Origin of the sequence: Minwuia thermotolerans, from assembly GCF_002924445.1 — a bacterium.
In the GTDB taxonomy this organism is placed as follows: Bacteria; Pseudomonadota; Alphaproteobacteria; order Minwuiales; family Minwuiaceae; genus Minwuia; species Minwuia thermotolerans.
The window spans coordinates 1-54,864 of the sequence record NZ_PIGG01000076.1 but is presented as its reverse complement, the minus strand read 5'-3'; the positions used below and the strand labels follow the sequence as shown (position 1 = coordinate 54,864).

General features: G+C 67.7%; 63 protein-coding genes (1 of these 63 only partly in view). 22 read left to right on the top strand and 41 right to left on the bottom strand.

Translation table 11 applies throughout. The annotated features are described in order from the left end of the window. Positions 1 to 566: the beginning of a helix-turn-helix domain-containing protein gene (locus tag CWC60_RS21730; RefSeq protein WP_109796020.1), read on the bottom strand. Its footprint begins 1,015 nt before the window's first position; only the first 566 of its 1,581 coding nucleotides appear in the window; it begins with the start codon at positions 564 to 566; its stop codon lies off the left edge, out of view. Positions 567 to 780: 214 nt separating this feature from the next. Between CWC60_RS21730 and CWC60_RS21725 the strand changes: the two genes are divergently transcribed. The 6 genes from CWC60_RS21725 (at position 781) to CWC60_RS21700 (ending at position 6,144) form a co-directional block, all read left to right on the top strand. Then, on the top strand, positions 781 to 2,133 hold the full coding sequence (locus tag CWC60_RS21725; RefSeq protein WP_109796019.1) for a substrate-binding protein: 1,353 nt from the start codon (positions 781 to 783) through the stop codon (positions 2,131 to 2,133). An 87-nt stretch (positions 2,134 to 2,220) separates the two neighbouring features. After that, positions 2,221 to 3,249: a branched-chain amino acid ABC transporter permease gene (locus CWC60_RS21720; RefSeq protein ID WP_109796018.1), complete on the top strand. Its 1,029-nt coding sequence runs from the start codon at positions 2,221 to 2,223 to the stop codon at positions 3,247 to 3,249. Between the two features lie 4 nt (positions 3,250 to 3,253). Continuing rightward, positions 3,254 to 4,405 (top strand): branched-chain amino acid ABC transporter permease, encoded by a 1,152-nt coding sequence (locus CWC60_RS21715; RefSeq protein WP_109796017.1) that lies wholly within the window; start codon positions 3,254 to 3,256, stop codon positions 4,403 to 4,405. Positions 4,406 to 4,417: 12 nt separating this feature from the next. Beyond that, the gene (locus tag CWC60_RS21710; RefSeq protein ID WP_109796016.1) at positions 4,418 to 5,170 is read left to right on the top strand and encodes an ABC transporter ATP-binding protein; all 753 of its coding nucleotides are present in this window, start codon (positions 4,418 to 4,420) and stop codon (positions 5,168 to 5,170) included. Next, positions 5,167 to 5,919 carry an ABC transporter ATP-binding protein gene (locus CWC60_RS21705; protein WP_206420088.1) on the top strand — a complete coding sequence of 251 codons (753 nt, stop codon included), beginning with the start codon at positions 5,167 to 5,169 and terminating at the stop codon, positions 5,917 to 5,919. The genes CWC60_RS21710 and CWC60_RS21705 overlap by 4 nt, the downstream gene beginning before the upstream one ends. 12 nt (positions 5,920 to 5,931) lie before the next feature. Continuing rightward, entirely contained in the window at positions 5,932 to 6,144 is a 213-nt protein-coding gene (locus CWC60_RS21700) for a histidine kinase dimerization/phospho-acceptor domain-containing protein (protein WP_109796015.1), read from the top strand. Here the strand turns inward: CWC60_RS21700 and CWC60_RS21695 are convergent. The 5 genes from CWC60_RS21695 to CWC60_RS21675 form a co-directional block, all read right to left on the bottom strand. Further along, positions 6,141 to 8,414 (bottom strand): PAS domain S-box protein, encoded by a 2,274-nt coding sequence (locus tag CWC60_RS21695; protein ID WP_164516685.1) that lies wholly within the window; start codon positions 8,412 to 8,414, stop codon positions 6,141 to 6,143. The genes CWC60_RS21700 and CWC60_RS21695 overlap by 4 nt on opposite strands. A 184-nt stretch (positions 8,415 to 8,598) precedes the next feature. Next, on the bottom strand, positions 8,599 to 9,447 hold the full coding sequence (locus tag CWC60_RS21690; RefSeq protein WP_109796013.1) for a CmcJ/NvfI family oxidoreductase: 849 nt from the start codon (positions 9,445 to 9,447) through the stop codon (positions 8,599 to 8,601). Positions 9,448 to 9,518: 71 nt separating this feature from the next. Further along, a complete protein-coding gene (locus tag CWC60_RS21685) occupies positions 9,519 to 11,012 on the bottom strand; it encodes a S1 family peptidase (RefSeq protein ID WP_109796012.1) in 1,494 nt (497 codons plus the stop codon). 108 nt (positions 11,013 to 11,120) lie between these two features. Then, positions 11,121 to 12,698, bottom strand: a complete 1,578-nt coding sequence (locus CWC60_RS21680) for an ATP-binding protein (protein WP_164516684.1) — start codon at positions 12,696 to 12,698, stop codon at positions 11,121 to 11,123. Between the two features lie 150 nt (positions 12,699 to 12,848). Further along, positions 12,849 to 14,285, bottom strand: a complete 1,437-nt coding sequence (locus tag CWC60_RS21675; RefSeq protein WP_109796010.1) for a sigma-54-dependent transcriptional regulator — start codon at positions 14,283 to 14,285, stop codon at positions 12,849 to 12,851. A 201-nt stretch (positions 14,286 to 14,486) separates the two neighbouring features. On the opposite strand from CWC60_RS21675, the gene CWC60_RS21670 reads away from it, so the two are divergent. From CWC60_RS21670 to CWC60_RS21635, 8 genes are all read left to right on the top strand, one after another. Further along, positions 14,487 to 14,957 carry a PaaI family thioesterase gene (locus CWC60_RS21670; RefSeq protein WP_164516683.1) on the top strand — a complete coding sequence of 157 codons (471 nt, stop codon included), beginning with the start codon at positions 14,487 to 14,489 and terminating at the stop codon, positions 14,955 to 14,957. Next, entirely contained in the window at positions 14,954 to 15,397 is a 444-nt protein-coding gene (locus tag CWC60_RS21665; protein ID WP_109796008.1) for a PaaI family thioesterase, read from the top strand. The genes CWC60_RS21670 and CWC60_RS21665 overlap by 4 nt, the downstream gene beginning before the upstream one ends. 4 nt (positions 15,398 to 15,401) lie before the next feature. Then, positions 15,402 to 15,896, top strand: coding sequence for a PaaI family thioesterase (locus CWC60_RS21660; protein WP_164516682.1), 495 nt, complete (start codon positions 15,402 to 15,404; stop codon positions 15,894 to 15,896). Further along, entirely contained in the window at positions 15,893 to 17,683 is a 1,791-nt protein-coding gene (locus tag CWC60_RS21655) for a M3 family oligoendopeptidase (protein ID WP_109796006.1), read from the top strand. The genes CWC60_RS21660 and CWC60_RS21655 overlap by 4 nt, the downstream gene beginning before the upstream one ends. A 71-nt stretch (positions 17,684 to 17,754) precedes the next feature. Beyond that, positions 17,755 to 18,546 carry an enoyl-CoA hydratase-related protein gene (locus CWC60_RS21650; RefSeq protein WP_109796005.1) on the top strand — a complete coding sequence of 264 codons (792 nt, stop codon included), beginning with the start codon at positions 17,755 to 17,757 and terminating at the stop codon, positions 18,544 to 18,546. Then, a complete protein-coding gene (locus CWC60_RS21645) occupies positions 18,543 to 20,003 on the top strand; it encodes an acetyl-CoA carboxylase biotin carboxylase subunit (protein WP_109796004.1) in 1,461 nt (486 codons plus the stop codon). Before CWC60_RS21650 ends, CWC60_RS21645 begins: the two co-directional genes overlap by 4 nt. A 2-nt stretch (positions 20,004 to 20,005) precedes the next feature. Next, entirely contained in the window at positions 20,006 to 20,479 is a 474-nt protein-coding gene (locus CWC60_RS21640; protein WP_164516681.1) for an acetyl-CoA carboxylase biotin carboxyl carrier protein subunit, read from the top strand. Between the two features lie 112 nt (positions 20,480 to 20,591). Further along, positions 20,592 to 22,199, top strand: coding sequence for an acyl-CoA carboxylase subunit beta (locus tag CWC60_RS21635; protein WP_109796002.1), 1,608 nt, complete (start codon positions 20,592 to 20,594; stop codon positions 22,197 to 22,199). A 169-nt stretch (positions 22,200 to 22,368) separates the two neighbouring features. On the opposite strand, the gene CWC60_RS21630 is transcribed toward CWC60_RS21635, so the two are convergent. The 3 genes from CWC60_RS21630 to CWC60_RS21620 form a co-directional block, all read right to left on the bottom strand. Then, entirely contained in the window at positions 22,369 to 25,479 is a 3,111-nt protein-coding gene (locus CWC60_RS21630; protein ID WP_109796001.1) for an efflux RND transporter permease subunit, read from the bottom strand. Then, on the bottom strand, positions 25,476 to 26,591 hold the full coding sequence (locus tag CWC60_RS21625) for an efflux RND transporter periplasmic adaptor subunit (protein ID WP_109796000.1): 1,116 nt from the start codon (positions 26,589 to 26,591) through the stop codon (positions 25,476 to 25,478). The genes CWC60_RS21630 and CWC60_RS21625 overlap by 4 nt, the downstream gene beginning before the upstream one ends. A gap of 105 nt (positions 26,592 to 26,696) precedes the next feature. Next, entirely contained in the window at positions 26,697 to 26,915 is a 219-nt protein-coding gene (locus CWC60_RS21620; RefSeq protein WP_109795999.1) for a hypothetical protein, read from the bottom strand. Between the two features lie 158 nt (positions 26,916 to 27,073). Here CWC60_RS21620 and CWC60_RS21615 point away from each other — a divergent pair, with 158 nt between their 5' ends. From CWC60_RS21615 to CWC60_RS21580, 8 genes are all read left to right on the top strand, one after another. Next, complete coding sequence (locus tag CWC60_RS21615) at positions 27,074 to 27,976, top strand: alpha/beta fold hydrolase (protein ID WP_109795998.1); 903 nt, start codon at positions 27,074 to 27,076, stop codon at positions 27,974 to 27,976. A gap of 27 nt (positions 27,977 to 28,003) precedes the next feature. Beyond that, positions 28,004 to 28,798: a 2-keto-4-pentenoate hydratase gene (locus tag CWC60_RS21610; protein WP_164516680.1), complete on the top strand. Its 795-nt coding sequence runs from the start codon at positions 28,004 to 28,006 to the stop codon at positions 28,796 to 28,798. A 16-nt stretch (positions 28,799 to 28,814) separates the two neighbouring features. Next, on the top strand, positions 28,815 to 30,251 hold the full coding sequence (locus CWC60_RS21605; RefSeq protein WP_109795996.1) for a cryptochrome/photolyase family protein: 1,437 nt from the start codon (positions 28,815 to 28,817) through the stop codon (positions 30,249 to 30,251). A gap of 66 nt (positions 30,252 to 30,317) precedes the next feature. Next, entirely contained in the window at positions 30,318 to 32,129 is a 1,812-nt protein-coding gene (locus CWC60_RS21600) for a sensor histidine kinase (RefSeq protein ID WP_109795995.1), read from the top strand. A gap of 81 nt (positions 32,130 to 32,210) precedes the next feature. Beyond that, positions 32,211 to 33,212, top strand: coding sequence for a cysteine synthase A (locus tag CWC60_RS21595; RefSeq protein WP_109795994.1), 1,002 nt, complete (start codon positions 32,211 to 32,213; stop codon positions 33,210 to 33,212). A 41-nt stretch (positions 33,213 to 33,253) separates the two neighbouring features. Next, positions 33,254 to 33,967 carry an alanyl-tRNA editing protein gene (locus tag CWC60_RS21590; protein WP_109795993.1) on the top strand — a complete coding sequence of 238 codons (714 nt, stop codon included), beginning with the start codon at positions 33,254 to 33,256 and terminating at the stop codon, positions 33,965 to 33,967. Positions 33,968 to 33,977: 10 nt separating this feature from the next. Continuing rightward, positions 33,978 to 34,826, top strand: coding sequence for a 3-mercaptopyruvate sulfurtransferase (gene sseA / locus CWC60_RS21585; RefSeq protein WP_109795992.1), 849 nt, complete (start codon positions 33,978 to 33,980; stop codon positions 34,824 to 34,826). Beyond that, positions 34,823 to 35,362, top strand: coding sequence for a GNAT family N-acetyltransferase (locus CWC60_RS21580; protein ID WP_109795991.1), 540 nt, complete (start codon positions 34,823 to 34,825; stop codon positions 35,360 to 35,362). Before sseA ends, CWC60_RS21580 begins: the two co-directional genes overlap by 4 nt. Before the next feature lie 8 nt (positions 35,363 to 35,370). On the opposite strand, the gene CWC60_RS21575 is transcribed toward CWC60_RS21580, so the two are convergent. The 32 genes from CWC60_RS21575 to tuf all read right to left on the bottom strand — a co-directional run bounded on the left by CWC60_RS21575 (position 35,371) and on the right by tuf (position 54,864). Further along, the gene (locus CWC60_RS21575) at positions 35,371 to 36,360 is read right to left on the bottom strand and encodes an RluA family pseudouridine synthase (RefSeq protein WP_109795990.1); all 990 of its coding nucleotides are present in this window, start codon (positions 36,358 to 36,360) and stop codon (positions 35,371 to 35,373) included. Then, a complete protein-coding gene (gene crcB / locus CWC60_RS21570; protein ID WP_109795989.1) occupies positions 36,357 to 36,734 on the bottom strand; it encodes a fluoride efflux transporter CrcB in 378 nt (125 codons plus the stop codon). Before crcB ends, CWC60_RS21575 begins: the two co-directional genes overlap by 4 nt. A gap of 132 nt (positions 36,735 to 36,866) precedes the next feature. After that, complete coding sequence (locus tag CWC60_RS21565) at positions 36,867 to 38,189, bottom strand: replication-associated recombination protein A (RefSeq protein ID WP_109795988.1); 1,323 nt, start codon at positions 38,187 to 38,189, stop codon at positions 36,867 to 36,869. Further along, positions 38,189 to 39,595: a Do family serine endopeptidase gene (locus CWC60_RS21560; RefSeq protein WP_109795987.1), complete on the bottom strand. Its 1,407-nt coding sequence runs from the start codon at positions 39,593 to 39,595 to the stop codon at positions 38,189 to 38,191. The genes CWC60_RS21565 and CWC60_RS21560 overlap by 1 nt, the downstream gene beginning before the upstream one ends. An 81-nt stretch (positions 39,596 to 39,676) precedes the next feature. Beyond that, complete coding sequence (gene rplQ, locus CWC60_RS21555) at positions 39,677 to 40,105, bottom strand: 50S ribosomal protein L17 (RefSeq protein WP_109795986.1); 429 nt, start codon at positions 40,103 to 40,105, stop codon at positions 39,677 to 39,679. Between the two features lie 37 nt (positions 40,106 to 40,142). Further along, complete coding sequence (locus CWC60_RS21550; protein WP_109795985.1) at positions 40,143 to 41,159, bottom strand: DNA-directed RNA polymerase subunit alpha; 1,017 nt, start codon at positions 41,157 to 41,159, stop codon at positions 40,143 to 40,145. Positions 41,160 to 41,259: 100 nt separating this feature from the next. Further along, entirely contained in the window at positions 41,260 to 41,649 is a 390-nt protein-coding gene (rpsK, locus tag CWC60_RS21545) for a 30S ribosomal protein S11 (protein ID WP_109795984.1), read from the bottom strand. A 7-nt stretch (positions 41,650 to 41,656) separates the two neighbouring features. Then, positions 41,657 to 42,025, bottom strand: coding sequence for a 30S ribosomal protein S13 (rpsM, locus tag CWC60_RS21540; RefSeq protein WP_109795983.1), 369 nt, complete (start codon positions 42,023 to 42,025; stop codon positions 41,657 to 41,659). Between the two features lie 119 nt (positions 42,026 to 42,144). Continuing rightward, positions 42,145 to 42,720, bottom strand: coding sequence for an adenylate kinase (locus tag CWC60_RS21535; RefSeq protein ID WP_109795982.1), 576 nt, complete (start codon positions 42,718 to 42,720; stop codon positions 42,145 to 42,147). Continuing rightward, on the bottom strand, positions 42,717 to 44,060 hold the full coding sequence (gene secY, locus CWC60_RS21530; RefSeq protein ID WP_109795981.1) for a preprotein translocase subunit SecY: 1,344 nt from the start codon (positions 44,058 to 44,060) through the stop codon (positions 42,717 to 42,719). The genes CWC60_RS21535 and secY overlap by 4 nt, the downstream gene beginning before the upstream one ends. A 108-nt stretch (positions 44,061 to 44,168) precedes the next feature. Then, positions 44,169 to 44,720, bottom strand: coding sequence for a 50S ribosomal protein L15 (gene rplO / locus CWC60_RS21525; RefSeq protein ID WP_109795980.1), 552 nt, complete (start codon positions 44,718 to 44,720; stop codon positions 44,169 to 44,171). 40 nt (positions 44,721 to 44,760) lie between these two features. After that, positions 44,761 to 44,955 (bottom strand): 50S ribosomal protein L30, encoded by a 195-nt coding sequence (gene rpmD / locus CWC60_RS21520; RefSeq protein ID WP_109795979.1) that lies wholly within the window; start codon positions 44,953 to 44,955, stop codon positions 44,761 to 44,763. Then, the gene (rpsE, locus tag CWC60_RS21515; RefSeq protein WP_109795978.1) at positions 44,948 to 45,505 is read right to left on the bottom strand and encodes a 30S ribosomal protein S5; all 558 of its coding nucleotides are present in this window, start codon (positions 45,503 to 45,505) and stop codon (positions 44,948 to 44,950) included. The genes rpmD and rpsE overlap by 8 nt, the downstream gene beginning before the upstream one ends. Positions 45,506 to 45,517: 12 nt before the next feature. Beyond that, the gene (gene rplR / locus CWC60_RS21510; protein WP_109795977.1) at positions 45,518 to 45,886 is read right to left on the bottom strand and encodes a 50S ribosomal protein L18; all 369 of its coding nucleotides are present in this window, start codon (positions 45,884 to 45,886) and stop codon (positions 45,518 to 45,520) included. Between the two features lie 11 nt (positions 45,887 to 45,897). After that, on the bottom strand, positions 45,898 to 46,431 hold the full coding sequence (gene rplF, locus CWC60_RS21505) for a 50S ribosomal protein L6 (protein ID WP_109795976.1): 534 nt from the start codon (positions 46,429 to 46,431) through the stop codon (positions 45,898 to 45,900). Between the two features lie 2 nt (positions 46,432 to 46,433). After that, positions 46,434 to 46,832 (bottom strand): 30S ribosomal protein S8, encoded by a 399-nt coding sequence (gene rpsH, locus CWC60_RS21500; protein WP_109795975.1) that lies wholly within the window; start codon positions 46,830 to 46,832, stop codon positions 46,434 to 46,436. A 10-nt stretch (positions 46,833 to 46,842) separates the two neighbouring features. Continuing rightward, on the bottom strand, positions 46,843 to 47,148 hold the full coding sequence (rpsN, locus tag CWC60_RS21495; RefSeq protein WP_109795974.1) for a 30S ribosomal protein S14: 306 nt from the start codon (positions 47,146 to 47,148) through the stop codon (positions 46,843 to 46,845). Beyond that, on the bottom strand, positions 47,148 to 47,705 hold the full coding sequence (rplE, locus tag CWC60_RS21490; RefSeq protein ID WP_109795973.1) for a 50S ribosomal protein L5: 558 nt from the start codon (positions 47,703 to 47,705) through the stop codon (positions 47,148 to 47,150). The genes rpsN and rplE overlap by 1 nt, the downstream gene beginning before the upstream one ends. An 11-nt stretch (positions 47,706 to 47,716) precedes the next feature. Beyond that, complete coding sequence (gene rplX / locus CWC60_RS21485; protein WP_109795972.1) at positions 47,717 to 48,040, bottom strand: 50S ribosomal protein L24; 324 nt, start codon at positions 48,038 to 48,040, stop codon at positions 47,717 to 47,719. A 2-nt stretch (positions 48,041 to 48,042) separates the two neighbouring features. After that, positions 48,043 to 48,411, bottom strand: a complete 369-nt coding sequence (gene rplN, locus CWC60_RS21480) for a 50S ribosomal protein L14 (RefSeq protein WP_109795971.1) — start codon at positions 48,409 to 48,411, stop codon at positions 48,043 to 48,045. A gap of 37 nt (positions 48,412 to 48,448) precedes the next feature. Beyond that, complete coding sequence (gene rpsQ / locus CWC60_RS21475) at positions 48,449 to 48,700, bottom strand: 30S ribosomal protein S17 (RefSeq protein WP_109795970.1); 252 nt, start codon at positions 48,698 to 48,700, stop codon at positions 48,449 to 48,451. Positions 48,701 to 48,704: 4 nt separating this feature from the next. Continuing rightward, positions 48,705 to 48,899, bottom strand: coding sequence for a 50S ribosomal protein L29 (gene rpmC / locus CWC60_RS21470; RefSeq protein WP_109795969.1), 195 nt, complete (start codon positions 48,897 to 48,899; stop codon positions 48,705 to 48,707). Position 48,900: 1 nt separating this feature from the next. Next, positions 48,901 to 49,320, bottom strand: coding sequence for a 50S ribosomal protein L16 (gene rplP, locus CWC60_RS21465; RefSeq protein ID WP_109795968.1), 420 nt, complete (start codon positions 49,318 to 49,320; stop codon positions 48,901 to 48,903). A gap of 25 nt (positions 49,321 to 49,345) precedes the next feature. Beyond that, the gene (rpsC, locus tag CWC60_RS21460; protein WP_109795967.1) at positions 49,346 to 50,038 is read right to left on the bottom strand and encodes a 30S ribosomal protein S3; all 693 of its coding nucleotides are present in this window, start codon (positions 50,036 to 50,038) and stop codon (positions 49,346 to 49,348) included. Then, the gene (gene rplV / locus CWC60_RS21455) at positions 50,038 to 50,418 is read right to left on the bottom strand and encodes a 50S ribosomal protein L22 (RefSeq protein WP_109795966.1); all 381 of its coding nucleotides are present in this window, start codon (positions 50,416 to 50,418) and stop codon (positions 50,038 to 50,040) included. Before rplV ends, rpsC begins: the two co-directional genes overlap by 1 nt. A gap of 4 nt (positions 50,419 to 50,422) precedes the next feature. Next, positions 50,423 to 50,701, bottom strand: coding sequence for a 30S ribosomal protein S19 (gene rpsS / locus CWC60_RS21450; protein ID WP_109795965.1), 279 nt, complete (start codon positions 50,699 to 50,701; stop codon positions 50,423 to 50,425). Positions 50,702 to 50,753: 52 nt separating this feature from the next. After that, positions 50,754 to 51,581, bottom strand: coding sequence for a 50S ribosomal protein L2 (rplB, locus tag CWC60_RS21445; protein ID WP_109795964.1), 828 nt, complete (start codon positions 51,579 to 51,581; stop codon positions 50,754 to 50,756). Positions 51,582 to 51,585: 4 nt separating this feature from the next. Continuing rightward, entirely contained in the window at positions 51,586 to 51,879 is a 294-nt protein-coding gene (locus tag CWC60_RS21440) for a 50S ribosomal protein L23 (RefSeq protein ID WP_109795963.1), read from the bottom strand. Continuing rightward, complete coding sequence (gene rplD, locus CWC60_RS21435) at positions 51,876 to 52,496, bottom strand: 50S ribosomal protein L4 (protein WP_109795962.1); 621 nt, start codon at positions 52,494 to 52,496, stop codon at positions 51,876 to 51,878. Before rplD ends, CWC60_RS21440 begins: the two co-directional genes overlap by 4 nt. A 2-nt stretch (positions 52,497 to 52,498) precedes the next feature. Next, positions 52,499 to 53,284 (bottom strand): 50S ribosomal protein L3, encoded by a 786-nt coding sequence (gene rplC / locus CWC60_RS21430; RefSeq protein ID WP_109796093.1) that lies wholly within the window; start codon positions 53,282 to 53,284, stop codon positions 52,499 to 52,501. A 15-nt stretch (positions 53,285 to 53,299) separates the two neighbouring features. Continuing rightward, positions 53,300 to 53,608, bottom strand: coding sequence for a 30S ribosomal protein S10 (gene rpsJ, locus CWC60_RS21425; RefSeq protein ID WP_109795961.1), 309 nt, complete (start codon positions 53,606 to 53,608; stop codon positions 53,300 to 53,302). 68 nt (positions 53,609 to 53,676) lie between these two features. Then, positions 53,677 to 54,864, bottom strand: a complete 1,188-nt coding sequence (gene tuf / locus CWC60_RS21420) for an elongation factor Tu (RefSeq protein WP_109795960.1) — start codon at positions 54,862 to 54,864, stop codon at positions 53,677 to 53,679.

The following is a 54,864-nucleotide window of genomic DNA, read 5'->3' as shown; positions in this document are numbered from 1 at the left end:
TCCTGGGCGAGGGTCGAGAGCTCCCCGCTCTGGGAGAGTATGATGTCGACGAAACGCTGGCGCTGGGCGGCGGTCAGATCGTCGACATTGGTCAGGATCTCGGAGGTGGAGCGAACCGCCGCCGCATGGTTCAGCACCCGATGCACCGCACCGGCCAGCGCCGGATCCTGGGCCAGGCGGTCGCTCATCGCCGCAGCGTGCTGTTCCGCGTCGCGCCGGAGGCGCGCCAGGGCGAGCAGGGCGGCGGCCCAGTCCGGATGACGGCTGACCAGCAGGTTGGCGCTGTCGGGATCGATACGGAGGCCCGCCAGCGACGGGTCGGCCGCCAGCTCGCCGAGGCGCTCGATCAGGCGCCGCTCGGTGGTGCCCGTCAGGACGTCGAGGTGCAGCTCCAGGGCGTCCGCCAGCTTCTTCAGCAGACGGCCGCCGACCGCCCGCTTGTCGGCCTCGATCAGGTTCAGATAGGACGGCGAGATGCCGATGCGCTGGGCCAGCGCGACCTGCGTGACACCGAGCTCCTTGCGGCGCTGACGCACCCTGATCCCGACGGGTCCGGCCACCTGCATGACCCTGCTCCCCCCTGTCCCTGACGCCTCCTCGCAGTCAATTCTTTACAGAACAGCGTCGCTCCTGTTGGTGAATTTTACAAAATTATTAAAGCTTTTCAATGACTAATTGCCCGAATTGACCCGGTGTTTTACCAATTGGTGGGTCTGGATGCGCAGATCCGGGCGACAAGAGCAAGTCGTTTCAAACGATATCCCCACGGGAGGGAACCCAATGAAGATCATCGACAAGAGCCTGTCGCGGCGCAGCCTGCTGAAGACCGGCACGGCGCTCGGCGCCGGCGCCATCGTGGCGCCGACGATTTTCTCCAGCCAGGCCTGGGCGGCCGGCTACACCAACGAACCGAAGGGCGGCACCGTGACCTTCGGCTTCAACGTGCCGCAGACGGGCGCCTATGCCGACGAGGGGGCGGACGAGCTGCGCGCCTACCAGCTGGCGGTCGAGCACATCAACGGCGAAGGCGACGGCGGCATGCTGAACACCTTCTCGTCGAAGGCGCTGCAGGGCAACGGCATCAACGGCAAGAAGGTCGTGTACGTCACCGGCGACACCCAGACCAAGTCCGACGCCGCCCGCGCATCGGCCAAGCGGATGATCGAGAAGGACGGCGCCATCATGATCACCGGCGGCTCATCGTCGGGCGTGGCGATCGCCGTCCAGGGTCTCTGCCAGGACGCCGGCGTCATCTTCATGGCCGGCCTGACGCACTCCAACGACACCACCGGCAAGGACAAGCGCGCCAACGGCTTCCGCCACTTCTTCAACACCGAGATGTCGGGCGCCGCGCTCGGCCCGGTGCTGAAGAACAATTTCGGCACCGACCGCAGGGCCTATCACCTGACGGCCGACTACACCTGGGGCTGGTCGCAGGAAGGCTCGATCAAGAAGTACACCGAGCAGCTCGGTTGGGAGACGGTCGCGGCCGTCCGCACCCCGCTCGGCGCGGGCGACTTCTCGCAGTACATCACGCCGGTGCTGAACTCCGGCGCCGACGTGCTGGTGCTGAACCACTACGGCCGCGACATGGTCAACTCGCTGACCCAGGCGGTCCAGTTCGGCCTGCGCGACAAGCAGGTCAACGGCAAGGACTTCGCCATCGTCGTCCCGCTCTACAGCCGCCTGATGGCCCAGGGCGCGGGCGAGAACGTCAAGGGCATCTTCGGCTCGACGAACTGGCACTGGTCGCTGCAGGACGAGGGCTCGCAGGCCTTCGTCAAATCCTTCGGCCAGAAGTACGGCTTCCCGCCGAGCCAGGCCGCGCACACCACCTACTGCCAGGCCATCCTCTACGCCGACGCCTGCCAGCGCGCCGGCTCCTTCCGGCCCTCCGAGGTCGGCAAGGCGCTCGAGGGCTTCGAGTTCGACGGGCTCGGCAACGGCCCGACGGAATACCGCGCCGAGGATCACCAGTGCTTCAAGGACGTGCTGGTCGTGAAGGGCAAGGAGAACCCGTCGTCCAAGTTCGACGTTCTCGAGGTCGTCGAGGTCACGCCGCGCGCGCAGGTCGAATATCCGGCCAGCATGCTGGGCGGCGAGCTCGGCCCGTACAATGACGGCTCCGCCTAAGAAGAGCCTTCCTCCTCTCCAGAACTGGCAAGGTTGCTCCGGCGTTTCGCCGGAGCAACCTGCTCTTTCCGACCGAAGGGCCCACCGATGGACGTGATCCTGCTGCAGTTGCTGAACGGCCTGGACAAGGGCGGCGCCTACGCGTTGATCGCGCTGGGCCTGACCATCATCTTCGGCACCCTGGGCGTGGTGAACTTCGCCCATGGCGCGCTGTTCATGCTGGGCGCCTTCTGCGCAGTCAGCGTCCAGGCGCTGCTGGGCCTGGAGAAGATCGCCCTGCACCCGACCGAAAAGACCGCATGGGGTTCGCCGGTGGAGATCCGCACACCCTATGTCGAGGATCTGCTGGGCGATTTCGGCCTGCTGCTGCTCGACTACTCCGTACCCGCGTCGATCATCATCGCCATACCGATCATGCTGCTGATCGGCATCGCCATGGAACGCGGGCTGATCCGCTTCTTCTACAAGCGCCCGCACGCCGAACAGATCCTGGTCACCTTCGGCCTCGCCATCGTGCTGCAGGAGATCGTCAAGGCGCAGTTCGGCGCCAACCCGATACCTCAGCCGGCGCCGGACGCGGCCCAGGGCATGCTGGACTTCGGCGCCGCCATCGGCTTCGACGCCGGCAACGTGGTCTACCCCACCTGGCGTCTGGTCTACTTCCTGTTCTCGCTGGGCGTGATCGGAGCCGTGTTCGCCTTCCTGCAGTTCACCACCTTCGGCATGGTCGTCCGCGCCGGCATGGCCGACCGGGAGACCGTCGGCCTGCTGGGCATCGACATCGACCGCCGCTTCACCATCGTCTTCGGCATCGCGGCCATCGTCGCCGGGCTCGCCGGCGTCATGTACACGCCCATCCTCAGCCCCGACTACCACATGGGCATGGACTTCCTGGTCCTCAGCTTCGTTGTCGTCGTCGTCGGCGGCATGGGCTCGCTCCCCGGCGCGGTCACCGCCGGCTTCGTACTGGGTATCCTGCAGTCCTTCGCCTCGATGAACGAGGTCAAGGACATCCTCCCCGGGATCGACCAGATCATCATCTACCTGATCGCCGTCGTGATCCTTCTTGTCCGTCCACGCGGCCTGATGGGCCGCAAGGGCGTCATGGAGGGCTGAGCCAATGACGACCGTCACCGAAAGCTCGCCCCGCGGCGACCTGATCCTGCTGATCTGCTTCGCCGCCTTCGTGCTGGCGGGGCCGATCATCCTGCAGCCCTTCGGCGCCGGCTATCCGGACCTGCTGCAGAAGTTCGCGATCTACGGCCTGTTCGCCATGGGCTTCAACATCCTGTTCGGCCTGACCGGCTATCTCTCCTTCGGTCACGCCGCCTTTCTGGGCGTCGGCTCCTACACCGCGGTCTGGACCTTCAAGCTGCTCAGCATGAACCCGATTCCGGCGATCATCCTCGCCACCCTGCTGGGCGGCGCCTTCGCCGCGCTGATCGGCTACATCTCGCTCAGGCGGTCCGGCATCTACTTCTCCATCCTGACGCTGGCCTTCGCGCAGATGTGCTACAACCTGGCCTATTCGGTGCTGACGCCGATCACCAATGGCGAGACGGGGCTGCAGCTCACCCAGTCCGACCCGCGCGTGCTCGACGTCGCCTTCGGCCGCGACTACGGCGCGGTGCTGCCGTCCTCGGACCTCTTCGGCATCGACATGACCGGCTATCCGGGCTTCTACTTCTGCGGCGTCATCCTGATCATCTGCTTCTACATCTCGATGCGTATATTCCGCTCGCCCTTCGGCATGATGCTGCGTGCGGTCAAGTCCAACCAGAACCGCATGAACTACACCGGCCTGAACACCCGGCCCTACGCGCTCACCGCCTTCGTCATCTCGGGCATGTATGCCGGTCTTGCCGGCGGGCTGCTGGCGGTCACCGACCCGCTTGCAGGCGCCGAGCGCATGCAGTGGACGGCCTCCGGCGAAGTCGTGCTGATGACCATCCTCGGCGGCTCCGGCACGCTGCTCGGCCCGGTCCTGGGCGCAGGCCTCATCAAGTACTTCGAGAACATCTTCTCCGCCTTCAATGACCAGATCCTGGCGGCCGTCTTCGGCTTCCTGCCCGACGGCCTTCGGGACGTCCTGGTTTCCCTCTCCGCCCTGTTCGTCGGCGAGGGCTGGCACCTGACGCTGGGCGTGCTGTTCATGGTGATCGTGATCTTCCTGCCCGGCGGCCTGATGGAAGGTTTCTCGCGGCTGCGCCGGCTGATCGTGACGCGCACGGGCCGGAACGGCGACGCCGCCGCGCCGCAAGCCGCCGAATAGGGAGCGGCAGCGATGAGCATTCTCAAGGTCACGGACGTCAACAAGTCCTTCGCCGGGCTGAAGGCCCTGGACGCGGTCAACCTGGAAGTCGAGGCGGGCAAGGTCCACGCCATCATCGGCCCCAACGGCGCCGGCAAGTCGACGCTGCTCAACTGCTTCGTCGGCCGACTGATGCCGGATACGGGTTCGGTGGACTTCGACGGCACCTCGCTGCTCGGCATCAAGCCACACCAGATCAACCAGGCCGGCGTGGCGCGCGTATTCCAGACGCCCGAGCTGTTCACCGAGATGTCGGTGCTGGAAAACGTGATGATTCCGGCCTTTGCGAAGTTCGACGGCGCCTTCCGCATCAACGCCTGGGGTTCCATCCGGGCCCGTGCGGAAATCCGCGAAAGGGCGGAAAGCGTGCTGGCCGATATCGGACTGATCGACCACAAGGACGAGATCGTCGCCAGCCTTTCGCGGGGCGACAAGCGCCGGGTGGAAATGGCGATGTGCCTGGTGCAGGAGCCGAAGCTGCTGCTGCTGGACGAACCGACCGCCGGCATGTCGCGCGCGGACACGAACAATACCGTCGAACTGCTGCAGAAGGTCGGCACCCACATCACCAAGGTGGTCATCGAGCACGACATGCACGTTGTCTTCAGTCTCGCCGACCGCATCAGCGTGATGGCCCAGGGCACGGTGATCGCCGAGGGCCGGCCCGAGGAAATCAGGGGCAATCCGAAGGTACAGGAAGCCTATCTGGGAGGATCGCACCATTGAGCGCGACTGAAACCAACGCCCAGCGGCCCGCCGCGGCGCCGGAACGCGCCTATTTCTCCTGCCGGAACCTGGAGGGCTATTACGGCGAGAGCTACATCGTCCAGAAGGTCAGCTTCGACATCCGCGAGGGCGAAGTGCTGGCGCTGCTGGGCCGCAACGGGGCCGGCAAGACCTCGACGCTGCGCACCATCGCCCGCCTCGACAGCCCGCAGCTCGTCAGCGGCGAGATCTGGCTCGAGGACAAGGCGCTGCACCGGATGCGGGCCTATCAGGCCTCGCGCTTCGGCGTCGGCCTGGTGCCGGAGGACCGGCGCATCATCGCCGGCCTCACTGTCGAGGAGAATCTGAAGCTGGCGCAGATCGCCGAGCCCGTCGGCTGGTCGCTGGAGCGGATCTACGGACATTTCCCCCGCCTCGCCGAGCGCCGCCGCCAGGAAGCCGTGACCCTCTCGGGCGGCGAGCAGCAGATGCTGGCCGTGGCCCGCGCCCTGGCGCGCGAGGTCAAGCTGCTGCTGCTGGACGAGCCCTATGAGGGACTGGCGCCGGTAATCGTCCAGGAGATCGAGAAGATCGTGGCCGAGATCAAGGAGCTGGGCATCACCACCGTCATCGTCGAGCAGAACGCGGTCGCCGCCCTGGAACTGGCCGACCGCGCCATCATCCTGGACATGGGCCAGGTCGCCTATGCCGGCACCGCCGCGGAGGTTCTCGACAACGCGGAGCTCAGGCAGGAATACCTGGCCATCTGATCGGAGGTCGTCATGCCGGCGCGGAAACCGCAAGCCGAAGCGCGGGCCGCCAGCCTGGAGGACGATTTCGTCACTCCACTGACCACGATCCGCGGTCTGCTGGAGATCCTGCGCGACTGCCCTGACCTGCCGCCCTCGGAGCGGCGGCGCTTCATCGACATGGCGCTGACCGACTGCGCGCGCCTGGACCGCGGCATCGAGCGCCTGTTGATCGACGAGGGCTAGAGAACCCGGTCTGACGGCACCTCGAGGCGCACCGTGGTGCCGACGCCGACCGTGCTGTCGATGTCCAGCGCGATCCGGTGCAGATCGCAGAACTTGCGCGCCAGCGGCAGCCCCAGGCCATAGCCCTGGTTCTCCTTCGACGCCACCTGACTGGCCCGGGCGAAGGGGCGGAAGATACGCTCCATGTCCTCTTCGGGAATGCCGACGCCGTCGTCGGCCACCGTGATCGCCATGCGCGCGCCGTCCGTCCGGCCGGCCCCGATCCGGATCTCACCGCCGTCCTCGCTGTACTGCACGGCGTTGGAGATCAGGTTGATGAAGATCTGGCGCAGCATCCGCGCGTCCGCCCGCACCCGGGGCAGATCCCGGGGCACGGCGACACGCACGGTCTTGCGCTCGCGCCGGGCGCGCGGCTCCAGCATGCGCACCGCGCCGTCGAGTTCGGCGGCGACGTCGACGGCTTCCTCGTGCAGTTCGACGACGCCGGCCTCGATTCTGGACAGGTCGAGGATCTCGTTGATCAGCGCCAGCAGGTGCTGGCCGCTGACATGGATGTCCCGGGCGTAGTCGACATAGCGTTCCTGTCCGACCGGGCCGAACATCTCGCCGCCGATCAGCTCGGCGAAGCCGATAATGGCGTTCAGCGGCGTGCGCAGTTCGTGGCTCATGTTCCAAAGGAACTCGGACTTGGCGCGGTTGGCCGCCTCGGCCGCCTCGCGCGCCGCGATCAGATCAGCCTGGGCGCGCTTGCGTTCGGTGATGTCCTGGATGGTGACGTTGAACAGCCAGTGTCCGTCGAGCTTCAGCTTGGAGATCGAGGCCTCGGCCGGAAATTCGGCGCCGTCGCGCCTGAGCCCGATTATCTCGCCGCGCAGGTTCATCGGGCGGCTGACGATGTCGGAGCGCGCGAATTCGGCCATGCGCTTTTCGTGAAGACCGCGGAACCGCCCGGGCATCAGCCGTTCCACCCGCTGGCCCAGCATCTCCTCTTCCGCATAGCCGAACAGCCGCTGCGCGCCCTTGTTGAAGATCCGGATGCGGCTCGCCTCGTCCACGGACATGATCGCCTCCGGCGCGATATCGAGGATTCCGGCCAGGCGCTGTTCCGCCCGCTCCAGATCCCGCCAGGCCTTCTTTCTCTCGGTGATGTCATAGATGGTCGCCTGCACCGCCAGACGCCCTTCCCATTCGATCGTGCGGGCGCGGTTCTCGACCCAGATCATGGAGCCGTCTCGGCGCATGGCGCGGAGTTCGTATTCCTCCGGCGCAGGTTCGCCCATGAGCCGCGCCTGCCGATAGCCCTCCAGCCGGCTTCTCTCCTCGGGCCAGAAGAGCTCGTGAATCGAGGCCAGTTCCAGCAGCTCTTCATGGTTTTCGTAGCCGAGAATCTCGGCCATTTTCGGGTTGGCGAAGACGATCCTGCCATCGACATGAACCATGACGCCCTGGAGCGAACCTTCGATGATATCGCGGAACCGCCGGTCGCTCTCGGCGACGCGGCGCTCCATCTCGACCAGATGCGAGATCTCACGGCCAACGCCGCGATAGCCAATGAAGGCGCCCGCCCGGTTGAAGACCGGCTTCCCGTCGATACTGAAATGGGCGATGGCGTCGTTCTCGACGCGGCGCGCATAGCGGAAATCCCGGAAGGCCTCGCGCCGGTCCAGCGTCCGCCGGTGGTTCAGCCAGAACGGCGCCTCCGGCGGCTCGACCGCGCCCGGCACCTCCCAGCGCCGGAGACCGACAAACTCGTCGACGCGCAGCAGCGTGTGTTCACCCACCGGATTGCCGACATAGACGAAGCGATGGTCCGCATCGGTTTCCCAGTACCAGTCCGCAAACGCCTCCATGACGTCGGCGAAACGCCGCTCGATCGCCTCGATACGGCGCAACTGTTCGCGGTCCTGAAGCACCCGATGAACCAGAACGAACCCGCCCGCGGCAATGGACGTGACCTCGGCTTCGATACGCATCGCCGCGGATTCGAACAGCCGCGCCCCCTCGCCGGCTTCATCGGCTTCCGGAAAACAGGTCCGGCAAAAGGCCCCGGCATCGCCGACAAGGCCCAGGCGGTGGACATGGTCCGCCAGGTTCTGCGCCATCGCACCGTAGTCGAGGCCGACCAGCATGAGGTGGCGGGGGAGCGCGTGGATCTCTCGGAAGCGGTCGTTGGAGAAGCCGACCCTGCCGTCCGCGCCGACAACGACGATCCCGGATTCGGCGCTGCCGGCGCCCGGGCGATGCTGTCCGATATGATCGAAAAAGTCCAAGTCCCAGCCGTCCGACAATTCATCCACGACCATGCACGACCCAACGGGAATTGACGAGTATTCCTCCCGTCAACGTTGAGTTCGTCTCTTAACTGACGACATCCGGGTTAAGAAAGAACTTAGTCCACACCGGCCCCTCACGCTGTCGTGATCGGCCGCGCCGGGGCCGCGGCCATGGCCGTGGCTAGAAGAACGCCATGGTGCGGATCTCGATGCTTTGCCGGGGCTTGCGGTCCGGCGGCGAGTTCGGGTCGTCGAAGGCGCTGTGGCCCATGAAGCGCGCCCGGCCGTCGGTCTCGCTGTCGTAGGTCTTCAGCAGCAGCGCCTGATCCGGCGCCATGCCCGGAAAGTAGCGCCAGCGGTGGCCGGGCGAGTGGCGCAGCGTGTAGATCTCGCCGTCGCGGTCACGATATTTGAGATGCATCACCAGGAAGTCCTCGTCAGGCACGCTCCGCGCGTCGCACAGCCCCAGCGGGAACTCCTCGACCGGATCGTAGAGGGGCTTCCAGACATTGTAGAACGCCACGCGCCGCGCCAGCAGCGCATCCGCCTCGCCGCCCATGATGTCGCGCACCCGCTGCGGGCCCGACCGGGGGGTGAAGTCGCAGTGCGCGAGGAACACCACAGGGCGCTGCACCTCCGTCTGCGTGCGGATGTCCTGGGAGCGCTTGCGGCGCAGCGTGTGGTCGAAGACCACCACCTGCCGCGCGCCGGTATGGCGCTTCACGAAGTCGACGGCCTGCGGATAGAACGCGGCGCGGACCGTCTCGTCATTCTCGAAGGCGTCGAAGCCGCCCTCGAAGGGATGGATCTCGAAGCCCTCCACGTCGGCGGACAGCCGGTCCGCCTGCGGCCAGGCGTCCTCGACAAGGACACTTCGGCGGTCCTGGCCGGCGGGACGGAAGTTCTCCCGCACCTCCGGCTCGTAGAAGTAGTAGCCGATGGGCCCGCCATCCTCGCTGGAATAGTTCATCACCGTCTCGACTGTCGCGGCCTCCCCGGCCGCCGTCGCGGTTCCTTGCGTTTCGGTCATCTGCTCTCCGGCCTCCCCTGCCGTTGCGCGTCCCGTCCTAGCATGGCGCCGCCGGCCGTGCACGCCCGCGCCTAGTCGTCCCGGGTGGTCCAGACCGGCAGCACCGAGCCTCTCAGATCCGCGGCGATCACATCGGGCGCCCGCGCCGGCGTCTCGGCGGCGTGCAGGGGCGTGATGCCGAATCCCTCCAGCAGCAGGCGCAGATAGCCGATCTTGATGGCGAAGTTGACCTGCTCCACATCGCCGCCCTTCAGATGGGAGACGGAGACGGCAACGACATTGCCGTGGCGGTCGACCACGGGGCCGCCGCTGCTGCCGGGCTGGGTCGCCGCCGAATGCTGCAGCCGCGTGGGGTCGCCCTTGTCGCCGTTCTGGCCGTTCACCACGCCCGTGGTGACCTTCATCTTCTCGCCCAGCCGGCGGGCCAGGGGATAGCCCAGTACGGTCACCTCTGCCCCGTCGGGATAGGCCGGGCCGGCCGCCAGCGGCAGGGGCGGGCCGAGAATGTCGGGATTCTCTACCTCCAGCACGGCCAGATCCATGCGCTCGTCGGCGATGATCACGCGGGCCGGCCGCCAGGGGCCCTCGCGGAAGCCGACGCGGATCTCGGCGGCGTCCTTGATGACGTGAAAATTGGTGACCACGTGGCCCTCGGCGGTCGCCACCCAGCCGGTGCCGTTGTGCAGCGGCTCCCGATCGAAGTCGATCCGCGGTCCCAGCCGGACATAGCGCACTGCGCCCTCGGGCCCGTTCAGGGCGACCAGGTTCTCGCGCTCGACGCGCCAGACGATATCGGCGCGGGCGCGGTCGTCGCGGAACAGCGGTCCGCTGGCCAGGTCTTCCTCCAGCAGTTCCATCTCGAACTTGATCTCGCCGGCGCGCCAGGCCCCGTTCTTCGGGGCCTCCAGCACCATGGCGTGGTAGATCCGGCCCGGCGCCTCCAGGTTGCGGTAGATGCCGACCAGCATCTGGCCGTCATGGCGCCGCCAGACACCCTCGACCGGATCGGGCGGGCGACGGCGGATGAATTTCTCGAACACGTCGGCACGCCGCGGCACGGTGCGCTCGGCCTCCACGATCTCGGCGCGGTCGCTCAGAACCTCCGGCCAGATCACGGAGACGACGGGGACGTGCCGCCGGGCGGCCTCCTGCTGCAGCGCCGCGTCCAGTTCTGCAGCGAGGACGTCCCGGGCGGCCTCGCCAGCGCCCCCGGCGCCCAGCATCTCCACATGGAAGGTCACGCCGCCCTGACGGCCGAAGGAGGCGCGCAGAAGCCGCGGCTCCACCAGGCCGAGCATGAAGGCGCCTTCCGGCGTGACGTGGGTGAAACGGACGACCTGCCGAACCTGGTCGTGCTGATGGTCGGCCACACGGTAGCGCAGCACCTCGGCGGCCAGTTCCGCGGCCTCGGCAAGGGTCAGCGCCCAGGCCTTCGCCACCATTTCCCCTGGCTGGACGGACGGCGCGGCGGCGCCCGCCGGCGGCTTCTCGACGGCAAGGGCCTGGATGGGCGGGACGAGGGCGAGAATGATCGCGGACAGCATCGCACGCGGGAAGCGGAACATGGCCGGGCACTCGAGAGGACTTCGGGTCGGCACGGAGTCTAGCACGGGCCCCGGTTCCGGCGTGTGACGGATTTAACGCTTCTGGAACACCGCGCGGCGCCCGGCGGGTCAGTGCGACCGCGCCGCCCTGACGATCTCGCCCACCAGTTCGCGTTCCGCGATCGGCTTGGCGACATAGCCGTCCATGCCCATGGCCAGATAGCGCTCGCGGTCGCCCATCATCGCATCGGCGGTCAGCGCCAGCACCGGCACCTTGCGCCAGGGCGCGTCCGCCTGGCGGATCCGGCTGATCGTCTCCGGCCCGTCCATGACCGGCATGTGCACGTCCAGCAGGACGATGTCGAAGGGCTCGGCCGACAGCCGGTCCAGCGCCTCCTGGCCGTTGCCGGCCTCCGTCACCGCACAGCCATAGGGCTCGAGATAGAGACTGGCGACCTTGCGGTTGACCAGATGATCGTCGACCAGCAGCACGCGCAGGCCGCGGCAGCGTTCCGGGTCGATGGGCTGGCCCGTCTCGTCGACCATGCCCATGTCCTGCAACGGCCGCGAGGGGATGACGGGGTCGGCGCGGAAGCTGAGCCGGAAGGTCGAACCCCGGCCCGGCGTACTCTCGGCGACGCAGTCGCCGCCCATCATCCGCGCCAGTCGGCGGGTGATGGAGAGTCCGAGGCCGGTGCCGCCGTGCTTGCGGGAGGTGGACGAGTCGGCCTGGGTGAAGGGATGGAACAGGCGCGCCAGCGTCTCTTCCTCCATGCCGCAGCCGCTGTCGCTGACCTCTATCTGGATCATCGGCTCGCCGTCGTCGCCCGTTTCCGTGGTGACGACGATCTGGACCCGGCCCTTCTGGGTGAACTTGATGGCGTTGGAAATCAGGTTGTTGGCGCACTGGCGCACGCGCACGGGATCGAACACGACGCGCTTCGGCAGGTCGGCGTCCAGCATCAGCGACAGGGTCAGGCCCTTCTCGTCGGCGCCCGGCTGCCAGAGGCGGCGCAGGCCGCGCATGACGTCGCCCAGGTCGCCGTCGCGCGGGTCGATGTCCAGCCGGCCGGCCTCGATCTTGGAGAGGTCGAGCACGTCGTTCAGCAGGTCCATCAGCATCTGACCCGACTCGGCGATGGTCTCCGCCTGGCGCTTCTGATCGGGCGGCAGGTTCGCCTTGCACAGCATCTGGGACATGCCGAGGATGCCGTTCAGTGGCGTGCGGATCTCGTGGCTGATATTGGCAAGGAAGGCGGACTTGGTCTCATTGGCGGCCTCGGCGGCCCTGCGCGCCTCCTCCAGCTCCTTCTCGCGCGCCCGGAGTTCGGTGATGTCGACGGAGATGGCGACGCGGCGGCCCTCGCTCATCTCGCGGAAGCGGGTGCGCACGATGCGGCCGTTCTGGGTCTCCAGGTCGACCGTCTCGCCCGCCTGGAGGGTATCGGTAAGACGCCGGACGATCTTCTCCGCCTTTTCCGCCGGGATGTCGGGGCGGGTCTCGCGGATGCCGCGGCGGTTGGCTTCCAGGAAGGTGCCGCCCTTCGACAGGGTGTCGAAGGCAATGGGGAAGCGGTTGAGAGACTCCCGGTTCGCGACCAGAGGCCGGAAGTCCTTGTCGTAGAGGGCGAAGCCGTCCGGCATGCAGTCCAGCGCCTCGAGCAGGACCGGCACCATATGCGCCAGCTTGTCGGCATCATTGTACATATCCGGGTCCATCGTCCTTGTGGGCCATGGACGAAAGCTAGGATACCGACCTTAAATATTTCTGAATTGTGACGCTTGGACGGGCAGTTGCCCGGAGTGCCGGCGCGCGCCGCCCGCTTTTCGTGCATCGGCCCTACCGGCGCAGGGCGCTCAGTCGGCCGCCTGGTCGTGGTCGGCCGCCTCGATCTCCCTGAGCTTGCGGTAGAGCGTCGAGCGGCCGATCTCCAGCCGCCGGGCGACCTCTGACATCTGGCCGCCATAGCGGTCGATGGCGTTGCGGATGATGTCGAGTTCCACCTCGGCCAGCGGCCGCGCATGGCCCTGCGCATCCAGCAGGCCGACGCAGTCCGGCCGTTCGGCGAACGTGATGCCGATTTCGGCATCGGCGGTCCGGCGCGGCCGATGCCCGGCGCCCGTGAGCTGCGGGAAGTCGTCCAGCGTCAGCATCTCGCTCTCCGCCAGAACGATGGCGCGGAAGATGGTGTTCTCCAGCTGCCGGACATTGCCGGGCCAGTCATGGCTTTCCAGCAGTTCCATGGCTTCCGGCGCGACGCCCCGGATCGGCTTGTTCTCGCTCGCCGCGAAGGTGCGGGTGAAATGCTCGACCAGCAGGGGGATGTCGCCGACCCGGTCGCGGAGCGGGGGAATCAGGATCGGATAGACGTTGAGGCGGTAGTAGAGATCCTCGCGGAAGCCGCCTTCCCGGACCATTTCCGCCAGATCCCGGTTGGTGGCGGAGATCAGCCGGATGTCGACCTTGACCGGGCTGGCGGCGCCGACGGGATCGACCTCGCCCTGCTGCAGGGCGCGGAGCAGCTTGACCTGCATGTCCAGCTTGAGCTCGCCGATCTCGTCGAGAAACAGCGTGCCGCCGGAGGCTTCCTGGAACTTGCCCATATTGCGGTGCGTCGCGCCGGTGAAGGCCCCCTTCTCGTGGCCGAACAGCACGCTCTCCACCAGGTTCTCCGGAATCGCGCCGCAGTTGACCGTGACGAAGGGCCGGCGCGCGCGTTCGCTGGAGCCCTGGATGGCGCGGGCAACCAGCTCCTTGCCGACGCCCGATTCGCCCTCGATCAGGATGGGAATGGTGGAGGCGGCGGCGCGCTTCGACAGGTCGATGACCGATGTCATCGCCGGGCTCCGCGCCACCAGGTCGTCGAATCCGAGCTCGCCGGAAATCTTCCGGGTCAGCCGCGAGATCTCGCCGGTCAGCGTCTTCAGCTTCAGCGAGTTCTCCAGCGTGACCCGGATACGTTCGGGCGAGGCGGGCTTGACCAGAAAGTCGGAGGCGCCGGCGCGCATCGCCTTCACCACCGTGTCGACGCCGCCATGGGCGGTAAGCACGACGACGGGCAGGTCGGGATGCTGCGGCCGGACGCGCTCCAGCACCTCCAGGCCGTCGATCTCCGGCATCGCCAGGTCCAGCAGCACCACGTCGATGTCGCCGCGGCGGCCCTGCGTCAGGCGTTTCAGCGCCTCGGCGCCGCCGGTCGCCTTCTCGACCCGGAACTCGGCCTTCGCCACGACGCTCTCGAGCAGCCGCAGCTGGGTCGGATCATCGTCGACGATCAGTACGGTCTTCGCCATGCCGGTCCCCGGGCCATGCCATTCTGGAACAGGCTAGCATCGATACACCGCTGTATCAATCTGACACATCGCCGGGCGACCATTGAACGCGCCGGTTCCTGATGCATGGCGCCCGCCTGCACTCTATGTTCCGGGAAATGCCGGGCGGCAATGCCGAGATGCCGGCCGGAGACCCCTCACGGATCACGGAGGACGCGCCCCATGGCGGTCGATCCATCCAGCATGAGCTGGGAAGACAAGGTCAGGATGATGGCGGAGACCAGCGAAGGGCAGTTCCGCGCGCTGGGACTGTCGCTGGTCGAGGCCTCGAAGGAACGGGTCACGGTGAAGCTGCCCTGGCAGGAGAAGCTGATCGGCGATCCGAAGGAGCGGGTGCTGCATGGCGGCGCCATCACCACGCTGATCGATTCCGCCTGCGGCTACGCGCTGTTCACTCATCTGCGCGAACTGGCCGATATCGCCACGCTGGACCTGCGCATCGACTACCTGAAGCCCGCGGCGCCGGAAAGGGACGTCTTCGCCACCGGCGAGGTCTATCGCATGACCCGCTCCATCGCCTTCATCCGGGCCAGCGCCTACCAGGCGGAAGGCGATCCCATCGCCAACGCCGTAGCCACCTTCATGCTGGGGGCGAACGCCCCGAAATACGCCGCACGGGAGAAGACAGAATGAGCATCGCCGACGCCGTGGCCCGCGCCCGCGAGACCGGAGAGTATCAGGATGTGCTGGAATCGATCCCCTACATGGCCTTTCTCGGCCTGAGGGTGGATCACGACGAGAACGGCCCCATCGTGCGCATGCCGGGCAGCGACCACATCATCGGCAACCCCGTGCTGCCGGCGATCCATGGCGGCGTGGTCGGCGCCTTCCTGGAATCGGCGGCCATCATCCACCTGATCTGGGCCCATGAAAGCCGTCAGGTACCGAAGATCATCAACCTGACGGTCGAGTATCTGCGTTCGGCGCGGGTGGTGGAAACCTTCGCCCAGGCGACCATCACCAAGCATGGCCGGCGGATCGCCAATGTCCGCATCGAGGCCTGGCAGGCCGATCGCGCCAAGCCGGTGGCGGCAGCCCACGCCCACTTCCTGCTGCCCGCCGAGGAGGATTGACGCCATGCGCCTGGTGGTCGAACCGCGCCCCGAATGGCGGCGCTTTCCGGCTGTCGACATGGCCGGCATGCAGCAGCTGGAGGATACCCTGCCGCATATCCGGTCGCTGGGCATCCGCATCATGTCGCTGGACGGGCCGGTCGCGGTCTCGCGCCTGCCCTATGCCGACCGGCTGGTGGGCGATCCCGACACCGGGGTCCTGCACGGCGGAGCCATCACCACGCAGATCGACAATCTCTGCGCCGTGGCCATGCATTCGGCCATCGGCCATTACGTGCCCTGCGTGACCATCGATCTCAGGGTGGAGTATCTGAAGCCGGCGACCCCCGGCCATGACGTGATCGCGAAGGCCGAATGCCGCCGCGTCACCCGCCAGGTCGCCTTCATATCCGCCGCCGCCTATCACGACGAGAACGATCCCATTGCCTTGGCCAGCTGCACGTACATGCTGTTGCCGGAGCGGGAAAGCTCCATGTATGAAACCGGAGGAAAACAATGAACGAGATGTCCGCGCTGCCCGCATGGGATCTGCGGGATCTCTACCAGGGGGTCGACGATCCTGCCATCGACGCGGACTTCGGCTGGTGCGAGGCCGAGGCCGACCGGCTGCGCGCCGACCTCAACGGCCGCATCGCCGACGCTGCCGGCGATGTCCTGGCCCAGGGCATCGCGCGCTACGAGGCGCTGCAGGACCGCTTCGGGCGGCTGATGGCGTTCTCCTTCCTCAACTACTGCACCGACATGCAGGACGGCGCCCGGGTGCGCTTCTTCCAGGCGACGCAGGAGAAGGTGAACCGGATCACGGCAAAACTCCTGTTCTTCTCCATCGAGATCAATCACCTGGAGGAGGACGACCTGCAGGCGCGCATCGCCGCCTCGCCCGCGCTGGCCCACTACGCGCCCTGGCTGCGCGACCTCAGGACCATGCGCAAGCACGTGCTCTCCGACGAACTGGAGCGGCTGTTCCACGAGAAATCCATCACCGCCTACAGCGCCTGGACGCGGCTGTTCGACCAGACCATGGCCGGGCTGGTCTTCACCGTCGGCGGCAAGGAGATGCCGTCGCAGGACGCCATCAACCTGCTTTCCAACCGTGACCGCAAGGTCCGTCAGGAAGCGGCGGCGGAAATCTCCCGCGTGCTGGGCGAAAATATCCGGCTGTTCGCCCTGATCACCAACACGCTGATCCGCGACAAGCAGACCGAGGACGAATGGCGCGGCATCGCGCAGCCCGAATACGGCCGCCACATGATGAACCAGGTGGAGCCGGAGGTGGTCGACGCGCTGCGCGACGCCGTCTTCGACAGCTTTCCGCGGCTCTCGCACCGCTACTACGCGCTGAAGGCGAAGTGGCTGGGTCTGGAGAAGCTGGAGCATCACGACCGCAACGCGCCGCTGCCCGACAATGACGACGCGCAGATCCCGTGGAACGAGGCGGTGGAGACCGTGCTCAACGCCTATGGCCGCTTCTCCGGCGGACTGGCCGACGTGGCCCGGAGCTTCTTCGACAAGCCCTGGATCGACGCCGCGCCGAAGGCGGGCAAGTCCCCCGGCGCCTTCGCCCACCCGGTGGTGCCGAGCGCGCATCCCTATCTGCTGATGAACTATCAGGGGAAGGTCAGGGACGTCATGACCCTGGCCCACGAACTGGGTCACGGCTGCCATCAGGTGCTGGCGGCGAAGCAGGGCCCGTTGATGTGCGACACGCCCCTGACGCTGGCGGAGACCGCATCCGTGTTCGGCGAGATGCTGACCTTCCAATCCATGCTGGCCGGCGCGGAAAACCCGGCCCGGCGTCGGCTGATGCTGGCTTCCAAGGTCGAGGACATGATCAACACCGTGGTCCGCCAGACCGCCTTCTACGAGTTCGAGCGCCGCCTGCACCGCAAGCGCCGCGACGGCGAGCTGGCGCCGGAGGAGATCGGTGGGGTCTGGCTGGAGGTGCAGCGCGAGAGCCTGGGACCCGTCTTCCACCTGGGCGAAGATTACGGCGTCTACTGGGCCTACATCCCGCATTTCGTGCACACGCCGTTCTACGTCTACGCCTACGCTTTCGGCGACTGCCTGGTGAACGCGCTCTACCAGACCTACCAGGCCGAACCGGAAGGCTTCCAGGAGAAGTACCTGGAAATGCTGTCGGCCGGGGGCACGCTGCGCCACCGCGACCTGCTGCAGCCCTTCGGCCTGGACGCCAGCGACCCGAAGTTCTGGCAGCGCGGCCTGACGCTGATCGAAGGCTTCATCGACGAGCTGGAGGCGATGCAGGGGCCCGTCCCGGCTACCTGATAGTACGCTTGCGTACCATCGGGCGGCTCGCCATACTGCCGCCCGCTCCGAGCAGACCCTGGGGAGGGGACGTGACCGAGGAAAGCGACGTGGTGAAGACCGGCCGTGACGGGCCGGTCTTCCGCATCACCATCAATCGGCCGGACCGGCGCAATGCGCTGAACGACCATGTCACCGGCGGCATCGCTGCGGCGCTGAAGGCCGCACAGGCCGACGACGAAGTCCGCGCCATCGTGCTCACCGGCGCGGGCGACAAGGTGTTCTGCGCCGGCGGCGATCTCTCGCCCCAGCCGGACGGCAGCCCGTTCAGGACGGATCCGGCCCGGCCGCAGCTCAAGCTGACCGAGATGTTCGAGGCCTTCGAGGCCTGTACCCTGCCGATCATCGCCCGGGTCAACGGCCATGCACTGGGCGGCGGCTTCGGCCTGGTCTGCGTCTGCGACCTGGCCGTCGGCGTGAAGGGCGCCCGGCTGGGGACGCCGGAAGTCGGCGTCGGCCTGTTTCCCATGACCATCCTGCCCTACATGCTGCGCGTCCTGCCGCGCCGGAAGGCGCTGGAACTGTGCATGCGCGGCGTGCCGTGGAGCGCCGAGAAGGCTTATGAGGAGGGGCTGCTGAATGCGGTGGCCGATCCCGGCGATCTCGACGCCGTGCTCGACGCCTTCCTGTCCGACATCACCAGCCGTTCGCCCACCGCCATCCGGCTGGGCAAGCTGGCCTATCACGCCATCCAGGACATGCCGATCCGCGAGGCGCAGCAGTACACCCAGCTGATGCTGCCGATCATGGCCGGCACCGAGGACGGCAAGGAAGGCTTCGCCGCCTTCCAGCAGAAACGCGAACCCGACTGGCCCAACAGATGATCAAGCGACTCCTGATCGCCAATCGCGGCGAGATCGCCCAGCGCATCCAGCGCACGGCCAAGCGCCTCGGCATCGAGACCGTGGCCGTCCACCACCCGGTCGACGCCGGCGCGCCGTGGATGGCGCTGTCGGACCAGACCGTCGAACTGCAGGGCACCCCGCCGGTCCAAGCCTATCTGGACATGGACCAGATCATCGCCGCGGCGAAGTCGTCCGGCGCCGATGCGATCCATCCCGGCTTCGGCTTCCTGTCGGAGAACGCCCGCTTTGCGAAGGCGGTGATCGACGCCGGGCTGATCTGGGTCGGCCCGGACCCGGACGCGATCGAGCTGATGGGCGACAAGCAGAAGGCCCGCGCCTTCGCCGAAAGGCACGGCGTGCCGCTGGCCCCTTCGGCCGAGGCCGACGATCCGTCGAAGCTGGCCGAGGCGGCGGCGAAGATCGGCACGCCGCTGCTGATCAAGGCGGCGGCCGGCGGCGGCGGCAAGGGCATGCGCATCGTGCGCGAGGACGCCGAGCTGAAGCAGGCCATCGAATCCGCAATCTCGGAGGCCGAGCGCGCCTTCGGCGACGGGCGGGTCTATGCCGAGCGCTATGTCGACCATCCGCGACATGTCGAGGTGCAGGTGCTGGGCGACGGCGGGAAGGCGATCCACCTCGGCACCCGCGACTGCTCGATCCAGCGTCGTTTCCAGAAGATCGTCGAGGAAGCCCCGGCCCCCGCCCTGCCCGAAGGGCTGCTGCGGGAGATCGAGGCGACGGCGGTGAAGCTCGCGGAAGCCTGCAACTACCGCAATGCCGGCACGGTGGAGTTCATCGTGGCGCCCGACGGCGCCTTCTACTTCCTGGAGATGAACACCCGCCTGCAGGTGGAGCATCCGGTCACCGAGGAGATCACCGGCGTCGACCTGGTGGCGGAACAACTCGCCATCGCCGCGGGCGGGGAACTCCGGTTCTCCCAGGCCGATATCCGCTTCGAGGGCCATTCGGTCGAGGTCCGCATCTATGCCGAGGACGCCGACGCCGGCTTCCTGCCGGCTGCCGGACGCCTGCTCCTGCTGGAGCCGCCGGCCGGCGTGCGCTGGGAGAGCGGAATCGAAACCGGCGGCGAGGTCACCGCCGACTTCGATCCGATGATCGCCAAGCTGGTCGTCTCCGGCCCGACGCGGGAGGCCGCGGTCCGCGCCTGCGCGCAAGCCATCGGCGAATTGACGGCGCTGGGCGTGACGACCAACCAGTTCTTCCTGAAGCGCGTGCTGGAACATCCGGCCTTCATGGCGGCCGATGTCCATACCGGCTTTATCGACGAACATGGCGAAAGCCTCGCCCTGCCGCCGCTGGACGAGGCGACCCGGGACCGGCTGGCGCTGCGCGCCCTGGCCGAATGCGCCGGACCGGCGGCGGCGCCGGAACGGGCGCTTCCGATCCAGGAAGCCGCCGGCGACTGGAGGAACTGACGATGCGGCGCATGGCAGTGGTGGACGGCGAAATGCTGGACGTGGTCGCGCGAATTTCCGGCTCGGGCGCCCAGCGGGCTGCCCATGGCCGGATCGACATGCGGTCCGTCCCCCCGGTCCCGCTGGCGGCGACGCCCGATATCCGGGCGATCGTCCGCGAAGGCGACCGGGTCTTCTTCAAACTGGCCGACCGGGTCGTCGAGGTAGAGGTGCGCGACCCCGACCGCACGGCGATGGAGGCCGGCGGCGCCGAGGTGGTCACGGCAGCCATGCCGGGCACGGTGGTCTCGCTTTCCTGCACCCCCGGCGACACCGTGAGCGAGGGACAGACGCTGATGGTGATCGAATCGATGAAGCTGCAGACCACCATCATCGCGACCCATGACGGCACGATCGGCGAGGTCCATGTCGAGCAGGGCGGCACCTTCAACAAGGGCGCGCCGCTCGTCACCTTCGCCGCGGAGGAGGAGGAATGAGACATTCGGTCGGCGCCCCTGGACTTGACCCAAGGGCCCAGCGAACAAACGGACCGGGTCCTCGGGTCAAGCCCGAGGACGCCGTCAATACCATGCTGACGGACCACAGCTCATGAACCGTATCCAGAGCCGCGTCTCCACCGCCTCGGACGACTACAAGCGCTTCCGCGCCCACAACGAGAAGATGATCGCCGAGTTCCGCGAGGCGCAGGACGCCGCGCGTTTCAAGCGGCCCCAGCGCGATCTCGACCGGCTGACGCGCCAGAGCAAGATGACGGCGCGGGAGCGGATCGACCTGCTGCTCGATCCAGGCACGCCGTTCCTGGAGCTGTCGACGCTGGCCGCCAACCAGGCCTATGACGGCGGCGCGCCGGGCGCCGGCCAGGTCGTCGGCATCGGCACGGTCTCGGGCCGCGAGGTGATCATCCGCGCCGACGATCCCTCGGTGAAGGGCGGCGCGTGGTATCCGCTCTCGATCAAGAAGATCGTCCGCTGCCTCGACATCGCCATCGAGAACCGGCTGCCGGTGGTCCATCTGTGCGATTCCGCCGGCGGTTTCCTGCCGCTGCAGTCGACGCTGTTCGCCGATCGCTATTACGCGGGACGCATCTTCCGCAACCAGTCGACGCTCTCGAAGCTCGCCTGCAAGCAGCTCGCCCTCGTCTTCGGACACTGCACGGCGGGCGGCGCCTACATCCCGGCATTGAGCGACTATTCGATCATGGTGCGCGGCAATGGCGGCGTCTTCCTGGGCGGCCCGCCGCTGGTGAAGGCGGCGACGGGCGAGGAGCACACCGCCGACGAGATCGGCGGCGCGGACCTGCACACACAGATTTCCGGCACGGTCGACTTCGCCGCCGATGACGAGCGACACGCCATCGATCTCGGCCGCGACATCGTCGCCCAGTGGGAGCGCGCGCCGAAGACGCCGATCCAGCGCCAGGACTTCGAGGAACCGTATTACGACCCCGACGAGCTGCTGGGCGTCATCCCCGACGACGTGAAGATCCAGTTCGACATGCGGGAAGTGATCGCGCGGCTCGTCGACGGCAGCCGCTTCCTGGAATACCAGCCCGACTACGGCACCACCCTGGTCGCCGGCTTCGCCCACATCTGGGGCTACAAGGTCGGCATCCTCGGCAACAACGGCGTGCTGTTCAACGACTCGACCCTGAAGGCCACGCACTTCATGGAGCTCTGCAACCAGAACAACACGCCGCTGGTCTTCCTGCAGAACATCACCGGCTACATGGTGGGCCGCGACTACGAGATGGCCGGCATCACCAAGGACGGCGCCAAGATGATCATGGTGCAGACCAACTCCAAGGTGCCGAAGTTCACCGTGATGACCAACGGCAGCTTCGGCGCCGGCAATTACGGCATGTGCGGGCGCGCCTTCGATCCGCGCTTCCTGTTCTCATGGCCCAACCACCGCATCTCGGTCATGGGCGAGGAGCAGGCGGCCAAGACTCTGGCCGAGATCAAGATCGCCCAGCTCAAGCGTCTGGGCGAGGACCCGGACCAGAAGGAGATCGACGAGATATTCGAAAGCGTCGCCCGCGACTATCGCCAGCAGGCCAGCGCCTGGTGGTCGACCTCCGAGATCTGGGACGACGGCATGATCGACCCGCGCGACACCCGCAACGCGCTGGGACTGGCGATCCAGGCGAGCCTCAACGCGCCCTTCGGCACCGATGGCTACGGCGTGCTGAGGTTGTAGCGGGCAGGGCGGCGGGAGTTCGCCCCCCGCCCCGGCCCTCCCCCTGCCAGGGGGAGGGTGATCGAGCCGATGGCGAGATCGGGAGGGGGTTGGCAACCGGCCAATTCCTTGTCGTGCCTCAGCGCCATCGGACTGGCCGCCGGGATCAAGTTCCGGAGCGGGCTGCCGCTCAATCCGCCGCGTCTGGCGCCATGCGCGGCCGTTCGCTCTCCGCCAGTTCCGCTTGAAGAGCCTTTGCGGCATCGCCGCGGGGCTTCGCCATCCAGGCGAGCAGGACGTAGACCGCCGGCGTCAGCAGCAGGGTGAAGACCGCCGCAAGGCCGAGGCCGCCAAAGACCACCCAGCCGATGGCCCCGCGCGCCTCGGAGCCCGGGCCGGCGCCCAGAATCAGCGGCAGGCCGGCCAGCACCGTCGAGACCATGGTCATGCCGATGGCGCGAAAGCGGATAAGGGCGGCTTCGCGGGCGGCCTCGCGCACCGACGCGCCGCGGTCTCGCAACTGGTCGGCGAACTCCACCATCAGGATGCCGTTCTTGGCCATGACGCCGACCAGCAGCAGGACGCCGATCTGGCTGTAGATGTTGATCGTCGTGCCGGTCAGCCATAGCGCATAGACCGCGGCGCCGACGCCGAAGGGCACGGTCGCCATGACGATCAGCGCGCTGGTCAGGCTCTCGAACTGCGCCACCAGCACCAGGAAGATGACCACCAGCGCGATGACGTAGGTGATCTGCACGTCGGAGGTCGTCTCCTCCAGTGTCGCCGCCTCGCCGAGGAACAGCAGGCCGATGTCGCCGGGCAGGCGCTCGGCGGCCAGTTCCCGGATGCTGTCGACGGCCTCCCGCTGGGAGAGGGTCGGCGGCAGGTCGGAGCGGATCTCGATCGCGCGGCGCTGGCCGTGCCGGTCGAGTTCGGCGGCGACGCCCTCCTCGCGGAAGGTGACCAGCTGGGACAGCGGCGTCAGCCGGCCGTCGGCGGCGGGCACGTAGAGGTTCAGCAGGTCCGATGGATCGGTCACGACGCCGGTCTTCGATTCCAGGATTACCGGAATGGCACGGTCGTCCACGGTCAGCTCGGCCACCTCGTCGCCGTCGACCAGCGCACGCACGGTGGCGGCCAGATCCTCCATCGCCACGCCGAGATCGGCGGCACGGCTGCGGTTGATGAGCACGCTGAGCTGCGGTTGGGTGGACTGGTACTCGATGCGGACATTGTCGAGCTGCGGGATCTCCCGCCGCACCGCCAGGGCGAATTCGTCGGCGACCAGGGCAATGCGGGGATAGCTGGCGCCCGTGAGCGCGAAGTTGATGCCGCTTTCGGAGCCGCGCAGCCCCAGGCTGTTGCCGCGGCGGATGCCCACATTGGCGCCGGCGATGTCCTTCAGCGCCGGCGAGATGTCGGCTTCGATCTCGGCCTGGCCGACCTCGCGCGCTTCCCAGGGGATCAGCGCGGCATCGATCTGGCCCCGGTTGAGATCGTAGCTGCCGGTGACCGAAAAGACGTTGCGCACCACGCCCCGCTCTACCCAGGGACGGAACAGCGCCTCCACCTGCTCCACCTGGCGGTCGGTATAGTCGAGGCCGGTGCCGTCCGGACCCTGCAGGCGGACCTTGGCCTCGCCGCGGTCCTCGGCCGGCGCGAGTTCCTCGCCGAGCTGGCCGAAGACCAGCGCCGCCGAGCCGGCAATCAGGCCGAAGACCGTGACGGTCACCAGCGGCGCCGCCAGCGACGCCGTCAGCGCCTTGTCGTAGAGGGCGGCAAGTCCCCCGCCGGCCAGCGCCAGCGGCCCCCGCCGCGCGGGCGCGCGGCCCAGCCCCGGCAGGCGGGAGGCGATCATGGGGCAGAGGCTGAGCGCCACGAAGGAGGACAGGATCACCGTCACCGCAAGGACGAAGCCGAACTCGCTGAACAGCCGCCCGGCGGTCGACGGCAGGAAGGAGATCGGCACGAAGACGGACACCAGCACCGCCGTGGTGGCGATGACCGCGAAGAACACCTGGCGCGCGCCGAGGACGGCGGCCGCGCGGGCCTTCATCCCCTCCCGCCGGCGGCGCTGGATGTTCTCCAGCACGACGACGGAGTCGTCGACGACCAGGCCGGTCGCGATCACCAGCGCCAGCAGCGTGATCAGATTGATCGAGAAACCCATCAGCCAGATGCCGGCCACGGCGCCGATCAGGGCGACGGGGATCGTCGTCATCGGGATCAGGGTCGCGCCCAGGCTGCGGATGAACAGCGCCACCACGGCGACGACGATGAGGACCGCGAAGCCGAGGCTGATCAGCACCTCCTCGATCGCGCCCTCGATGAAGACGGCGTCGTCGGAGATGGTTTCGATGGTGAGGTCCGGGAAGCGCGCGTTCAGCGCGGCGACGACACGCTTGACGTCGCGGGAGATGGCGACGGTGTTGGCGCGGGCCTGACGGATGACGCCGACATTGATGACCTCGCGGCCGTCCAGACGCACCACGGAGAGCGGGTCGGCCGGCGAGAAGAAGACCTCGGCGACATCGCCCAGCCGCACTGGCCCGCGCAGCACCAGCGCCTCGAGGCCGGCGACATCGGAGACCGAGGCGTCGGCGCGGACGATGACGTCCTGATCGCCGGAGGAGAAGCTGCCGGCAGGAACGTCGAGCTGCGCGCTCTGCAGCACGCGGGAGACATCGGCGATGGAGAGGCCGTGGCTGGCCAGCAGCAGCGGATCGACGGCGACCCTCAGCACCTTCTCCCGCTCGCCGAACAGACTGAGGTCGGCGACGCCCTCGATGGAGGTGAAGGCCGGCGTGATCTCGTTCTCGATCACTTCGGTGAGCGCCTCCACCGGCAGGCTGTCGCTGGAGATGGCGAGGTCGATGATCGGATATGCATCAGCGTCCGCCTTGACCACGAACAGGTCCTCGACGCCCGCGGGGAGGCGGTTGACGACGCGGCTGACGGCCTCGCGGACGTCATTGGCGGCATCGACCAGGTCTACGTCCGACCGGAACTCGATGCGGATGCGGAAATTGTCCTCTTCCGAGGAGGACCGGACATTGACAACGCCGTTGACGCGGGCGACGGCGCTTTCGACCACGCTGGTGACCTCGGCGTCGATGGTCTCCGGCGAGCCACCGGGGAAGTCGGCGCGCACGCCGACCACGGGGCGGTCGATGTTCGGCAGTTCGCGCACTTCGACGCCCAGCAGCGCGGCGATGCCGGCAATGATGATCAGCAGGTTCAGGACGATGGCCAGCAGCGGCCGCCGGACGCTCAGTCCCGCCAGTCCGCCCTGGCCGCTCACGTCCCTTCTCCCCCGGCCGATGCCGTCTGGCCCAGCAGGCGTACCGGCCGGCCGGGCCTGAGACGCTGCACGCCCTCGACGACCACCAGATCGCCCGGCGCGATGTCACCTTCCAGCAGAGCGAGACCTTCCTCGCGGCCGATGAGCTGCACTTCGGCACGTTCGGCGACGCCGTCCCTCACCCGCCAGACATAGGCGCCGCCGCGCTCCCACTGCAGGGCGAGCTGCGGCGCCGCGGCACGGACCTCGCCGGGCAGGCTGGCGACGACCTCGAAGGACATGCCGGGTCGGAGCAGATCCTCGGTATTGGGAATCTCCGCCCGCACCGGCGCGGTGCGCGACAGCGGGTCGACGCGGCTGTCGATCTCCACCACCGTGCCTTCGAAACGCCGGTTCGGCCAGGCCGGCGTCCGCGCTTCGACGATGCTGCCAACGGGCAGTCGGGAGAGATATTCCTCGGGCACGTCGAACTGCACACGGATCGAGGAACGGTTGTCCAGGCTGGTGATCGGCGTCTGTTCGTCGATGCGGGATCCCGTGTCGACCAGCGGCAGGCCGGTGACGCCCGCGAAAGGCGCACGGACGGTGCGTTTCGACAGCGCGGAGGCGGCCTGGTCGCGCTCGATCCGGGCGAGCGCCGCGGCGGTTTCCGAATCTTCCAGGGTCACGCCCGCGGCGGAGCCCCGGTCGCGGAGCTGGCGCAGACGCTCGACATTGCGCTCCGCGTCCCTCAGCCGAACCTCGGCGAGGTCCAGCGCGAGCTGTTCCTGACGGTCGTCGAGACGCACCAGCGGATTGCCATCCCCGACGGCGGTGCCGGCGTCGAACAGTATCTGCTGGACCTGGCCGGGAACCTGGGCGCGGACTGTGACCGAACGCACGGCGGCGCCGGTCCCCACTGCCCGGACGCGCACGTCGTCCGGCCGGCCGGTGACCGCGGCGACGATGACGGGAATGCCCGGCTCTGCCCCGGTCTGCGCCTGGACGGGCTTCGTGTGGTCGAAACCGAGATAGGCGAGGGCGGCCTCGCGCTCCTTGACCACCCATATCGCAGCGGCGACGAGCGCCAGCGAAATGCCGGCCTGCAACAGCAGCGCTACTCTTCTATTCACCTGCCGGACCTCGAACGGTCGTTCATGGCCGTGCTATATCACAATTCTCATGATCTACCGACAGGTACGCAGGCATACGGGCAGCGGATCGCCGGGCGCGGCGCCTCAGTGGAAGAGGGGCTCGCGCTCCTCCCTGCAGTCCAGAAGGGCGGCGACGGTGCGCTCCACCATCTGCCAGATGGCGGCGAGATCGGACCGGCCTTCGAGCTCCATCTCGGCGGTGCGCGCCTGCGCCAGACCCGGCGCCTCGTCGCCATGACAGTCGACCAGATGGTTCGCGGCCCAGATGATGGAGTTGCTGGACAGGCGGGCGGTGCGGGTCATGATCGTCTCCCTGTATGGTCGTTGCGGCGGACAACGCAATGGACGCGCCAGCTTCGGAAGAAATGATTTCAATGACTTGCCCTGACGCGCATGGCTCCGGCGGCAGGAATTGCCCGGCAGGCCGCGCCGCGCCATGATGCGCGGGCGGGGAGGACGGCATGATCGAGACCACGGAAATCAGGGCGGGCGGCTTTGGCTTCACCGCCGATGTCGACGGGCCGGCGGACGGCGAGCGGGTGATCTTCCTGCACGGCTTTCCGAACTCCCGCCACAGCTGGCGCGCGCAGATCGCGGCCGTCGCCGGGGCCGGCTTCCGCGCCATCGCACCGGACCAGCGCGGCTATTCCGCCGGGGCGCGTCCGCCGGGAGTCGACAACTATCACGTTGATCTGCTCGTCGGCGACGTCATCGCCCTCGCCGACGCCGCGGGCGCCGACCGCTTCCACCTGGTGGGCCACGACTGGGGCGGCCAGATCGCCTGGCTGACGGCGATCGCGCATCCGGAGCGCCTGAAGACGCTGACAGTGCTGTCGCGGCCCCACCCGGCGGCCTTCGCGCGCGCCTTCAAGGCCGACCCCGGACAGGCCTCGCGCTCACGCCACCACAAGGCGTTCCAGGACCCGGAGATGGCGGACCGGCTGCTGGCCGACGATGCGAAGGCGCTGCGCAACACCCTGATCTTCGAGAACGCCCGCGGCCTGTTCGGCCATGACGACGGCGGCGGCCCGCCGGCGAAGCGCCGGATGTCCGATGAGACGGCCGGCGCGCATCTCTCGGTGCTCGGCGAGCGCGCAGCGCTGGACGCGGCGCTCAACTGGTACCGCGCGGCCTTCGGCGGGGGCTCCACGCTCGCCGTGGCGGATGCGCCCAAGGTCACCATGCCGACCCTCTACATCTGGGGCCACGAGGACATGAGCGTCGGCCGCATGGCCGCCGAGGGCACGGCGGGCTTCGTCGACGCGCCCTTTGCCTTCCAGGAGGTTCCGGGCGCGGGCCACTTCCTGGCCGAGGAAGTTCCGGGCGCGGTCAACGCCGCGCTGCTGCGCCACATCGGCGGCTGAGCCGCGAGACAGATGAAGGAGACGGCCATGACCCGGTTCGACCATGCCGACGACGCGGCCACCTGGCTGGACGAGGCCCATCGGGCGGGACGGCGCTACGAGCCCCTGCCCGACCGCTTCCGGCCCGCGGACCTCGCCGGCGCCTATGACATCCAGCGCGCCTTCGTCGCCCGTCTGGAGAAGCGGGGCCGGGCCGTGCACGGCTGGAAGATCGCGCTGACCGCGGAAACCATGCAGCAGATGGTCGGCATCGACCGCGCCGTCGGCGGCCGCATCGCCGCGCCGGCCATCCTGGAGAGCCCGGCCGAGATCCGCGCCGCCGACCATGGCCGGGTCTGCATCGAGTGCGAGGTCGCTCTGCGCCTGGGCCGCGATCTGGCGCCCGGCGGCGCGCCCTTCGCCGAGGGGGAAATCATCGCCGCCGTCGACGCCTGCGCCGCCGCCTTCGAGATCGCCGACGACCGTAACGCCGACTACGCGACGCTCGACGCCATGAGCCTGATCGCGGACAACGCCTGGAACGGCGGCATGGTGCTGGGGCAAATTCACCCGCCCGCCGATCCGGCGGAGCTGGCTGCAGCCACGGCCGTGCTGGAGGAGGACGGCGTCGAGGCGGGGCGCGGCGAGGGCCGCGACGCCATGGGCCACCCCTATGCCGGCCTGCGCTTTCTGGCCGACGAGATGACCGCACGCGGGGAGACACTGCGCGCGGGCGACTGGGTGTTGACCGGCACCGTGATCCGCACCCGCTTTCCGGCCGTAGGCCAGACGCTGATCTACCGCCACAGCCTGCTGGGGGAGGTGCGCGCCCGGATCGTCTGAACGCCGGAGGCCCGAACTGTCCGAGAAGCCGATCATTCACTGGTTCCGCCGCGACCTGCGCCTGGACGACAATCCCGGCCTCGACGCCGCCGCGGCAACCGGCCGTCCGGTCATCGCGCTCTACATTCTGGATGACGAGAGCGCGGGCGCGTGGCGCATGGGCGGCGCCTCGCGCTGGTGGCTGCACCATTCCCTCGAAGCGCTGGCGATGGAGATGCACAGGCGCAACAACCGCCTGATCCTGCGCCGGGGCCGCGCGGACGACGTGCTGGACGCGGTGATCGCCGAGACCGGCGCCGACGCGGTCACGTGGAACCGGCTCTACGACCCCTGGGCGGTCGCTCGCGACCGGCGGATCAAGGCCGCGCTGAAGGACCGCGGTCTCGAGGTCCGGAGCTTCGCGGGCAATCTCGCCTTCGAGCCCTGGACCATCGCCACCGGCGCGGGCGAGCCCTACAAGGTCTTCACGCCCTTCCTGAAGGCCTGCCTCGCCGCCGGGCCGCCGGCCGAGCCGCTGCCGCCGCCGGAACGCATCGCCGTTCCCGGCCGCTGGCCGGCCAGCGACGCACTCGCCGACTGGGATCTGACCCCCGCGAAGCCCGACTGGGCAGGCGGGTTGCGCGAGGCATGGACGCCCGGCGAGGCCGGCGCCAGGTCCCGTTTCGAGACCTTCCTGAACGAGAAGCTGGACGACTATGCGGCGGGGCGGGATGCGCCGGCCCGCGACGTCACCTCCCGTCTTTCCCCGCACCTCCATTTCGGCGAGATCTCGGTCCGCCGGATCTGGCGCGCGCTCGACCACCGGGAGCGATCGGGCGCACAGGGTGTGGCGAAGTTCCGCGCCGAGATCGTCTGGCGGGAGTTCAGCCATCACCTGCTCTGGAACTGGCCGGACCTGCCGGAAGCGAACTGGCGGCGGCGTTTCGACGCCTTCCCCTGGGCCGAGGACCCGGAGGGCCTTCGGGCCTGGCAGGCAGGCCGCACCGGCTATCCGCTCGTCGACGCCGGCATGCGGGAACTCTGGGCCACGGGCTACATGCACAACCGGGTGCGGATGGTCGCCGCCAGCTTCCTGATCAAGGACCTGCTGATCGACTGGCGCGAAGGGGAGAAGTGGTTCTGGGACACGCTCTGCGACGCCGATCTCGCCAACAACGCCGCAGGCTGGCAGTGGGTGGCGGGCTCCGGGGCCGACGCCGCGCCCTATTTCCGCATCTTCAACCCCGCGAAGCAGTCCGAGGACCACGACCCGGACGGCGACTACATCCGCCGCTGGGTGCCGGAGCTGGGCGGCCTGCCGGCGAGGCACATCCACGCGCCGTGGAAGGCGCCGGCGGAGGTTCTCGACGTCGCGGGCGTCCGTCTCGGCGAGACCTATCCCCGCCCCATCGTCGACCACGGCCAGGCGCGGCGGCGCGCGCTCGAAGCATATCAGCAGGTGAAGACCGATTAACGCTATCGTAACACTGGCTTCATAGTCTCTGCACCGGTAGCAGATGCCGGCTCGGGACGGTTAGAAATGGCAGCCTCATCCAAAGTCGGCGCTGCCAGCGCCCTCGCGGCCCTGCACCGCGCCTTTCTTCGCTATGCGCGCGACAATCCCCTGACATATATCTGCGCGGCCTCTGCGTTGTCCGGCCTTTCCGTTTTCGCGGCAGCCAGCTTCGCCGAGCTGACGCCGGACAGTGCCTTCCTGCTCATGGCGCTCTGCGGCGGCGTGACCGCGCTCGCCCTGGTTGGTCTGACCAGCCACGCGGCATTCGAAGACGGCGGGCAGGCCGATTCCATCTGGCGCGAGCGCACGCACCTGCAGTCTCTGCTCTCGGCCGTGGGCGACGGTGTGCTGGTCTTCAACCGCCGGGGCAAGCTGAGCCTGATCAGCGGCCGCTTCCGCGAGATGTTTCCCGAACTGGCGCCGCACACCCGTCTCGGTCTCTATCTTTCGGACATGGTCGAAATCGTCGCCGCCTATGGCGGGCGTACCGAGGATGGCCTGACAGGACAGGAGTTCCGTGGAGAATTGGAGCGCTTCGTCAACCATGGCCAGGGATCCCGCCTTGTGCGCGTCCGCGACGAAATGTGGATCCGCCTGACACCCCAGCGCATGGAGGACGGCGGCGTCCTGATCGCGGTCAGCGACCTGACCCAGATGGTCCGGCACGAATTGAAGCTGAAGGCGACCGAGCAGCGTTTCGAGCATCTCGCCGAGCGCCTGCCGGGCGCACTGTTCCAGCGCCAGGAGCGGGCCGATGGCAGTTTCGTCTTCAGCTACTGGAGTGGTGGCATCCGCGAGCTGCTGCCCTCGCGTCCGGAGAACCTGAAGGGCGGGCTGGAGAACCTGATGGCGCATGTCCACCCTGACGACCGGGAGCAGCTCGAACAGCGGTTCCGACGCAGCGAGTCCTCGCCTGTGCCCTGGCACGACGAGTTCCGCGTGCTCGACGGGTCGCGGGTACGCTGGCTGTCGGTCTCGGTGAAGATGCGCCTCGATGGGATCGGGCGCATGATCGCCGACGGCGTTCTGCAGGACATCACCGAACGCAAGGGCGCAGAGGAGATGGCTCACCGCGCCCGCGAGGCGGCGGAACAGGCCGACAAGGCGAAGTCGGAGTTTCTCGCCCACATGAGCCACGAGCTGCGGACGCCGCTCAACGCCATCATCGGTTTTTCGGAGATGATGGATCTCGGCATCTACGGCCCGCTCGGCGACGACCGTTATGTCGACTATGCCCGTGATATCCAGTTTTCGGGCCGGCATCTGCTGTCGCTGATCAACGACATCCTGGACCTCTCGCGCAGCGAGGCGGGCCGCCTGGAACTGTTCGAGGAAACCGTGGAGATGGAGACGCTGTTCGACGATTGCGTCCGGCTGGTCTCCGAATCAGTGCGCAAGCACGATCAGAAGATCCGGCTGATTCTTGACGAGTGCGACGTGGAAGTGCGCGTGGATCGCCGCCGCGTGCGCCAGATCCTGACCAATCTGCTCTCCAATGCGTCCAAATTCTCGGGGCTGAAGACAGAGATCGTACTGGGCTGCCGCCGTGTGCGCGCCGGACTGGAGCTCTACGTCCAGGACCAGGGGCCCGGGATGGATGCGGAAGAGATCGAGCGGGTCATGCGGCCCTTCAACCGGGGCAACAGTCATGTCGCCGGCGAGATCGAGGGCACCGGCCTCGGCCTGCCGCTGTCGCGCGTGCTCGCCGAGGCGCACCAGGGCGCGCTCAGTCTGGAAAGCTTGCCCGGCGAGGGCGTTCGGGCGGTGGTCCTGCTGCCTCGGGAGCGCATCGTCGGCCGCCGCCGTTCGAACGGAGAGCGCAAACTCTCTGCCTGAAGGCCGCGAAGCTTTACCGATGCTGTGGATCGCCCTAAATACCCGCAATAGGGCGAGGAACAGGAATTCCACGGAAAAATCATGGGTATCAAGAACGGCTTCGTCGGCACCATCGGAAACACGCCGCTGATCCGCCTGCGCAAGGCGTCGGAGGAAACCGGCTGCGAGATTCTCGGCAAGGCCGAGTTCCTCAATCCCGGCGGGTCGGTGAAGGACCGCGCGGCGCTGGCCATCATCACCGACGCCGAGCGCCGGGGGCTGCTGAAGCCCGGCGGCACCATCGTCGAGGGCACGGCGGGCAATACCGGCATCGGCCTGTCGCTGGTCGCCGCGGCGCGGGGCTATCGCTGCGTCATCGTCATCCCCGAGACCCAGAGCGACGAGAAGAAGCAGATGCTGCGCATCTGCGGCGCCGACCTGCGCGAGGTGCCGGCCGTCCCCTACAAGGACCCGAACAACTACGTGAAGTATTCCGGCCGCCTGGCCGAGGAACTGGCGGCAACAAGCGAAGCCGGCGCGATCTGGGCCAACCAGTTCGACAATGTCGCCAACCGACAGGGCCACTACGAGACCACCGGCCCGGAGATCTTCGATCAGACGGACGGCAGGGTCGACGGCTTCATCTGCGCCGTCGGCTCAGGCGGCACGCTGGCCGGCGTGGCGCAGGCGCTGAGGGAGCGGAAGAAGGGCGTGAAGATCGGCCTGGCCGACCCGCACGGCGCGGCGCTCTGGCACTACTACGCCCATGGCGAACTGAAGGCCGAGGGCAGCTCGATCTCCGAAGGCATCGGCCAGGGCCGGATCACGGCGAACCTGGAGGGGCTGGATGTCGACCTGCCCTACCGCATATCCGACGCGGAGATGATGGAGACGGTCTTCGACCTGGCGCAGGAAGAGGGCCTGATCCTGGGCGGATCCAGCGGCATGAACGTCGCCGGCGCGGTCCGCATGGCGAAGGACATGGGACCCGGCCACACCATCGTCACCGTGCTCTGCGACGGCGGCGAGCGTTATTTCAGCCGCCTATACAATCCCGCCTTCCTCGAGAGTAAGGGCTTGCCCACGCCGCCCTGGTTGGCCTAATCGATTTCCCCAGAGGCAGCAGCCGATCCGGGGAGGCCGACATGACCGAACTGCTCTTCCGCGACGACGCCTATCTGAAGTCGTGCGAGGCGACCGTGGTGGCGGTCAACGACCGCGGCGGCATCGTCCTCGACCGCACGGTCTTCTATCCCACCGGCGGCGGCCAGCCCGGCGACTGCGGTGTGCTGCGTCTGGCCGATGGCGGCGAGGTCCGCATCGCGACCGCGGTGAAGGGCGAGGCCCCGGACGAAATCGTCCACGTGCCCGCCGAGGGCGAGACCGCGCCCGAACCCGGTCAGACGGTCACCGCCGAGATCGACTGGCAGCGGCGCTACGCCCACATGCGGATGCATTCCTGCCTGCACCTGCTGTCGGCCGTGCTGCCCTACCCGGTCACCGGCGGCCAGGTCGGCGCGGAGAAGTCGCGCCTGGATTTCGATATCCCCGAGGCGACCCTCGACAAGGACGAGATCACGCAGAAGCTGAACGATCTGGTCCGGGCCGACGACGCCGTGGGCTTCCGCTGGATCACCGACGCCGAGCTGGAAGCGACGCCGGAGCTGGTCAAGACCATGTCGGTGAAGCCGCCGACCAGCGCGGGCCATGTCCGGCTGATCGAGATCGAGGGCCGCGACCTGCAGCCCTGCGGCGGCACCCATGTCCGCAGGACCGGCGAGATCGGCCCCGTCGAGGTCCGCAAGATCGAGAAAAAGGGCCGCCAGAACCGCCGAGTCAGCATCCAGTTCGCCGAATAGGGAAGTCCAGATGTCCTACGCCAATCCGCAATCCCTGGTCTCGACCGAGTGGCTCGCCCGGCACATGAACGCGCCGGATGTCCGCGTGGTCGACGCCTCCTGGTACATGCCCCAGCTCGGCCGCGATCCGAAGGCGGAGTTCCGCGCCGAGCACATTCCGGGCGCCGTCCATTTCGACATCGACGATATCGCCGACACCGACAGCGACCTGCCGCACATGCTGCCGAGCCCGGAGAAGTTTTCCTCGCGCTGCCGCCGGCTGGGGCTGGGCGACGGCGTCCGCATCGTGGTCTATGACGGCGGCGGCTGCACCGCGGCGGCCCGCGCCTGGTGGATGTTCCGCGTCTTCGGCCATGACGACGTCTCGGTGCTCGACGGCGGTCTGCCGAAGTGGAAGGCGGAGGGCCGCCCGCTCGACAACCTGCCCGACGTGCCGCGCGAACGGCATCTCTCGGCGCGTTTCAACAGCTTCCTGGTCCGCGACCTGGAGCAGATGAAGGCGAATGTGAACCGCAACCGCGAGCAGGTGGTGGACGCCCGCGCCGAAGGCCGCTTCAGGGGCACGGAGCCGGAGCCCCGCGAGGGCCTGCGGTCGGGCCACATTCCCCACAGCCTGAACCTCCCCTATCAGCGTCTGTTCCGCGAGGACGGCACCTTCAAGGAGGGACCGGAACTGCGCCAGGCCTTCGAGGACGCCGGCGTCGACCTGAAGAAACCGGTGGTCACCACCTGCGGCTCCGGGGTGACCGCCTGCGTGCTGGCGCTCGGCCTGCATCTGACGGGCCACCGCCAGACGGCGGTCTATGACGGCTCCTGGACCGAATGGGGCGGGCGCGAGGACACGCCCGTGTCGCGATGAGCGGGGCGGATCGATCCGGCATCCCGGTCACCATCACCTTCCTGGAGATGGATGCGCCGCCCCGGCGCGCCGCGCCGCCGACGCCGCTGGTCCCGCATGCGGTGCTGCGCGCCGAGCGGCCGACCGTTCACTTCTACCGCTATCTCTACAACACCGTCGGCGCGGCCTGGAGCTGGACCGAGCGGCGCTGGCTCTCCGACGAGAGCCTCGCCGCCATCGTCCGGGACGAGGCGGTCGAGATCATGGTCCTCTATGTCCGCGGCGTGCCGGCGGGCTTTGCCGAGCTGGATTTCCGCGAGCTCCCGGCCCGCGCCGACCTCGCCTATTTCGGCCTGATGCCGGAGTTCATCGGCCAGAAGCTTGGGCCGTGGTTCCTGCACTGGGCGGTGAGCGAGCTGTGGTCGCGCGAACCCGACCGGGTCACGGTCAACACCTGCACCGCCGACCACCCCTCGGCCCTGCCCATGTACCAGCGGATCGGCTTCACGCCCTATGAGCGCCGCGAGGCGACGCTGATGCCCATGCCGGAGGCGTAGGGCGCGCCCTACTCCTCGGCCAGCTCGGCCCAGTCGACGGTGGCCTCGGGGTCGTTGACGTCGAAGCCGAGCAGGTCCAGCCCTTCCAGGAACGCCTTCGGCGGATCGGCGGTGACATCCAGCTTCCGCCCGTCCGGCCGCGCCAGCACGATGCGCCGCGCGTGCAGGTGCAGCGTCGACGCGAAGCCGCCGGGATGGGCCTTCTCGCCGCCATACTTGCCGTCGCCGATGACGGGGCAGCCGATGGCCGCCGCATGGACGCGGAGCTGGTGGGTGCGGCCGGTGACGGGCCGCATGGCCAGCCAGGCCGCCCGCGTGCCGGCCTCGTCGATCACCGTAAAGTGGGAGATGGCGCGCTGGCCGCCCTCGGGCACCGGTTCGACCCGCTCGCCCTTCGGGCCGCCTTCCTTGGAAAGGCGCAGGTCGATCTCGCCCCGGCGGGGGCGCGGCACGCCCACCGTGATGGCCCAGTAGGTCTTCTCCGTGTCGCGGTCGCGGAAGGCCCGGGTCAGCCATTGCGCCGCCTGGCGGGTCCGCGCCAGCACCAGAACGCCGGAGGTGTCCTTGTCCAGGCGGTGGACCAGCCGCGGCGGCTCTCCGGCGTCAAATTGCAGCGCCGGCAGCATGGCGTCGACATGACGGCCGACGCGCGTGCCGCCCTGCACCGCCAGCCCGGCGGGCTTGTTCAGCACGATCACCTCCGGGTCGCGGTAGATCACCATCGCCATGACCGCCTTGCGGTCGGCTTCGCTGACACCGCCATCGCGATCCTTCGGCGCCGACGGCGGGACCTCGCCCAGCGGCGGCACACGCACGGTCTGGCCGGCGGCAACGCGCTGGTCGGCCTTCACCCGGCCGCCGTCGAGGCGGATCTCGCCCTTGCGCAGCATCTTCTGCAGCCGGCCCTGGGTCACGTCGGGAAAGCGGGCGCGGAACCAGCGGTCGAGGCGCATGCCGTCCTCGTCGCGTTTCACCCGTTCCTGGCGGACGCCGCTCATGGCGTCACCATGCGCGCCAGCGAGACGCCGGCGAACAGCGCCCCGATGGACAGCACCACCGAAGCGGCGACGTAGAGCGCGGCCAGGCCCACTGCGCCCCGCTCGTAGAGGCTCACCGCATCCAGCGAGAAGGTCGAGAAGGTCGTCAGTGCGCCGAGGCAGCCGATCAGCAGGAAGCTTTTCAGTTCCGGCGAGGCGCCGCGCGCCACCAGCAGGTGCACGAGAAAGCCCATCAGCAGGCTGCCCGCGACATTGACGGTCAGCGTGCCCAGCGGGAACCCCGCGCCGAACAGACGCAGCATCAGCGCCTGCACACCATAACGGCCGAGCGCGCCCAGCGCGCCGCCCAGCGCCACCGCAATCAGGGCGTTCACGGCCTGCCTCCGGAATGGGACCACTCAACCTTGCCGCCCCTGGACTTGATCCACGGGCCCAGCAACCCGAAGGACTGGGTCCCGGGGTCAAGCCCCAGGACGTCAAGTAGTTCCATCCCTTCGTAAAACGCCTCACCCATCGCCGTCCTCCCGCGTCTTCTCCCGCCGCAGGCGGTCCCAGTAGGCGAGGCGCTTGGCGATCTCGCGTTCGAAGCCACGCTCGACGGGATTGTAGAACCGTTCCCGCGCCATCCCGTCGGGGAAGTAGTTGCGGCCCGAGAAGCCCTCTGCCGTGTCGTGGTCATAGGCGTAGCCATCGCCATAGCCGAGCTGTTTCATCATCTTCGTCGGCGCATTGAGAATGTGCATGGGCGGATTCAGCGAGCCGGTCGCCCGGGCCGAGCGCGAGGCCGCACCGAAGGCCTTGTAGGCAGCGTTCGACTTGGGCGCGGTGGCGAGATAGATCGCTGCCTGCGCCAGCGCCAGCTCGCCCTCGGGCGAACCCAGAAAATCGTAAGCGTCCTTGGCGGCGAGCGTCTGGTGCAGCGCCTCCGGGTCGGCCAGCCCGACATCCTCGGAGGCGAAGCGCACCAGCCGCCGCGCGATATAGAGCGGATCCTCCCCACCGGCGAGCATCCGCGCCATCCAGTAGAGCGCGGCGTCGGCGTCCGAGCCCCTGAGCGACTTGTGCAGCGCGCTGATCAGGTTGTAGTGGCTCTCCTGCGCCTTGTCGTAGAGCGGCGCGCGGCGCTGCAGCGATTCCGCCAGCCCCGCCGGATCGAGCGGCTCGGGCGGTGCGATTCGGTAGAGCTCCTCCGCCAGGTTGAGGAGATAGCGCCCATCGCCGTCGGCCATGGCCTTCAGCGCCAGACGTCCGTCCTCGGTGACCGGCAGGGACTGTCCCTCCACCGCCTCCGCACGGTCCAGCAGCCGTTCCAGCGAGGCGTCGTCATGGCGGCGCAGCACCAGCACCTGGCAGCGCGAGAGCAGGGCGGGATTGAGTTCGAAGGACGGGTTCTCGGTCGTCGCGCCGATCAGCACGATGGTGCCATCCTCGACGACCGGCAGGAAGCCGTCCTGCTGGGCGCGGTTGAAGCGGTGGATCTCATCGACGAAGAGGAGCGTGCCACGGCCGTCACGGCGGCGCTGACGCGCTTCCTCGAAGGCCTTGCGCAGGTCGGCGACACCGGAGAAGACCGCCGAGAGCTGCACGAATTCGAGGTCCACGGAACGCGCCAGAAGCCGCGCGATGGTGGTCTTGCCCGTCCCCGGCGGGCCCCAGAGCACGACGGAGCCCAGCCGGCCCTGGGCCGCCATGCGCCCGATCGGTCCTTCCGGACCGGTCAGATGTTCCTGCCCCACGACGTCGGCGAGGCTCTCGGGGCGGAGCCGGTCGGCCAGCGGCCGGGTGCCGCCACCGTCGACCCCCGCCGCCTCGAAAAGGCTTTCCGCCATCAGCCCCGCCTGGCCCGCAGGATGAAGTCGCCACCGTCTCGCCGGAGACGGATGGTCCAGCGTTCGCGCACCGCGAGCAGCAGCGGCTCGAGCTCCCGGACCAGCGAGACCCGCCGGCCGTTCACCTCGACGACGACGTCGCCGGGCCGGACGCCGAGCCGCGCGGCCTGGGAGCCGCGCCGGACGCGAAGCACGACAACGCCGCGGTCCGGGCCGGCGAAGCCGATCTCCTCGATCAGGGCCGGTGAAAGGTTGGCCACTTCCGCTCCCTGCAGGGGGTGCGCATCCTCCAGAAGCGTGACGTTGCGCGGCGGCACCTCCGGCGCCCGCTGCAGCGGCAGTTGCACGTCCAGCGCGCTGCCGCGGCGCCAGACGTCAAGATCGACGACATCGCCCACCGAACGGGTGGCGAGGCGGAACTCGAAATCGGCCGGATTCGCCACCGGCCGGCCGTCGAAGGCGAGGATGACGTCCCCGGTCTGCAGCCCGGCGCGTTCGGCGGGGCCGCCGGGATAGATGTCGGCCACCAGAACCCCGCCGGGGCGCGCCCGCCCCAGCCCCTCGGCGATGTCGGCGGTCAATTCCTGGCCGCTCATGCCGATCCAGGGCCTGACGATGCCCTGACCCGAGCGTGCGCCCTCGACGACGGCGCGCACCAGGGCGGCGGGAATGGCGAACCCGACACCGTGGCTGCCGCCCGAGCGGGAAAAGATCGCTGTGTTGATGCCGGCGAGACGGCCGTCGAGGGTCACCAGCGCGCCGCCGGAATTGCCGGGATTGATCGCCGCATCGGTCTGGATGAAGTTCTGCGGCCCGCCGGCGCCGGTCACACGGCTGCGCCCCAGGCCGGAGACGATGCCGCTGGTCACCGTCTGGCCCACGCCGAAGGGGTTGCCGATCGCCAGCACGATATCGCCCACCTTCAGCGTGTCGGAGTCCCGGAAGGCCAGCACCGGCAAATCCAGATCCCCGCGCTCCAGGCGCAATACGGCCAGGTCGGACTCCTTGTCGGTCAGCACGATCTCGGCGGCGAACTCCCGCCGGTCGTGCAGCACCACGGTGATGTCGTCGGCGTCCTCGATGACATGGGCGTTGGTGACGATCAGACCCGAGGGATCGACGATCACGCCGGAGCCCAGCGACGGCACCTCCTGCTCGCGCGCGCCGCCGCCGAAGGCGTCGCCGAAGAAGCGGCGGAAGAACGGGTCGTCAAGCAGGGGGTTCGCGCGCCGGCGCACCATGCGCTTGGCGTAGATGTTGACCACGGCCGGCGCGGTCTTCTCCACCACCGGCGCGAAGGAGAGCATCATCTCCGTGCGGTCGCCCGGCGCCCGCCGCGCCTCCTCGGCGCCCGCCGAAAGCACCGGGCCCAGAAGCAGGATCAGTATCGTCGCCAGTCGCAGCATGCGTCCTCCCCGATACGCAGAAGGGGGCAGACCGTGGCCGGTCCGCCCCCCTCCGTCACGTCTCGTCCGGATGCCGGCCGTTCAGGCGGCGTCTTCGAACTCGTCCTCGTCGTCGCCCGGGACCGGACCCGAATCGGCGCCCTTGGCGTCCACATTGCGGTCGACGAACTCGATGATCGCCATCGGCGCGGAGTCGCCATAGCGGTAGCCGGCCTTGATGATGCGCAGATAGCCGCCGGGACGGTCCTTGTAGCGCTCGGCCAGCTCGTCGAACAGCTTGGCGACGATTCGCTCCTCGGGCAGCTGGGCGTAGGCCTGGCGGCGCGCGTGCAGGCCGCCCCGCTTGGCCAGGGTCACCAGCTTCTCCACCACCGGGCGGAGATCCTTCGCCTTGGGCAGGGTCGTCTTGATCTGCTCATGCTTGATCAGAGCGTTCGCCATGTTCGCCAGCATCGCCTTGCGGTGCGAAGCGGAGCGGTTGAACCGCCGGCCTTTCTTGCGATGACGCATTGTTCCGCAACCTTCCCGTTCGGGGCCTCAACGGGCCTCAGTAATTGTCTTCCAGCTTCTTCGCCAGGTCCTCGATGTTGTCCGGCGGCCAGCCCGGCACTTCCATGCCCAGCCGCAGACCCATCTGGGACAGAACTTCCTTGATCTCGTTCAGCGACTTGCGCCCGAAGTTCGGGGTCCGGAGCATCTCCGCCTCGGTCTTCTGGATCAGGTCGCCGATATAGACGATGTTGTCGTTCTTCAGGCAGTTGGCCGAACGCACCGACAGTTCCAGCTCGTCGACCTTGCGCAGCAGGTTGCGGTTGATCTCGGGCTCGCTGGACTTCTCCTCGACCGTCTCGCGCTGCGGCTCCTCGAAGTTGATGAAGAGCTGGAGCTGATCCTGCAGGATGCGCGCGGCATAGGCGACCGAGTCCTCGGGCGAGATCGAACCGTTGGTGACGATCTCCATCGACAGCTTGTCGTAGTCCAGCACCTGGCCCTCGCGGGTGTTCTCGACCTTGTAGGCCACCTTGCGGATCGGGGAGAACAGCGAGTCGACCGGAATCAGGCCGATCGGCGCGTCGTCGGGCCGGTTGGCGGACGCCGCGACATAGCCGGAGCCGTTGTCGACGGTCATTTCCATGCTGATGGTCGCATCGTCGTCCAGATGCATCAGCACCAGGTCCGGATTGAGAACGTCGATGTCGTGACCGGCTTCGATCTGGGCCGCCGTGACCGGGCCGGGACCGGTGGCTTTCAGCGAGATCCGCTTCGGCCCGTCACCGTGCATCTTCAGCGCCAGCTGCTTGATGTTCAGCACGATGTCGGTGACGTCCTCGCGCACGCCCTCGATGGAGGAGAACTCGTGCAGGACGTTGTCGATGTGGATCGCGGTGACCGCCGAACCCTGCAGGCTCGACAGCAGCACGCGGCGGAGCGCATTGCCGAGCGTCAGGCCGAAGCCGCGGGCCAGGGGCTCGGCGACGACGGTGGCGCGGCGGGAGACGTCGTCCCCGCCCTTGATCTCAAGCTTGTTCGGCTTGATCAGTTCTTTCCAGTTGCGCTGGATCACTTGGCGCACCTCATCTCAAAGTCTCAGACCGCTTCGCCGACCGGACCGGGCGGAGCGTCGGATATTGCCGGCGGCGGAGGGTCCGCCGCCAGCGCCCGCATCAGACCCGGCGGCGCTTGCGCGGCCGGCAGCCATTGTGGGCGATCGGAGTCACGTCGCGGATCGAGGTGATCTCGAAACCGGTCGCCTGCAGCGCGCGCAGCGCGGACTCGCGGCCCGAACCCGGCCCCTTCACCTGCACCTCGAGGATACGCACGCCATGCTCCTGGGCCTTCCGGCCAGCGTCTTCCGCCGCCATCTGCGCCGCATAGGGCGTCGACTTGCGGGAGCCCTTGAAGCCCATGGAACCGGCCGACGACCAGGAAATCGCATTGCCCTGAACGTCCGTGATGGCGATCAGGGTATTGTTGAACGACGCCTGGACGTGAGCCACGCCGTTGGTGATGTTCTTCCGCTCGCGGCGGCGGACGCGTGTTTCTTTCTTCGCCATCTGGATCCTACTTCTTCTTGCCGGCGATCGGCTTGGCCGGCCCCTTGCGGGTGCGGGCGTTGGTGTGGGTCCGCTGGCCGCGCACAGGCAGGCTGCGGCGGTGCCGGAGCCCGCGATAGCACTTCAGGTCCATCAGCCGCTTGATGTTCATCGCGGTCTCGCGGCGCAGGTCGCCTTCGACCATGTAGTCGCTCTCGATGACCTCGCGGATCTGGATGACCTCGGCGTCGGTCAGGTCGTTGACGCGCCGTTCCTGGGCGATCCCGATCTTGTCGCAGATCTCCCTGGCCTTGGCCGAGCCAATTCCGTGAATGTAGGTCAGACCGATCTCCACGCGTTTCGCGCTCGGAATGTTGACACCAGCAATACGCGCCACGTTGCTCTCTCCTCAAATAACGCAGCCGGGAAGGCGCGGCGAAGGCCGCCCGAAGACCAGAAGCTCGTTGAAGGCGCGCGATTATACGAATGCGCGTCTGTCCGTCAACCGCCTCCGGCCTATTCTTTCCCGTCCAGAACCTTGGTGATCTCCGTCGTCACCGCCTCGATTGACTGCAGACCGTCCACGGTGTCCAGCATGCCCTGCTTCTCGTAGTAGGACAGCACCGGCGCGGTCTGCGAATGATAGACGTCGAGACGCTTCTTCAGCGTCTCCGCGTTGTCGTCGGCCCGGGCGCCGCCGGTCTCGGCGGCGCGGGTCTCGATGCGCTTGTAGAGTTCCTCGTCGGGCACGCGGATCTCGATCACCGCGTCGAGCTTCAGCCCCTTGTCCGCCAGCAGCCGGTCCAGCCCCTCTGCCTGGGCCTGGGTGCGCGGGAAGCCGTCCAGGATGAAACCGTTGCGGCAGTCGGGCTCGTCGATCCGGTCGCCGATGATGCCGATGATGGTCGCGTCGTCGACCAGGTCGCCTCGGTCCATCACCGCCTTGGCCTGCTTGCCCAGTTCGGTGCCCTCGGCCACCGCGGCGCGCAGCATGTCCCCCGTCGAGAGCTGCACCACGCCATAGCGTTCCACGATGAACTGGGCCTGGGTTCCCTTGCCCGCGCCCGGAGGGCCGAAAAGGATGATGTTCAACGCCTCGCTCCCCTCAGCTTCGATTTCTTGATCAGCCCCTCGTACTGATGCGCCAGCAGATGGCTCTGGATCTGGCCGACGGTGTCCATGGTCACCGAGACCACGATCAGCAGGGACGTGCCGCCGAAATAGAAGGGCACATTCCACTGCCCGCGCAGGATCTCCGGCAACAGACAGACCGCGGCCAGATAGGCGGCGCCGATCACGGTGATGCGGGTCAGCACATAGTCCAGATATTCGGCCGTGCGCTGGCCCGGACGGATGCCGGGCACGAAACCGCCGTTCTTCTTCAGGTTGTCGGCCGTGTCCTGCGGATTGAAGACCACCGAGGTGTAGAAGAAGCAGAAGAAGACCACGCCCGAGATGTAGAGCGCCAGGTAGAGCGGCTGGCCCGGGCCCAGCATGGCGACGACCGACTGCAGCCATTCCGGCCCGGAGGCCTGGCTGAACTGCGCCACCGTCACCGGCATCAGCAGCAGCGACGAAGCGAAGATCGCCGGGATGACGCCGGCGGTGTTGACCTTCAGGGGCAGGTGCGAAGTCTCGCCCCCGATCATGCGGTTGCCCATCTGGCGCTTGGGATACTGCACCAGCACCCGGCGCTGCGCCCGCTCGACGAAGACGATGAAGGCGATGGTGGCGACGACCATGACGATCAGGAACAGGATCACCGCGGTCGACAGCGTGCCCAGGCGGCCGAGTTCCAGCGTGCCGGCCAGCGCGCTGGGCAGCTCGGCGACGATGCCCGCGAAGATGATGAGCGAGATGCCGTTGCCGACGCCGCGGGCGGTGATCTGTTCGCCCAGCCACATCAGGAACAGCGTGCCGCCGGTCAGCGTCACCACGGTGGTGAAGCGGAAGAACATGCCCGGATCCTGGACCGCGCTGCCGGCGCTGCCCTGCAATCCCTCCAGTCCCGCGGCGATGCCGTAGGCCTGGAAGGCGGCCAGGATCACCGTACCGTAGCGGGTGTACTGGTTGATCTTCTTGCGGCCCTGCTCGCCTTCCTTCTTCCACTGCTCCAGGGTCGGCGAGACCGTCGTCAGCAGCTGCATGATGATGGAAGCGGAAATGTAGGGCATGACGTTGAGCGCGAAGATCGTCATGCGCTCCAGCGCGCCGCCGGCGAAGACGTTGAACATGCCGAAGACGCCGCCGGCCTGCTGCTCGAAGACGTCCTTCATGATGATCGGATCGACGCCGGGCACCGGAATGTAGGTGCCGAGCCGATAGATCACCAGCGCGCCCAGGGTGAACCACAGGCGCTTCTGCAGCTCCGTCGCCTTGGCGAAGGCGCTCCAGTTCACATTGGCGGCGAGTTGTTCGGCGGCAGACGCCATCGGTTCACCTCAAACAAGGGCGCGGAGCCGGAACGGCTCCGCTGTTGCCACACCCTCGGTTCATTCAGGATCGGGACGCGCCGCCGGATGGGCGGCCCCGATCCGCGATCACTTCTTCTTCGGCTTCTTCTTGCCGCTGCGGGCGCGCTCGCGGCGCTTCTCCGCCTTGGCCGCCTTGGCCGCCAGTTCTTCCTCGGTCGGCTTGTCGGACAGCGCGACGGAACCGCCGGCCCCCTCGACCGCCTCGACCGCCTTCGCCGACGCGCCGGCGATCTCGAAGTCGAGCTTCGCCGTGAGTTCGCCCTTGGCCAGCAGCCGGACGCCGTCGCGGGCGCGGCTGATGACGCCAGCGGCGACCAGGGCGGCGCCATTGACCTTCTCGTTCGCGTCGAGACGGCCGTCGTCGACCGCCTGCTGCACCCGGCCGATGTTCACGGCCACATAGTCCTTGCGGAAGATGTTCTTGAAGCCGCGCTTCGGCAGCCGCCGGTAGATCGGCATCTGGCCGCCTTCGAAGCCCTTGATGGCCACGCCGGAGCGCGACTTCTGGCCCTTCTGTCCGTGCGAGGCGGTCTTGCCCCGGCCGGAACCGATGCCGCGGCCGACGCGCTTGCGGTCGACCCGCGAGCCCGGATTGTCGTTCAGCTCATTCAGACGCATGGCTGATCGTCCTTCCTGTCCGTTCCGTCGGCCCGCCTTTTCAGGCGCCGACTTCCTCCACCTTCACCAGGTGATGTACCTTCGCGATCATGCCGCGCACCGAGGGAGTGTCCTCCAGCACGCGGGAGCGATGCATCTTGTTCAGCCCCAGGCCGACCAGCGTCGCGCGCTGATCCTTCGGCCGCCCGATCGGGCTGCCGATCTGGGTCACCTTGACCTTGCCTGCCTCAGCCATCGGCCGCCTCCTGAACCGCCGCCTGGTCATCCCGGCGGCTGACGATGTCGCCGACCTTGCGGCCGCGCTTGGCGGCCACGCGCTTCGGCGACGTGATGTGCTCCAGCGCGTCGAAGGTCGCGCGGATCATGTTGTAGGGATTGGAGGTGCCGGTCGACTTGGTCACCACGTCCTGCACGCCGAGCGTCTCGAACACGGCGCGCATCGGACCGCCGGCGATGATGCCGGTGCCGGCCGGGGCGGCGCGAAGCACCACCTTGCCGGCGCCGTGACGGCCGGTGATGTCGTGATGCAGGGTCCGGCCCTCGCGCAGCGGCACGCGGATCATGGTTTTCTTGGCCATCTCGGTCGCCTTGCGGATCGCCTCCGGCACCTCGCGGGCCTTGCCCTTGCCGAAGCCGACGCGGCCCTTCTGGTCGCCGACCACCACCAGCGCGGCGAAGCCGAAGCGGCGGCCGCCCTTGACCACCTTGGCCACGCGGTTGATGTGGACCAGCTTGTCGACGAACTCGCTGTCGCGATCCCTGTCATGAAAGTCGGGACGTGCCATGCGTCGTACCCCTTAGAATTCCAGGCCGCCCTCACGGGCGGCGTCCGCCAGCGCCTTCACGCGGCCATGATATTTCAGCCCGCCCCGGTCGAAGACGACCGACTTCACGCCGGCCTGGCCGGCACGCTCGGCGAGCGCCTTGCCGACCGCCTCGGCCGCCGCCACGGACATGGTCGACTTGATGTCGCCGACCAGGCCCTTCTCGACGGTACCCGCCGCAGCCACCGTGCGGCCGCCCCGATCGTCGATGATCTGGGCGTAGATGTGCTTGGAACTGCGGTGAATGGACAGCCGCAGCCGATCGCCGGCAACCCGGCGTAGCTTGGCGCGGACGCGTTCGCGACGCCGATCCGCCCCTGTCTTGCGCTTGTAATAAGCCATAGCCGCTGCCCTTACTTCTTCTTGCCTTCCTTGCGGACGACGTATTCGTCCGCATAGCGCACGCCCTTGCCCTTGTAGGGCTCCGGCGGACGCCAGCCGCGGATCTCGGCGGCCACCTGGCCGACCTGCTGCTTGTCGATGCCGGACACCCGGATCGAGGTCGGCTTCTCGCACTTGATGTCGATGCCGTCCGGGATGTCATAGACCACGTCGTGGCTGAAACCGAGCTGCAGGTTGAGCTTGTTGCCCTGGACCTGGGCGCGGTAGCCGGTGCCGGTGATCTCCAGATCGCGGTGAAAACCTTCCGAGACGCCGTGGACCAGATTGGCCGCCAGGGTGCGCTGCATGCCCCACATCATGCGGGACTTCTGGCTCTCGTCCTTGGGCCGGACCGTGATCCTGCCATCGTCGAAGCTGACCTCGACCTCCGGGACGAAGCGCATGCTGAGCTGACCCAGCTTGCCCTTCACGGTGATGTCCCGGCCGTCCAGCTTGACGTCGACGCCGCTGGGAACCGGGACAGGGTTCTTGCCGATACGCGACATGATCAGAACACCTCGCAGAGTACTTCGCCGCCGACATTCTCGGCGCGGGCTTCCTCGTCGGAGAGCACGCCCCGCGGGGTCGAAAGGACCGAGATGCCCAGGCCGTTGGCGACCTTGCCCAGGTCGGCGATCTTGGAATAGACGCGCCGGCCCGGCTTCGAGACGCGGCGAATCTTCGAGATCACGGGCGTGCCCTCGAAATACTTGAGTTCGATGACCAGTTCCGGGAAGCCCCGATCGCCGTCTTCCAGACGGAAATCGCGGATGTAGCCTTCGCGCTTGAGCACGTCGAGCACGCCGGCGCGGAACTTCGAGGCCGGCGCCCGGACGGCGGTCTTGCGCGCCATCTGGCCGTTCCGGATACGGGTCAACATATCTCCGATGGGATCAGAAAACGACATGTCTCTATCCTTACCAGCTCGACTTGACGAGGCCCGGGATCAATCCCTGGGAGCCAAGTTCACGCAGCGCGATGCGCGACAGGCCCAGCTTGCGGTAATAACCGCGGGACCGGCCGGTGATCGCGCAGCGGTTGCGCAGGCGCGTCTTGGAGCTGTTGCGCGGCAGTTCCGCCAGCTTCAGACGGGCGGCGAAGCGCTCTTCCTGCGGACGCGAAGGATCCTTCGCGATCGCCTTCAGCTCGGCGCGCTTGGCGGCGTGTTTCTTCACCAGCTGGCGGCGCTGCTTGTCCTTCTCGATAGAGCTGACCTTGGCCATTATTCGCTCCCCGGCTTGCGGAACGGCATGTTGAACCCGGCGAGAAGCTCCCGCGCCTCGTCGTCGGTCCGCGCCGTCGTGCAGATGATGATGTCCATGCCCCGGATGTCGTCGACCTCGTCGTAGTTGAGTTCCGGAAAGACGATCTGTTCCTTCAGGCCCATGGCGTAGTTGCCGTGACCGTCGAAGCTGTTGGGGTTCACGCCCCGGAAGTCCCGAACGCGCGGCAGCGCGATGGTGATCAGCCGGTCCAGGAACTCGTACATGCGGCTGGCGCGCAGCGTGACCTTCACGCCCACCGGCATGCCCTCGCGCAGCTTGAAGGTCGCCACCGACTTGCGGGCCTTGGTGATCACCGGCCTCTGGCCTGTGATCCGGGCCAGTTCCGCGGCAGCGGCCTGCACCTTCTTGGAATCGCTGACCCCTTCGCCGACACCGATATTGACCACGATCTTCTCGAGCTTCGGCATCTGCATGACGTTCTTGTAGCCGAACCGTTCCGTCATCTGCGGAACGACCTGGCTGGTGTAATGTTCTTTCAGTCTTGGCTGAGCCATCCTGCTCCTCCTCAGACGTCGATCACTTCGCCGGACCGCTTGGCGACGCGCACCTTGCGGCCATCCTCGAGCACCTTGAAGCCGACGCGCGTGGGCGCGCCGTCCTTCGGGTCCTCGTGGGCGACATTGGAAATGTGGATCGGCGCCTCGCGCTCGATGATCCCGCCGGGATTGCCCGCGCCGGGACGCTGATGACGCTTGATCATGTTCACGCCGGAGACCACAACGCGGCGCTCGTCACGGATGACGCGCAGCACCTCGCCCTTGCGGCCCTTGTCGCGGCCGGCCAGCACGACGACCTTGTCGCCCTTCCTGATCCTGAACTTCTCGGCCATGGTTACAGAACCTCCGGCGCCAGCGAGATGATCTTCATGTAGCCCTTGCCGCGCAGCTCGCGGGTCACGGGACCGAAGATGCGCGTGCCGATCGGCTCGTTCTGCTTGTTGATCAGCACCGCCGCATTGCGATCGAAGCGGATCGCAGTGCCGTCGCCGCGGCGCACTTCCTTGGCCGTACGCACGATCACCGCGCGCATCACGTCGCCCTTCTTGACGCGCCCGCGCGGGATGGCCTCCTTGACGGAGACGACGATGATGTCGCCCACGCCGGCCACCTTGCGCTTCGAGCCGCCCAGCACCTTGATGCACTGCACCCGGCGTGCGCCCGAATTGTCGGCGACGTCCAGGTTGGTTTGCATCTGAATCATCGGACCACTCCTGTCCCTTCACTAAGATCGGCGGAAATCAGCCGGCCTCGTTGCTCACGTTCGTCGCCACCACTTCCCAGCGCTTCAGCTTGGAGTAGGGCGCGCACTCGATGACCCGCACCGTGTCCCCGACCTTGCAGCTGTTCTCGGGGTCATGGGCGTGGATCTTCTTGCTGTGGCGGATGATCTTCTTGTAGAGCGGATGGCTCACCCGCCGCTCCACGCGAATGACCACCGTCTTGTCATTGGCGTCGCTGACCGCGACGCCCTGCATGACGCGCTTCGGCATCTTCTCAGGCTCCCTTCGTCCGCTCGCCCATGACCGTCTTGATGCGCGCGATCTCGCGGCGCACCTGGCGAATGCGGGCCGTGTTCTCGACCTGGCCGGTCACCCGCTGAAAGCGCAGGTTGAACTGCTCCTTCTTCAGGTCGGTCAGGCTTTCCTTCAGTTCGTCTTCGGACTTGGCGCGGATATCCTGCACGTCCATCTCAATTGCCCTCCGGATACCGGCTGACCATCTTGACCTTCATCGGCAGCTTCGCGGCCGCGCGTTCGAAGGCTTCCCTGGCCAGCTCGTGCGGGACACCGTCCAGCTCGAACATGATCCGCCCCGGCTTGACCCGGGCCACCCAGTATTCCGGCGAGCCCTTGCCCTTGCCCATGCGGACCTCGGTCGGCTTCTTCGAAACCGGCACGTCCGGGAAGATGCGGATCCAGACGCGGCCGGCGCGCTTGATATGGCGCGTGATGGCGCGCCGCGCGGCCTCGATCTGACGCGCGGTGACCCGCTCCGGCTCCTGGGCCTTCAGGCCATAGGCGCCGAAGTTCAGCGTCGTGCCGCCCTTGGCGACGCCATGGATGCGTCCCTTGTGGGCCTTGCGGAATTTCGTCCGTTTCGGTTGCAGCATTTTCCCGCCTCAACTCAACAGTTCGTCACGAGGAACGGCCGCCGGAGCTCTGCTGCTCCTGCAGACGCTTGTCCTGCGCCATCGGGTCGTGCGCCATGATCTCGCCCTTGAAGACCCAGACCTTGACGCCGATCGCGCCGTAGGCGGTCTTCGCCGTCGCGGTGCCGTAGTCGATGTCGGCGCGCAGCGTGTGCAGCGGCACACGGCCCTCGCGGTACCACTCGGTGCGGGCGATCTCGGCGCCGCCCAGACGGCCCCCGCAGTTGATCCGGATGCCCAGCGCGCCCAGGCGCATGGCGTTCTGGACCGCACGCTTCATGGCGCGCCGGAAGGCCACGCGGCGCTCCAGCTGCTGGGCGATGTTCTCGGCCACCAGCCTGGCGTCGACCTCGGGCTTGCGGATCTCGACGATGTTCACCGCGACCTCCGAGGACGTCATGGCCGAGAGATCCCGGCGCAGCTTCTCGATGTCGTGACCCTTCTTGCCGATGACCACCCCCGGCCGCGCCGAATGGATGGTCACGCGCGCCTTCTTGGCCGGCCGCTCGATGACGACCCGCGACACGCCGGCGCCCGACAGACGCTTGAACAGGTGGTCGCGGATCCTGAGATCCTCGTGCAGCAGGTTGGAATAGACCTTGTCGTCCGCGAACCAGCGCGAGTCCCAGGTGCGGTTGATGCCGAGCCGGAGCCCGATCGGATTGACCTTGTGACCCATCAGTTCGCCTCCTCGACTTCGGCGACCACGACCGTCAGATGGCTGAACGGCTTCACGATCCGGCCGGCGCGGCCCCTGGCGCGCGCCTGAAAGCGCTTCATCACCAGGCCCTTGCCGACATGGGCTTCCTTGACCACCAGCAGATCGGGATCGAGCTGGTGGTTGTTCTCCGCATTGGCGATGGCGCTCTGCAGCACCTTCTTCACGTCCAGCGAGATCCGGCGCTTGTTGAAGCTCAGCTGGACCAGCGCGTCCTCGACCTTGCGGCCGCGGATGGTCTGGGCGACCAGATTGAGCTTCTGCGGGCTGATGCGCAGGTTGCGCCCGATGGCCCGGGCCTCGTTGTCGGCGAGCGACCGTTCTCTTGCTTGCTTGCCCATCCGACTATCTCCTCTTGGCCTTCTTGTCGGCGGCATGGCCGTAATAGGTCCTGGTCGGCGCGAACTCGCCGAACTTGTGACCGACCATTTCCTCCGACACCAGCACCGGAATGTGCTTCTGGCCGTTATAGACGCCGAACGTCAGACCGACGAACTGCGGCAGAATCGTCGAGCGCCGGGACCAGATCTTGATCACGTCCTTGCGCCCCGACTCCCGCGCCGCCTCGGCCTTCTTCAACAGAAAGCCGTCGACGAACGGTCCTTTCCAAACTGAACGTGCCACGGTCCGCTCTTCCCTTCGTTTCCGAGGCCCACCGGCCTCTCGTCAGTTCGCGCTACCGCTTGTGGCGGCTGCGCATGATCCACTTGTCGCCGGCCTTGTTGCGCCGTGTGCGCGCACCCTTGGTCGGCTTGCCCCACGGGGTCACCGGATGACGGCCGCCCGAGGTGCGGCCCTCGCCGCCGCCATGCGGATGGTCGACCGGGTTCATGGCCACGCCGCGCACGGCGGGCCGTTTGCCGATCCAGCGCTTGCGGCCGGCCTTGCCCAGCTTCGTGTTGGCCTGGTCGGGGTTGCTCACGGCGCCGACGGTGGCCATGCACTCGCCGCGCACCATGCGCTGTTCGCCCGAGGACAGACGGAGCTGGGCATAGCCCGCGTCCTTGCCGATCAGCTGCGCGTAGGCCCCGGCGGAGCGGGCCATCTGGCCGCCCTTGCCCGGCTTCATCTCCACATTGTGGATGATGGTGCCGACCGGCATGTTGCGCAGCGGCATCGCGTTGCCCGGCTTGATGTCGCAGCGCTCGCCGGAGAGCACGCGGTCGCCGACGGCCAGACGCTGCGGCGCCAGGATGTAGCTCAGCTCGCCGTCCTGGTACTCGATCAGCGCAATGAAGGCCGTCCGGTTCGGATCGTATTCCAGCCGCGTCACCGTCGCCGGCATGTCGAACTTGCGCCGCCGGAAATCGACCATGCGGTAGCGCCGCTTGTGGCCGCCGCCGATCCGGCGCGCGGTGATCCGGCCGGTGTTGTTGCGTCCGCCCTTCTTCGTCAGGCCTTCGGTCAGGCTCTTGACCGGACCGCCCTTGTGCAGAGCCGAACGGTCGACCGAAACCAGGCCCCGCTGGGACGGCGTCGTCGGATTGTACGTCTTGAGCGCCATGGCTTCAGAGTCCCGTGGTCACATCGATGGAGTGGCCTTCCGCCAGGGTGACGATGGCCTTCTTGACGTCCGGCCGGCGGCCGGGCCGCCCGCGGAAGCGCTTGGTCTTGCCCTTCACGATCATGGTGTTGACGGCCGAGACCTCCACCTTGAACAGGGTCTCCACCGCCGCCTTGATCTCGGGCTTGGTGGCGTCCTTCGCAACCCGGAAGACCACCTGATTGTGCTCCGACAACAGGGTCGACTTCTCGGTGATCACCGGGCTCTCGATGATGTCGTAATAGCGTTCAAGGCTCATTTGAGACGCGCCTCCAGCGCTTCGACCGCCGCCCGCGTCAGCACCAGGTGCTCGCGGCGCAGGATGTCGTAGACATTCGCGCCCTGGCTGGGCAGCACGTCGATCATCGGGATGTTCCTGGCCGCGCGGACGAAGTTCTCGTTCGGCTCCATGCCGTCGACGATCAGCGCCGAGCTCAGGCCGAGGCCCTTCAGCTTCGCCGCCAGGCCCTTGGTCTTGGCCTCGTCCAGCGACGCCGTGTCGACGATGATCAGCTTGTCGTCGGCGCGCTTGGACGACAGCGCATGCAGCATGGCCAGCCGCCGGACCTTCTTGGGCAGATCATGGGCGTGGCTGCGCACCACCGGACCGTGGGCGACGCCGCCGCCGCGGTGGTTCGGGGCCTTCCACGAACCCTGGCGTGCGCGGCCCGTGCCCTTCTGCTTGAAGGGCTTGGCGCCGGTGCGCGCGACTTCGTGGCGGCCCTTGACCTTGTGGGTGCCGGCGCGCCGCTTGGCGAGCTGGTAGTTCACCATGCGGTGCAGGATGTCGGCGCGGGGCTCGAGGCCGAAAATGCCGTCGTCGAGTTCGATCTCGCCGGCTTCGCCGTTCTCGAGGTTGATGACCTTGGCCTGCATGGTCACTTCTCCTCCTTGCTCTCGGCGCCCTGCGCCTCGGCGGGCGCTTCGCTCGGGGCCTCGGCTTCGGCTTCCGCCGGCTCTTCCGCAGGGGCTGCCGCCGGCGCGGCCGCGGCCGCACGGACGGCGGCCGGGAACGGCGCCTCCTCGGGCAGGGCCCGCTTGACCGCGTCGCGCAGCAGCACCCAGGCGCCCTTGGCGCCCGGCACGCCGCCCTCGACGAGGACGATGCCGCGCTCGTCGTCGGCGCGGACCACCTTCAGGTTCTGCACCGTGACCCGCGCGTCGCCCATGTGGCCGGCCATCTTCTTGCCCTTGAACACCCGGCCCGGATCCTGGCACTGACCGGTGGAGCCGTGGCTGCGGTGCGAGACCGAGACGCCGTGGCTGGCGCGCAGGCCGGCGAAGTTGTGGCGCTTCATGGCGCCCGCGAAGCCCTTGCCGATCGAGGTGCCGACGACGTCGACCTTCTGACCGGGGACGAAGTGCGAGGGCAACAGCTCGGCCCCCACGTCGACCAGCGCGTCGGCGTCGACCCGGAACTCGGCCAGCTTCATCTTCGGCTCCACCTCGGCCTTGGCGTAGTGGCCGCGCATGGGCTTGTTGACGTTCTTCACCTTGGCCTTTCCCGCGCCCAGTTGCAGCGCGGTATAGCCGTCGGTCTCCGCCGTGCGGTGCGCGACGACCTGACAGCCGTCGATCTGCAGCACCGTCACCGGCAGATGCTCGCCGCCCGCGCCGAAGACGCGGGTCATGCCAAGCTTGCGTGCAATTAGTCCGGTTCGCATGGAACTCATCCCGACCTAGAGCTTGATCTCAACGTCGACGCCCGCGGCGAGGTCGAGCTTCATCAGCGCGTCCACCGTCTGGGGCGTCGGTTCGACGATGTCCAGCAACCGCTTGTGGGTCCGGATCTCGAACTGTTCGCGCGACTTCTTGTCGATATGCGGCGAACGCAGCACCGTGAACTTCTCGATCCGCGTCGGCAGCGGGATCGGCCCACGCACCTGGGCGCCCGTGCGCTTGGCGGTGTTCACGATCTCGCTCGTCGACTGGTCAAGTACCCGATGATCGAAGGCCTTCAGCCTGATCCGGATATTCTGACTGTCCATGTCGCGCTTCCCTTAAGTAAAACCGGCCGCCGTCGAAAAGGCCCGGCGGCGGCCAGGTATTCGTGTGCCTACTCTATGATGGACGCGACGACGCCGGCGCCGACGGTGCGTCCGCCCTCGCGGATGGCGAAGCGCAGGCCCTCGTCCATCGCGATCGGGTTGATCAGCTGCACCGTCATGGCGACGTTGTCGCCCGGCATCACCATCTCCGTGCCTTCCGGCAGTTCGATCACGCCCGTGACGTCCGTCGTCCGGAAATAGAACTGCGGCCGGTAGTTGCCGAAGAACGGCGTGTGACGGCCGCCCTCCTCCTTGGTCAGGATATAGGCCTCCGCCTTGAACTTCGTGTGCGGCGTGATCGAGCCCGGCTTCGCCAGAACCTGGCCGCGCTCCACGTCGTCGCGCGCCACGCCGCGCAGCAGCGCGCCGATGTTGTCGCCCGCCTCGCCCTGATCCAGCAGCTTGCGGAACATCTCCACGCCCGTGCACGTCGTCTTCTTGGTGTCGCGGATGCCGACGATCTCGACCTCCTCGCCAACCTTGACCACGCCGCGCTCCACGCGCCCCGTCACCACCGTGCCGCGGCCCGAGATCGAGAACACGTCCTCGATCGGCATCAGGAACGGCTGGTCCTTCGGACGCTCCGGCTGCGGCACGTACTCGTCCACCGCCTTCATCAGCTCCAGGATCGCCTTCTTGCCGATCTCGTCGTTCGTCCCCTCGACCGCCGCCAGCGCAGAGCCGCGGATGATCGGGATGTCGTCGCCGGGGAAATCGTACGAAGACAGCAGCTCGCGGATCTCCAGCTCGACCAGCTCCAGCAGTTCCTCGTCGTCGACCTGGTCGACCTTGTTCATGAACACCACCAGCGCCGGAACGCCCACCTGGCGCGCCAGCAGGATGTGCTCGCGCGTCTGCGGCATCGGACCGTCCGCCGCCGAAACCACCAGGATCGCGCCGTCCATCTGCGCAGCGCCCGTGATCATGTTCTTCACGTAGTCGGCGTGACCCGGGCAGTCGACATGCGCGTAGTGACGGTTCTCCGTCTCGTACTCCACATGCGCCGTCGAGATCGTGATGCCGCGCGCCTTCTCCTCCGGCGCGTTGTCGATGTCCGCGTACGACTTCACCGCGCCGCCATATTCCGCAAGCGTCATCGTGATCGCCGCCGTCAGCGTCGTCTTGCCGTGGTCAACATGGCCAATCGTGCCAACGTTGCAGTGCGGCTTGTTACGCTCAAACTTCTCCTTGGCCAT

Bases quoted from the DNA above. Each gene is read 5' to 3' on its own strand.
- CWC60_RS21725 (WP_109796019.1), top strand. From the start codon at position 781: ATGAAGATCATCGACAAGAGCCTGTCGCGGCGCAGCCTGCTGAAGACC.
- CWC60_RS21720 (WP_109796018.1), top strand. From the start codon at position 2,221: ATGGACGTGATCCTGCTGCAGTTGCTGAACGGCCTGGACAAGGGCGGC.
- CWC60_RS21715 (WP_109796017.1), top strand. From the start codon at position 3,254: ATGACGACCGTCACCGAAAGCTCGCCCCGCGGCGACCTGATCCTGCTG.
- CWC60_RS21710 (WP_109796016.1), top strand. From the start codon at position 4,418: ATGAGCATTCTCAAGGTCACGGACGTCAACAAGTCCTTCGCCGGGCTG.
- CWC60_RS21700 (WP_109796015.1), top strand. From the start codon at position 5,932: ATGCCGGCGCGGAAACCGCAAGCCGAAGCGCGGGCCGCCAGCCTGGAG.
- CWC60_RS21690 (WP_109796013.1), bottom strand. From the start codon at position 9,447: ATGACCGAAACGCAAGGAACCGCGACGGCGGCCGGGGAGGCCGCGACA.
- CWC60_RS21685 (WP_109796012.1), bottom strand. From the start codon at position 11,012: ATGTTCCGCTTCCCGCGTGCGATGCTGTCCGCGATCATTCTCGCCCTC.
- CWC60_RS21680 (WP_164516684.1), bottom strand. From the start codon at position 12,698: ATGTACAATGATGCCGACAAGCTGGCGCATATGGTGCCGGTCCTGCTC.
- CWC60_RS21675 (WP_109796010.1), bottom strand. From the start codon at position 14,285: ATGGCGAAGACCGTACTGATCGTCGACGATGATCCGACCCAGCTGCGG.
- CWC60_RS21670 (WP_164516683.1), top strand. From the start codon at position 14,487: ATGGCGGTCGATCCATCCAGCATGAGCTGGGAAGACAAGGTCAGGATG.
- CWC60_RS21665 (WP_109796008.1), top strand. From the start codon at position 14,954: ATGAGCATCGCCGACGCCGTGGCCCGCGCCCGCGAGACCGGAGAGTAT.
- CWC60_RS21660 (WP_164516682.1), top strand. From the start codon at position 15,402: ATGCGCCTGGTGGTCGAACCGCGCCCCGAATGGCGGCGCTTTCCGGCT.
- CWC60_RS21655 (WP_109796006.1), top strand. From the start codon at position 15,893: ATGAACGAGATGTCCGCGCTGCCCGCATGGGATCTGCGGGATCTCTAC.
- CWC60_RS21645 (WP_109796004.1), top strand. From the start codon at position 18,543: ATGATCAAGCGACTCCTGATCGCCAATCGCGGCGAGATCGCCCAGCGC.
- CWC60_RS21640 (WP_164516681.1), top strand. From the start codon at position 20,006: ATGCGGCGCATGGCAGTGGTGGACGGCGAAATGCTGGACGTGGTCGCG.
- CWC60_RS21635 (WP_109796002.1), top strand. From the start codon at position 20,592: ATGAACCGTATCCAGAGCCGCGTCTCCACCGCCTCGGACGACTACAAG.
- CWC60_RS21620 (WP_109795999.1), bottom strand. From the start codon at position 26,915: ATGACCCGCACCGCCCGCCTGTCCAGCAACTCCATCATCTGGGCCGCG.
- CWC60_RS21615 (WP_109795998.1), top strand. From the start codon at position 27,074: ATGATCGAGACCACGGAAATCAGGGCGGGCGGCTTTGGCTTCACCGCC.
- CWC60_RS21610 (WP_164516680.1), top strand. From the start codon at position 28,004: ATGACCCGGTTCGACCATGCCGACGACGCGGCCACCTGGCTGGACGAG.
- CWC60_RS21600 (WP_109795995.1), top strand. From the start codon at position 30,318: ATGGCAGCCTCATCCAAAGTCGGCGCTGCCAGCGCCCTCGCGGCCCTG.
- CWC60_RS21595 (WP_109795994.1), top strand. From the start codon at position 32,211: ATGGGTATCAAGAACGGCTTCGTCGGCACCATCGGAAACACGCCGCTG.
- CWC60_RS21590 (WP_109795993.1), top strand. From the start codon at position 33,254: ATGACCGAACTGCTCTTCCGCGACGACGCCTATCTGAAGTCGTGCGAG.
- sseA (WP_109795992.1), top strand. From the start codon at position 33,978: ATGTCCTACGCCAATCCGCAATCCCTGGTCTCGACCGAGTGGCTCGCC.
- CWC60_RS21580 (WP_109795991.1), top strand. From the start codon at position 34,823: ATGAGCGGGGCGGATCGATCCGGCATCCCGGTCACCATCACCTTCCTG.
- CWC60_RS21575 (WP_109795990.1), bottom strand. From the start codon at position 36,360: ATGAGCGGCGTCCGCCAGGAACGGGTGAAACGCGACGAGGACGGCATG.
- CWC60_RS21565 (WP_109795988.1), bottom strand. From the start codon at position 38,189: ATGGCGGAAAGCCTTTTCGAGGCGGCGGGGGTCGACGGTGGCGGCACC.
- CWC60_RS21560 (WP_109795987.1), bottom strand. From the start codon at position 39,595: ATGCTGCGACTGGCGACGATACTGATCCTGCTTCTGGGCCCGGTGCTT.
- rplQ (WP_109795986.1), bottom strand. From the start codon at position 40,105: ATGCGTCATCGCAAGAAAGGCCGGCGGTTCAACCGCTCCGCTTCGCAC.
- rpsK (WP_109795984.1), bottom strand. From the start codon at position 41,649: ATGGCGAAGAAAGAAACACGCGTCCGCCGCCGCGAGCGGAAGAACATC.
- secY (WP_109795981.1), bottom strand. From the start codon at position 44,060: ATGGCGTCTGCCGCCGAACAACTCGCCGCCAATGTGAACTGGAGCGCC.
- rplO (WP_109795980.1), bottom strand. From the start codon at position 44,720: ATGCGTCTGAATGAGCTGAACGACAATCCGGGCTCGCGGGTCGACCGC.
- rpmD (WP_109795979.1), bottom strand. From the start codon at position 44,955: ATGGCTGAGGCAGGCAAGGTCAAGGTGACCCAGATCGGCAGCCCGATC.
- rpsE (WP_109795978.1), bottom strand. From the start codon at position 45,505: ATGGCACGTCCCGACTTTCATGACAGGGATCGCGACAGCGAGTTCGTC.
- rplR (WP_109795977.1), bottom strand. From the start codon at position 45,886: ATGGCTTATTACAAGCGCAAGACAGGGGCGGATCGGCGTCGCGAACGC.
- rplF (WP_109795976.1), bottom strand. From the start codon at position 46,431: ATGTCGCGTATCGGCAAGAACCCTGTCCCGGTTCCCAGCGGCGTCGAC.
- rpsH (WP_109795975.1), bottom strand. From the start codon at position 46,832: ATGTCGTTTTCTGATCCCATCGGAGATATGTTGACCCGTATCCGGAAC.
- rpsN (WP_109795974.1), bottom strand. From the start codon at position 47,148: ATGGCCAAGGTCAGCTCTATCGAGAAGGACAAGCAGCGCCGCCAGCTG.
- rplE (WP_109795973.1), bottom strand. From the start codon at position 47,705: ATGGCTCAGCCAAGACTGAAAGAACATTACACCAGCCAGGTCGTTCCG.
- rplX (WP_109795972.1), bottom strand. From the start codon at position 48,040: ATGGCCGAGAAGTTCAGGATCAGGAAGGGCGACAAGGTCGTCGTGCTG.
- rplN (WP_109795971.1), bottom strand. From the start codon at position 48,411: ATGATTCAGATGCAAACCAACCTGGACGTCGCCGACAATTCGGGCGCA.
- rpsQ (WP_109795970.1), bottom strand. From the start codon at position 48,700: ATGCCGAAGCGCGTCATGCAGGGCGTCGCGGTCAGCGACGCCAATGAC.
- rpmC (WP_109795969.1), bottom strand. From the start codon at position 48,899: ATGGACGTGCAGGATATCCGCGCCAAGTCCGAAGACGAACTGAAGGAA.
- rplP (WP_109795968.1), bottom strand. From the start codon at position 49,320: ATGCTGCAACCGAAACGGACGAAATTCCGCAAGGCCCACAAGGGACGC.
- rpsC (WP_109795967.1), bottom strand. From the start codon at position 50,038: ATGGGTCACAAGGTCAATCCGATCGGGCTCCGGCTCGGCATCAACCGC.
- rplV (WP_109795966.1), bottom strand. From the start codon at position 50,418: ATGGGCAAGCAAGCAAGAGAACGGTCGCTCGCCGACAACGAGGCCCGG.
- rplB (WP_109795964.1), bottom strand. From the start codon at position 51,581: ATGGCGCTCAAGACGTACAATCCGACGACGCCGTCCCAGCGGGGCCTG.
- CWC60_RS21440 (WP_109795963.1), bottom strand. From the start codon at position 51,879: ATGAGCCTTGAACGCTATTACGACATCATCGAGAGCCCGGTGATCACC.
- rplD (WP_109795962.1), bottom strand. From the start codon at position 52,496: ATGCAGGCCAAGGTCATCAACCTCGAGAACGGCGAAGCCGGCGAGATC.
- rplC (WP_109796093.1), bottom strand. From the start codon at position 53,284: ATGCGAACCGGACTAATTGCACGCAAGCTTGGCATGACCCGCGTCTTC.
- rpsJ (WP_109795961.1), bottom strand. From the start codon at position 53,608: ATGGACAGTCAGAATATCCGGATCAGGCTGAAGGCCTTCGATCATCGG.
- tuf (WP_109795960.1), bottom strand. From the start codon at position 54,864: ATGGCCAAGGAGAAGTTTGAGCGTAACAAGCCGCACTGCAACGTTGGC.